This window comes from uncultured Rothia sp. (assembly GCF_916049665.1).
Taxonomy (GTDB): Bacteria; Actinomycetota; Actinomycetes; order Actinomycetales; family Micrococcaceae; genus Rothia.
Genome location: NZ_CAJZIE010000012.1, coordinates 1 through 40,387, shown reverse-complemented (window position 1 = coordinate 40,387; position 40,387 = coordinate 1). Strand labels below are relative to the sequence as shown.

General features: G+C 58.1%; 35 protein-coding genes. 17 read left to right on the top strand and 18 right to left on the bottom strand.

Going from position 1 to position 40,387, the window contains the following annotated elements; all coding sequences use genetic code 11:
* Nucleotides 1–259 precede the first annotated feature (259 nt).
* A complete protein-coding gene (locus QZ540_RS02275) occupies nucleotides 260–1,009 on the bottom strand; it encodes a carbonic anhydrase (RefSeq protein ID WP_294627407.1) in 750 nt (249 codons plus the stop codon).
* 433 nt (nucleotides 1,010–1,442) lie between these two features.
* Here QZ540_RS02275 and QZ540_RS02270 point away from each other — a divergent pair, with 433 nt between their 5' ends.
* The 4 genes from QZ540_RS02270 to QZ540_RS02255 all read left to right on the top strand — a co-directional run bounded on the left by QZ540_RS02270 (nucleotide 1,443) and on the right by QZ540_RS02255 (nucleotide 4,765).
* A complete protein-coding gene (locus tag QZ540_RS02270) occupies nucleotides 1,443–2,234 on the top strand; it encodes a hypothetical protein (protein ID WP_294627405.1) in 792 nt (263 codons plus the stop codon).
* 53 nt (nucleotides 2,235–2,287) lie between these two features.
* Nucleotides 2,288–3,055 (top strand): hypothetical protein, encoded by a 768-nt coding sequence (locus tag QZ540_RS02265; RefSeq protein ID WP_294627403.1) that lies wholly within the window; start codon nucleotides 2,288–2,290, stop codon nucleotides 3,053–3,055.
* 35 nt (nucleotides 3,056–3,090) lie between these two features.
* Nucleotides 3,091–3,921 (top strand): hypothetical protein, encoded by an 831-nt coding sequence (locus QZ540_RS02260; protein WP_294627402.1) that lies wholly within the window; start codon nucleotides 3,091–3,093, stop codon nucleotides 3,919–3,921.
* A gap of 160 nt (nucleotides 3,922–4,081) precedes the next feature.
* Complete coding sequence (locus QZ540_RS02255; RefSeq protein ID WP_294627400.1) at nucleotides 4,082–4,765, top strand: acyl-CoA synthetase; 684 nt, start codon at nucleotides 4,082–4,084, stop codon at nucleotides 4,763–4,765.
* A 106-nt stretch (nucleotides 4,766–4,871) separates the two neighbouring features.
* Here the strand turns inward: QZ540_RS02255 and QZ540_RS02250 are convergent, their stop codons facing one another.
* The 6 genes from QZ540_RS02250 to QZ540_RS02230 form a co-directional block, all read right to left on the bottom strand.
* The gene (locus tag QZ540_RS02250; RefSeq protein ID WP_294627398.1) at nucleotides 4,872–5,960 is read right to left on the bottom strand and encodes a diacylglycerol kinase family protein; all 1,089 of its coding nucleotides are present in this window, start codon (nucleotides 5,958–5,960) and stop codon (nucleotides 4,872–4,874) included.
* 155 nt (nucleotides 5,961–6,115) lie between these two features.
* Nucleotides 6,116–8,968: a hypothetical protein gene (locus tag QZ540_RS02245; protein ID WP_294627396.1), complete on the bottom strand. Its 2,853-nt coding sequence runs from the start codon at nucleotides 8,966–8,968 to the stop codon at nucleotides 6,116–6,118.
* Nucleotides 8,969–9,045: 77 nt separating this feature from the next.
* On the bottom strand, nucleotides 9,046–9,399 hold the full coding sequence (locus tag QZ540_RS08455; protein WP_363279937.1) for a tetratricopeptide repeat protein: 354 nt from the start codon (nucleotides 9,397–9,399) through the stop codon (nucleotides 9,046–9,048).
* Nucleotides 9,400–9,580: 181 nt separating this feature from the next.
* Nucleotides 9,581–10,216, bottom strand: a complete 636-nt coding sequence (locus QZ540_RS02240; protein ID WP_294627394.1) for a Fic family protein — start codon at nucleotides 10,214–10,216, stop codon at nucleotides 9,581–9,583.
* 3 nt (nucleotides 10,217–10,219) lie between these two features.
* Nucleotides 10,220–10,486 (bottom strand): antitoxin VbhA family protein, encoded by a 267-nt coding sequence (locus QZ540_RS02235; RefSeq protein WP_049344655.1) that lies wholly within the window; start codon nucleotides 10,484–10,486, stop codon nucleotides 10,220–10,222.
* A gap of 160 nt (nucleotides 10,487–10,646) precedes the next feature.
* Nucleotides 10,647–10,835, bottom strand: coding sequence for a hypothetical protein (locus QZ540_RS02230; RefSeq protein ID WP_049326772.1), 189 nt, complete (start codon nucleotides 10,833–10,835; stop codon nucleotides 10,647–10,649).
* An 892-nt stretch (nucleotides 10,836–11,727) separates the two neighbouring features.
* Here QZ540_RS02230 and QZ540_RS02225 point away from each other — a divergent pair.
* Nucleotides 11,728–12,405: an acyl-CoA synthetase gene (locus QZ540_RS02225; RefSeq protein ID WP_294627392.1), complete on the top strand. Its 678-nt coding sequence runs from the start codon at nucleotides 11,728–11,730 to the stop codon at nucleotides 12,403–12,405.
* Nucleotides 12,406–12,470: 65 nt separating this feature from the next.
* Complete coding sequence (locus tag QZ540_RS02220; RefSeq protein WP_141753017.1) at nucleotides 12,471–13,355, top strand: hypothetical protein; 885 nt, start codon at nucleotides 12,471–12,473, stop codon at nucleotides 13,353–13,355.
* A 78-nt stretch (nucleotides 13,356–13,433) separates the two neighbouring features.
* Here QZ540_RS02220 and QZ540_RS02215 read toward each other — a convergent pair whose 3' ends face one another.
* The 5 genes from QZ540_RS02215 to QZ540_RS02195 form a co-directional block, all read right to left on the bottom strand.
* Nucleotides 13,434–14,714, bottom strand: a complete 1,281-nt coding sequence (locus QZ540_RS02215) for a Fic family protein (RefSeq protein ID WP_294627388.1) — start codon at nucleotides 14,712–14,714, stop codon at nucleotides 13,434–13,436.
* A 159-nt stretch (nucleotides 14,715–14,873) separates the two neighbouring features.
* A complete protein-coding gene (locus tag QZ540_RS02210; RefSeq protein WP_294627386.1) occupies nucleotides 14,874–15,962 on the bottom strand; it encodes a diacylglycerol kinase family protein in 1,089 nt (362 codons plus the stop codon).
* A gap of 77 nt (nucleotides 15,963–16,039) precedes the next feature.
* On the bottom strand, nucleotides 16,040–17,350 hold the full coding sequence (gene serS / locus QZ540_RS02205; RefSeq protein ID WP_070674334.1) for a serine--tRNA ligase: 1,311 nt from the start codon (nucleotides 17,348–17,350) through the stop codon (nucleotides 16,040–16,042).
* A 77-nt stretch (nucleotides 17,351–17,427) separates the two neighbouring features.
* Nucleotides 17,428–18,375 (bottom strand): prephenate dehydratase, encoded by a 948-nt coding sequence (pheA, locus tag QZ540_RS02200; protein WP_294627385.1) that lies wholly within the window; start codon nucleotides 18,373–18,375, stop codon nucleotides 17,428–17,430.
* Between the two features lie 170 nt (nucleotides 18,376–18,545).
* Nucleotides 18,546–19,433 carry a spermidine synthase gene (locus QZ540_RS02195; RefSeq protein ID WP_294627383.1) on the bottom strand — a complete coding sequence of 296 codons (888 nt, stop codon included), beginning with the start codon at nucleotides 19,431–19,433 and terminating at the stop codon, nucleotides 18,546–18,548.
* Between the two features lie 105 nt (nucleotides 19,434–19,538).
* On the opposite strand from QZ540_RS02195, the gene QZ540_RS02190 reads away from it, so the two are divergent.
* Entirely contained in the window at nucleotides 19,539–20,162 is a 624-nt protein-coding gene (locus QZ540_RS02190; protein ID WP_294627381.1) for a GNAT family N-acetyltransferase, read from the top strand.
* Nucleotides 20,163–20,356: 194 nt separating this feature from the next.
* A complete protein-coding gene (pta, locus tag QZ540_RS02185) occupies nucleotides 20,357–22,447 on the top strand; it encodes a phosphate acetyltransferase (protein WP_294627379.1) in 2,091 nt (696 codons plus the stop codon).
* 227 nt (nucleotides 22,448–22,674) lie between these two features.
* Here the strand turns inward: pta and QZ540_RS02180 are convergent, their stop codons facing one another.
* Nucleotides 22,675–23,109, bottom strand: a complete 435-nt coding sequence (locus tag QZ540_RS02180; RefSeq protein ID WP_294627377.1) for a hypothetical protein — start codon at nucleotides 23,107–23,109, stop codon at nucleotides 22,675–22,677.
* Between the two features lie 336 nt (nucleotides 23,110–23,445).
* On the opposite strand from QZ540_RS02180, the gene QZ540_RS02175 reads away from it, so the two are divergent.
* A complete protein-coding gene (locus QZ540_RS02175; RefSeq protein ID WP_294627375.1) occupies nucleotides 23,446–24,528 on the top strand; it encodes an HNH endonuclease in 1,083 nt (360 codons plus the stop codon).
* A 91-nt stretch (nucleotides 24,529–24,619) separates the two neighbouring features.
* Here QZ540_RS02175 and dcm read toward each other — a convergent pair whose 3' ends face one another.
* A complete protein-coding gene (gene dcm, locus QZ540_RS02170; protein WP_294627373.1) occupies nucleotides 24,620–25,939 on the bottom strand; it encodes a DNA (cytosine-5-)-methyltransferase in 1,320 nt (439 codons plus the stop codon).
* Between the two features lie 203 nt (nucleotides 25,940–26,142).
* Between dcm and QZ540_RS02165 the strand changes: the two genes are divergently transcribed.
* The 7 genes from QZ540_RS02165 (at nucleotide 26,143) to QZ540_RS02135 (ending at nucleotide 34,283) form a co-directional block, all read left to right on the top strand.
* The gene (locus QZ540_RS02165; protein ID WP_294627371.1) at nucleotides 26,143–27,645 is read left to right on the top strand and encodes a Sau3AI family type II restriction endonuclease; all 1,503 of its coding nucleotides are present in this window, start codon (nucleotides 26,143–26,145) and stop codon (nucleotides 27,643–27,645) included.
* A gap of 426 nt (nucleotides 27,646–28,071) precedes the next feature.
* A complete protein-coding gene (locus QZ540_RS02160; protein WP_294627369.1) occupies nucleotides 28,072–28,797 on the top strand; it encodes a DUF6318 family protein in 726 nt (241 codons plus the stop codon).
* Nucleotides 28,798–29,173: 376 nt separating this feature from the next.
* A complete protein-coding gene (locus QZ540_RS02155; RefSeq protein WP_294627367.1) occupies nucleotides 29,174–29,956 on the top strand; it encodes a hypothetical protein in 783 nt (260 codons plus the stop codon).
* Between the two features lie 484 nt (nucleotides 29,957–30,440).
* Entirely contained in the window at nucleotides 30,441–30,866 is a 426-nt protein-coding gene (locus QZ540_RS02150; protein WP_294627364.1) for a metal-sensitive transcriptional regulator, read from the top strand.
* Nucleotides 30,867–30,942: 76 nt separating this feature from the next.
* Nucleotides 30,943–31,158, top strand: coding sequence for a heavy-metal-associated domain-containing protein (locus QZ540_RS02145; RefSeq protein WP_294627362.1), 216 nt, complete (start codon nucleotides 30,943–30,945; stop codon nucleotides 31,156–31,158).
* 75 nt (nucleotides 31,159–31,233) lie between these two features.
* Nucleotides 31,234–31,620, top strand: coding sequence for a chorismate mutase (locus QZ540_RS02140; protein ID WP_294627360.1), 387 nt, complete (start codon nucleotides 31,234–31,236; stop codon nucleotides 31,618–31,620).
* A gap of 263 nt (nucleotides 31,621–31,883) precedes the next feature.
* Entirely contained in the window at nucleotides 31,884–34,283 is a 2,400-nt protein-coding gene (locus QZ540_RS02135) for a cation-translocating P-type ATPase (RefSeq protein ID WP_294627409.1), read from the top strand.
* Nucleotides 34,284–34,476: 193 nt separating this feature from the next.
* Here QZ540_RS02135 and QZ540_RS02130 read toward each other — a convergent pair whose 3' ends face one another.
* The 3 genes from QZ540_RS02130 to QZ540_RS02120 all read right to left on the bottom strand — a co-directional run bounded on the left by QZ540_RS02130 (nucleotide 34,477) and on the right by QZ540_RS02120 (nucleotide 37,247).
* Entirely contained in the window at nucleotides 34,477–35,133 is a 657-nt protein-coding gene (locus QZ540_RS02130; protein WP_294627358.1) for an NAD(P)H-dependent oxidoreductase, read from the bottom strand.
* A gap of 180 nt (nucleotides 35,134–35,313) precedes the next feature.
* Nucleotides 35,314–36,768, bottom strand: a complete 1,455-nt coding sequence (locus tag QZ540_RS02125) for an MATE family efflux transporter (protein ID WP_294627355.1) — start codon at nucleotides 36,766–36,768, stop codon at nucleotides 35,314–35,316.
* 86 nt (nucleotides 36,769–36,854) lie between these two features.
* Complete coding sequence (locus QZ540_RS02120) at nucleotides 36,855–37,247, bottom strand: RNA-binding S4 domain-containing protein (RefSeq protein ID WP_005507918.1); 393 nt, start codon at nucleotides 37,245–37,247, stop codon at nucleotides 36,855–36,857.
* A gap of 805 nt (nucleotides 37,248–38,052) precedes the next feature.
* Here QZ540_RS02120 and QZ540_RS02115 point away from each other — a divergent pair.
* The gene (locus QZ540_RS02115; protein ID WP_294627353.1) at nucleotides 38,053–38,880 is read left to right on the top strand and encodes a UDP pyrophosphate synthase; all 828 of its coding nucleotides are present in this window, start codon (nucleotides 38,053–38,055) and stop codon (nucleotides 38,878–38,880) included.
* A 126-nt stretch (nucleotides 38,881–39,006) separates the two neighbouring features.
* Here QZ540_RS02115 and QZ540_RS02110 read toward each other — a convergent pair whose 3' ends face one another.
* Complete coding sequence (locus QZ540_RS02110; RefSeq protein WP_294627351.1) at nucleotides 39,007–40,188, bottom strand: ABC transporter permease; 1,182 nt, start codon at nucleotides 40,186–40,188, stop codon at nucleotides 39,007–39,009.
* Nucleotides 40,189–40,387: the final 199 nt, after the last annotated feature.

The following is a 40,387-nucleotide window of genomic DNA, read 5'->3' as shown; positions in this document are numbered from 1 at the left end:
CGGTGGGCTCTCTAGCTATCGGGATTCTTGCCGAGTCACAGCATCTAGAGGCGAGGACTGTACCGGGGTGAACAGCAAGAAAAATAGTGTAAAAAATTGCGGTTTTTTTCATTATCCTCCTGATTTTCAGGAAATAGTGAAAAAATCCGCGATTTCTTTCATAATCCAGGTCACAAATAGGCAGTTAGGGTGCCGGGAGAGCTCCCCGACCCAGGTCCCCTGCAGGAGCTCATCCTAGCGGGAAGCCGCGCCCATCGCTCTACTTGTTATGCTGCTTGAGCCATTTTTCAGCAAAGAGCTTGTAGCCCTGCGGTTCAAGGATATGAGACGCCTTCCACTTATTGGGTCGCTCCGCGGTACGGTGCAAACGCACATAGTAGGCGGGGCTGAGGCTTCCCTCGACTCGCACGCTAACCGTGAGCCAGTAGGGGTTGTCCCCACCAGGAACTTTCAGGGTCGGGTCATCAACCAGTTCAGCGCTGATTACGGTTCCTTTCAAAAGGTCAATACGCGAGTTAGGCCCGTACTCATTCTGCACTTCGGGGTCGACCATGGGGTAAAGCTCTTCTGACCATTCCTTGTACGGCTTGCCGTTGGTGTAGGCGGCGACGATTGCTTTCGCGGCTTCAAGAGCACGACCGCGGTCTTCGTCAGTGATGCTGTTGAGGGTGGGAACACTGGAGGGCTGCTGGGGTCCGCCACCGGTTCCTGCCAGAGGGGAGGGGTCAAGGCTCACGGTCGGGGTCGGGGTGGCTGCCGCAATGGTGGATGCTGCGGTGGTGCTTGCCTCTGCGCTCGGGGAGGCGGTCACCTCGGCGACGGTGGGGGTGCGACCTGCGGTGGTGGTTGCAGGTGCAGGAGTGGTGGAGCTGGGGGTGGGGGTGCTGGTTGCGGTTGAGGCGCCACCGGTGATGAGGGTTCCGCCCGGCGCGGAGCTATCGGTGCTAGCGGAGCAGCCGCTGGCGAGCAGTGCGAGGGCAGCGGCGGTTGCGGTGATTTTGCGGGTCATGGAGAGGGGCTTTCTCTGATGAACGGTATCTATGTATCGGTGTGATGCGTCTAGGCGGGGCATATGCTTAGGCTGTGTAGCGTTGCGACCGCCTGCGGCTGGTGTCTGCGTCGGGCGTTGACGCATAGTGGGTGCACGGTTAGGTACCGGATTATCGGTAGAAATTCGGTGTTTTTTGTGCAGTCCAGCTCATATCATGGTAGCTCAGGGCGAGCGCCTGCAGGATATCTTTAGGCATGATAGGGTATCTTTTGACACCGATAACCACGTGCCGCCGTGTTTTTGCGTCTTGCAGTCCTCGATGTTGTGTTCTGGCTCAGATGCTTTTCCTGCGGCACCGCATACTCTCATCACTCATTCAATCTCTGCCCTCCTGCTGGGGGTGGTTTTGTCGCGCCCCGAATCGCGGGGTCTACGTATTTTGGAGATTGTTATGGAGAACAAGGGTGGAGTAACTATCCCCCGCTGGGCTTTCGGACTGGCAGCAGCCGTCGTCGCCCTACTGGTTTTGCTGGTCATTGTTCTTATCCCTGGCGGTAAAGACTCAAACCCGGTAGCAGCAGGCTCTTCCAACAATACGGAACAGCAGCAGTCCTCTTCAGCCGGTACTTCCAATTCAGCATCTGCCGAGCCCTCCATCTCCGCTCTAGCGGCAAGTAGCTCCGCGAGCACCAATGCTCGAGCTACCTGCAATGTAATAGTGCCTTCAGGCGCAGAACATTCGGATAAAGCTCCTGAAGATCTTACTTGGCAACGGATACCGCTGGGAGTTGAGTACCCAATCAGCCCGACGTACGGCCCAACTGTCCGAGTTGGTCATGTAGGTCAGTGCTATGCTCACACCCCAACCGGCTCCGCGTTGGCAGCGGCTGGGGCAGTAACTACCCTAAGTAATTCAGAAAGTTCTGAAGCTGAGCGAATGGCTTTGCTCTCATCTCGCCGTGACGCGTCAGAGGACAATCTCTGGCATCCCGCCGCAGACGATAAAAAAGTTGATGCATATTATGTGGGCTATGAGATTGAGAGCTACTCCCCTGAGCAATCAGTAGTGTATCTCTACATCCGCTATCGTGTCCCTTCTAGCATGGTTGTTCGTGTTCCTATCCGCATGGTCTGGGAAGACGGCGATTGGAGGTTGGACTCCAATAAATCTGAGATGCAGCCTGTTGTCCTCACCGATAAATCCCAACTCCCCTCCCACGTGTTCAAGCAGAGCCGCGGCTAGTACTTCTACAAATCCGTTGGGTATGAAGACTTCTGAAATAGATTGGAAAAATTATGGCTGAGAATAAGCCAAATAACGTATCCATCCCGCGCTGGGCGCTCGCTGTCGTTGCCGCTGTAGTCGCCCTACTAGTTTTGTTGGTTATTGTTCTTATCCCTGGCGGTAAAGACTCAAACCCCGTAGCAGCAGGCTCTTCAAATAACGAGCAGTCGCAGCCTGCTTCCTCTAGCACTGCAGAGCCCTCCATCTCAGCTCTAGCGGCAAGTAGCCCCGCGAACACCAGCCACCGCGCAGTATGCGATGTGAAAGTACCCACCGGCAAAGAATCTTCTGCCGAGGTGCCCTCAGATTACACCTGGGCCGCTACTAGCGACGGTGCGCAGTACCCGGTATCTGCAATCTACGGTCCGACGGTAAAGGTTGGGAAGACCGGTCAGTGCTTCGCCCACAATCCGACTGGAGCCGCCATGGCTGCAATCTCACTTGTCCACGCACAAAGTGACCCCCAGATCTCTGAGGCTGAGCGTCGTGCTCTGCTGTCCGCACGCACTTCAAATGACCCCCTCGATAACCCAACTCCGCAGAGTCTAGACATGCAGGTTTTCGGTTATGAGGTTCAGAGTTACAGCCCAGAACAGGCCACCGTTCAGTTTGCAATCCTCAGTCGCTCGCCGAGACGAGTCGTTGTTCAGTTCACTATCCGTGTGGTTTGGGAAGACGGCGACTGGCGCTTTGACTCCGACGATTCAGAAATCAAAGCCAAAGTGCTGACTGACACCAATCAGCTTCCCTCTCACGTGTTCAAGAAGAACGATAGCTAACACCTCTACTGCTTTATAAGCATTTTGGAGAAAAAATGAGTGAAAATAACCCCAAAGGCGTGACCATCCCCCGCTGGGCGCTCGCTGTCGCTGCCGCTGTAGTCGCCCTACTAGTTTTGTTGGTTATTGTTCTTATCCCTGGTGGTAAAGACTCAAACCCCGTAGCAGCAGGCTCTTCCAACAATACGGAACAGCAGCAGCCTGCCTCCTCTAGCGCTGCAGAGCCCTCCATCTCAGCTCTAGCGGCAAGTAGCTCCGCGAACACCAGCCACCGCGCAGTATGCGATGTAAAGGTGCCGACGGGTAAGGAATTTTCTGCGGATATTCCTTCTGACTACACCTGGGAGCAGATGACCGATGGCGTCCATTATCCGGTATCTAAAATTTATGGTCCGACCGTGCGTCAGGGTCGTCTGGGCCAGTGCTTTGCGCACAACCCGACAGGTGCAGTTATGTCTGCCATTAATGCAATGGTTGTGATTGGTAATGACGAAATACCAGCTGACGCGCGTCGTGCTATCTTCTCTAGCCGCTACGATGGCAAACCCGATCCGTGGGAAGAAGAAGAGTCCAGCGACTCGAATGATGACATGTCTGACTATGTATCGGTTATTTATGCCTACAGTATCCAGGGATACTCTACGGAGCGTGCCACGGTGAAGGTCTACTTCATGGTTCAGAAGAAGGGCAAGTCAATCAATATCGGCTGGGTGCCCATCCGCATGGTCTGGGAGGACGGCGATTGGCGTTTTGACTCAGAAAAGTCAGAACTCACAACGAACATACTGATGGATGAATCTGATGATCCCTCACAGCGATTCACCATCGGCAAGGAGAAATTCGCTGAGTGGGGATTCAAACGCTAACCAGCAAACGCGCAGTAGCCTACTCACCAACAAATCTTGTATCTCTCTGAGGAGAGAAACTACTCGACACTTCCCTTTCTATCACTCACTCAGACTCTGCTCTAACCAGAGCAAAGCCTCAAAATGTGCCCTTAGCTAGGGCAAAAGATTGGAGATTGTTATGGAGAACAAGGGCGGAGTCACCATCCCCCGCTGGGCTTTCGGACTGGCAGCAGCCGTCGTCGCCCTCCTCGTCGTACTGGTCATCGTGCTCATTCCGCGCGGCGGCGATAATTCCAACACCTCCGCCGCGGGCGGCTCGAACGGTGCGACTCAGTCGAAGGCCACCTCAACGGTAGCGGCAGGCACCTGCGGCGCTGGCGCCTCAGACGACCAGGCAGTACTGGACGCAGCCCCCAAGGACACCACGTGGGTAACCACCGATGGGGGTTGGATGGGTCCGGTATCGAAGACCGCAGGTCCGGTAGCAAACTCACCGATTCGTAACTGCTTCGAGCACTCGGCTGAGGGTGCACTGTATGCGGCTATGTGGGCATACATTCAAGTGAATGAGATTCCGGAAGCATACATGCCTACTCTGATTGGGCCTGGTGCTGACGCTGCGCGCGAGAGCCGCACCAAGAAGTCAACTACCACAGTCCAGCTTGTAGGTTACCGCTACATCTCCTATACCCCTGAACGAGCAACTATCCGCGTCATGATCAAAATTCCCTCGGGTACATACCGTAGCTGGGACATGGTCATGGAATGGCATGATGGTGACTGGCGCTTCTGGGTTCCTTCCACTCTGCCGACTTTCACGAATGTAGACGACCCTGACCAGTTCATTACCTGGGAAGCCTAAAAACTAAAAACCGGCACAACCGACAAAAGCGCGGTGGGGTACGACCTTTCATTAGGTCATGCCCCACCGCGTTTATACGTTTAAGCCAACTCTAGGGCGCTACCCGCTAGAGCACGTCCGGGTGGACCGCCACCTCCACGGCGGCAGGCAGCACCCGCGCACTAATACGGTACGCCGACGGTGCCGGATCACCATCCACCTCAACCGGCTGCGCACCATCCGGGAACTCCAACACCACCTCAGACCCCACCAGGTGGCGAATCACCGGCAACTCAATGCGCGGCGAACCCAAAATCGTGCGGCGCGTAACCTTCGCCATCAGCAGCCCCCACTCCACCAGGTCACGCGGCGATGCCACAATCACCTCAAGATTACCGTCATTCACATCCGTCATATCCGCCAGGCGAATACCACCCTGCAGGCGGCCACAATTCGCGATCAGCACCGACCGCATCGGCAAAGTACGAGGCTCCCCACCGTCCACGCTAATGCGCACCGGATGCGACCTGCCCAGCATATGCTTCATGCCGGACTGCACGTACGCAACCCAGCCGAACTTCGCCTTAATCTCCTCGTTCGTATCGTTCATGACGAGCGCATCAAAGCCGGCACCACTCATCACAAAGAACGTGTGTTCGGTTTCTTCGCCGGTGGTGCCCGTCGTCGTCATTTCAATCGCGTCAACGGCCTGACCCGCGCCGTTGAGCGCAATATCAACGCACGCCGCCACGTCACTCACCGGGATGTACAGGTTGCGCGCCAGCAGGTTGCCGGTACCCATCGGCAGAATACCCAGACGCGGCTTGCGCCCCTCATGATGCGCCAGCGCCGCCGCCACAGCACGCACCGTACCGTCACCACCGGCAGCAATCAGCAGGTCAACGCCCTCGGCAATCAGCTCGCGGGCTGCCTCAGAACCAGGCTCGTCCACGCGGGTGGTGCGCACCAGCGGCTGCGGGTGGCCGTTCGCCGCGAGGGTACGTTCCAGAATCTCGATAGCCGGCGCAGCGCCGGGCTTGCTGGGGTTGTACACCACGCCCACGCGCTGCGCCTCACCGGTGGGCAGGCTCGGCAGAACGCCGAAGGGCGCACCCAGTTCGATAGCGCGTCGACGCGCGTTCTTGCGGGCGCGAGTGACGGAGGCGGTCAGCGCTGCCGCCGCGGAAACACCAAGGAGTTTACGGTATAGAGGCATAGTTCTTAGACTACCCGGTTACGCAGAAACCCGCCCACCATTTACGCGGTGGGCGGGTTTTTCGGCTGGTTTTGATACGCCTTAGCGGGCGGGCAATCCTTTACTCAGCAGCTACTGCGATAGTTCTTGGAGAAAAACGTAGTACTTGGGTCAGCTTACTCATCTAAATTCACCACTTCTTTGAAACGATCAAGGTTAGAGCGCGAGTGAAGGACAATCACAACCTGCTTGTCACTGCCTTCGATAGCGCACGCCATCGATTCGAGCTCAGTGCGCTCCTCTGACGGAGTGAGACTCTTCAAGGTCTCATCAAGCAACACAAGCCGGGCAGCGCCGTCACGTAACACGGAACGCGCAAGCATGAGCCCGCTCGAATTCGATGCTTCAGATGCGAACGGATCGATATCTGGTACGATTACCACTTCGCCTTGGGGATACCGGCGGTATAGAGCATCAAGCATGACGGACTTCCCCGCGCCAGTTGGTCCAATCAAGGCAACCATAGAACACCCAGAGTCAAGAACGCTCTCAAGCAGAGCCAGGTCAGCAGACCGCACGGGCGGATAAGAACGGTCGGCCCGGTACTCTTCAAGCATCCGAACACGCTCCGCAGTCAAGCTGACTACACCAACCTGTTGCAGCGTCTCCACCGTAGATTGGATGCCAGATGACAGAGTTACTGCAAAATATATTACGACCGCGGGAGCAACCACTGAGTTCGATCCTTCGACCATCAGTGCCAATACCACTGCAGAAACATTCAGTGACAACACAAGCAACTGGATCAGTCCCGTACGCAGTGCGTAGGCGTTCGCCAACTGAATCGAGCTGCTGACGTATGCAGCCTCCGAATGAGCGTAGGCTTCTTCTCCAGCCCGACGCAGCCCTGCACTGACGGGCGCAGCGTGTAAGCCAGCCTGGGCACCAACCACCCCGATGAAGTCACCTCGGCGATTGGCAGCCGTCGTCGAGGCAGGGAGAATCCACTTTGAACCCTGACGCATAGCAAGCATCGCTAGGGGTGCTACCGCCAACACAACGATTATGAACAGCGGGGCGCCGGCCACTGCGCCTCCGATGAGCATAAAGGTCTGTAGAATGACCATAAATACCGAACCCAGGGCGCTAGGCACCGCCATCTGAAGGTCGGAGAAGTCTTCACCCATCCGCCCCATGACCGCACCGCTTGTTCTAGGACTAGCGAATCGATCGAGCCTCCGTATAACCCGGTCGTGCAAATCGCTCAGCCTAGCGATGGGAGCCCAATAGAGCGGGCCAAAGAACATGACGGATCCAACAATTGCTGCCAGTGCGCAAGCAGCTGACACTCCAGCAACCTGAGCAGACAGCCCATCACTGTGAGCAATCGTCAATGCAAAAGCAACTTCGGATCCGCTCAAGAGTAGGGCGCCACACGTAATCCACACCAAATGCGGTCCAAACAACAACAGGGCCGATCGTCGGAATGTGGCACGCTTCGGCTCAGGGTCAGGAAGGTCCTGTCCCTCGCTCACATCCGTCGAACCAGCATCTGCCTCCTTAGCTGCCCCGGGGCTATGAGCCTGCAATTCAAGAGGGTCTACCCTCGCATCATTGCCGGGGGTGAAGGCACTCGGTACGTACTCCTCCGAGCTTGCCAGAAGTGTGCACTTTGGCACGCACTCTAAGATCCTCTCGGCAACCACTTCTCGTGTTACAGGATCAAGCGCTGCGAACGTATCGTCCAAAATTAGCCAGTCCGGTTTGTCTGCCAAAACGATAGCTACAGCAGCACGGTGTCTCTCTCCTGACGACAAGGTTGTTGCGTCTTGCCAGAACCGCCCGATCACATCCTCAGTGAGCCCCATACCTAAAGCGAGGCTAGTGAACCGGGATACCTGATGTGGCGAAGCAGAAGCTCGCCACGCTGACAACACCGAATGGGACACTTCCGGGTTGCGTGGTACGAAAGCAGAATCGGGGGTGGTCACGGATGTGCGCAATGCTTCAGCGCGCTCAGACGTAGCTGCAAGCACCTCTCTAGAATTTGAAGGCTGCCCCACCCAGTCCTGCTGTTTAACCGTGCAATTTGGAGACGACTCGAGCTTGTCGAGCTCACGCATCATTGGCACAGCGAGCCGAATAACCCGATAGTTTACGATGTTGTTCTGCACCGCTGCGTACAGGTAGCGGGCTGCCAAAATAATTCCAACACCGAAAGAAGCGGATGGCCAGAGCCACGCGCCGAGAACCGCAACCACAGCGAGCACCGCAGTTAGTGCTCCCCGTTCAAGGAATCCATTCAGGACCTGCAACGGAACCCGTCTGCGCAGAAGCTGCTCTTCGGTGTTTCGGATGCTAGCGACCTTGTCCAGGGCGGTACCCCAGCTGGGGATGCTTTGCCCCCGAGGCAGCGCGTTTGCTACACGCTGGATCCACTGCCTACGCTCTCCCTCTAGAGCGACGTACTGTTCCCATAGTCGGCCCACCAAGTTGATGAGACGGACGCTGACGAATACCAATCCAGTGATAAGCAACGCAGCGATGGCGCCGCTTGCACCATATAGCGCGAGCGAAGCCGCGAGAAAGGCAATAATCTGAACGGTTGAAACGGCGAAATCAACAACGAAGGCAAACTGGCTGATCTGTGCTGGGTATGTGAGAACATGCCCGTGAGCTTCCGGCGGATGGGATGACCTACCAAAGATGTCCCGGAAACGGCGGTATGTAAGCTGTCGAACCGCGATCGTGAGAATAAGCTCTTGGCGTTCCTTCACCCAGTACCCTAGGCTTTCAGCCAGGAAAGCGAAGATGAGTAACCAAATAGCACTGCCTGGGGCCCTCTCACCTGACGTTACCTGGCCGATACCTGCCGTAATCATCAGAGCCCCTGCAACATTCAGTAGGCCAGCGGTGAAGACGGTGAAACTCGTGCTCGTTGGCGCGAATACCAAAGCAAGCCAGCGGATCCGTCTCGGCAGGTTCCGCGCTATCCTTTGATAGCGCGCATACAAGTGCTCGATGGGCATGTCTCTCAGATGCAGGCTACGAGCAGCGCTCTGTGTTTCGCCCCGTCGCTTGTGATTGATCACCATTATGTTTCCAGTCATTCGGTATTCGAGTTCAGGTGTACGGCCTCGTTAATAAGTTCGTCGTTCGGAAAACGGGCTTGGAGGTCGTTGAGAGCTATCTGGACATCTATGCTCGGATCGAGCTCAACCGTGCGTCCTGCCTCTACCGCTACTTCCTCAAAACGGCCCATATCGCTCAAGAACGACGCGAAATCCTGGTGATATTCGGCGAACTCTGGGTCCATCGCGATAGCCTCTCTGAACAGTCGCTCCGCCTCTTGAAAATCCCCCGTTGACTTCACAACTCGGGCCAAATTCGATGTAAGCACTGTGTGATGCAGTCTATAATGAACAGCCAACGTCGGCTGAGATGTTACCTTCTCGGGCATGCACTGAAAGAGGGTACGGGACAAATATACAATAATTTGACCAAAATCCAACATATAAGCGTGTCTGTCGGGCTCACCCCCGCGCATACAGGGAAAACCCACCGCCTTACCAATAAGGTGGCGGACATCCGCGCTTTAATGCCCTCATCGGGCATCTGCCCGAGGTGTATTAGTGGCCTGACTACGCGTCACACGGCACAGTAATGATGCCGAACAGCTGATGCAGCTCCTCCGGATGCACCTCAAAATACCCGCGATCCGGGCCGCTAAACATCGAACTCTGGTTCCAGCCGCGAAGGCCAGCACGCGCATAATCAAACCGGAAATTACTACGCGCCGCCACATGATCCATAAAAATGCGGGTCGCACGACCATTACCCTCGCGGAAGGGATGCGCGTGGTTCAGGTGCGCAAAAATCGCGGCGGCAACCTCCACAAACTCCTGATGGTTCAGGCTCGCCCAGTCAGTCGCGCGGCTAGTGGCGAAAACGTAGTCGAGGTACCGGTCAATACTCAAGGGCCCGCGCTGAACGCTCGCGAAAGCACTCACACCCTTGGACATGTCCACGGTGCGGTACTCCCCCGCCCAGTCGTACACGTCCTGGAAAAGGTAGCGGTGAATGGCCTTGAGGTGCTCCGCGTTGAAGGTGTGGGCGATGAGCTCGGGGTTCTTGGTGAGCTCGTAGCCCCGTCGGGTGACGATGCGGTGCTCATAGAGCGACAGCGCCGCGGGGTCCTTGATACCCGGCTTGTTCCGCATGACGTGCTGGTAGGGTTCGGGGTAGAAGTACGCCACCCAGTTCTGCTGATGATTCACGGTTTATTCGCCCTCCTCTGCGTGCTGGTCCACGTTTTGGCTTGTCAGCACCTGGTAAGCGAGCGCCTTCGCTAGTGCCTGCCGGTCGTATTCTTCCGCGGTGATTCGCCCGAGCTCGTAGTCGATGAGTAGCGTGACGTCTTCGCGGGTGGGGTTGTCGCCCTCAAGCCAGGATGAGGCGAGGGGCTGCATGATGTTGCGGCGCTGCTCTTCGGTGAGCGGCTCGAATAGTTCGGGGTAGCGCAGGTGCAGGTCAAAACGATCTGACACTGGATGTTCCTTTCTTGACCTTCGCAGGTCGGCCTCACGGCTGGGATGTGAGGGTGGGAGGTGACGGTTAGCTGAGGTGCAGACCGTATCTCGGCTCGTCGAGCAACACCTTTGAACCGGCACGCCAGTACACCGGCTCGTACCAGCGGGTGTTGTCGATTTAGACTACGAAGTTCTCATCAGCGATGATGACGCGCTGCTTCTGCTGCAGAGAATAGTCCTGTAGAGAATAGTAGAAATAACGCTTTTCTTCGTCTTCTTCTGCACGAATTAGCTCGGTGAACACTTCAGGGCCATTACACACGATGTATTCGTAGAGCGCATCAAAATCGGGGGTGCTGTCTTCCACGGTTATCCCCTTTCCGGAAGGTAGTCGACGGGCTGATACTGCCCGGTTGCGCTGGGTTCGGCGGAAGATTTTGCTTCTTGCACTTCTCGCCTAGTCGGCAGGCTTTTCCGCCGCATGCTTCTTCTCGCGTCGACGGCGATCCCCACCCCCCGTTTTCTTGGGAGGCACCTCGTATATTCCCACCCTAACGCACTTCCCGTAGGTGTGCACCGCCGTTGGTCATGCCGCTACTTTACGCTCTGGCGCACCGTCCCGTATTAGAAATTCTCAGATACCAGGCAGAAGGTTCATCTACCTCATTTCGGATTAGGTGGCGTTGGATTAGGTGGCGTTCCATAACCATATCGTTTGCAGGGTGTGGAGGGGTTCCGTATAGTTGAGGGTGCAAGGTAAAGCAAGAACCCTGAGGTAGTCGCCGCAAGGCGATGAGGTATACCGGGTGAGCCGTAGCGGGGTGTACTGGTGGATTCTGGTCGAAGCTACGGACCTCGCGCATAAGGCACCCTCAGCGGGTGCCTTTTCTGCATCTGAAACTAGACTCCCAGTCATGCATGACTAAACCGGTTGCGGGTAGATACAACCTCCGTATATTGGGGATTATCAGGATAAAACGACGGATTACCACCTACGGGGTGCGCCTTTTTCTTGTTTCGCGCTCTCTCTTCATGAGAGAATGACCGCCCGCTCAGCGCCCTGACGGTAGGCATGCTAGGGTATCTTTTGACGCTCATATGAGAGCACCCAGTAGCCGGTGATTCCGCTTCCTAAGGAGGCACCTCACATGGGGATGCTCTACTGTCTCCACTCACTCTCAACCAGTAAACACCGCCCCCAGCGCCGAGGGGCTGGCTCAGTCTATAACCCACCGCCGGGAAGATACGATTGGAGACTCGTGAAAACATATAACACCGCATCAGGTCCAGCCATTCCCCGCGCGCTCATCGGGTTCTTCTACATCATTGGCCTGCTACTCCTCGGGCTCACCCTCCTGTGGGTGCCGCGAGGAGGCGCCTCCCCCAACGAAACCCTAAAAGCTAAACCCGGCGTCGTGATTGAGCCCGGCACGTGCGGTGCTGGAGCATCCGCAGACAAGACCGTCCTGAAAACCGCCCCGAAAGACACCCAGTGGGTGACCACCGAGTCGGGGTGGACCGGACCCGTCTCGCAGACCGCCGGCCCCGTTGTAGAGTCCCCTATTCGCAGCTGTTTTGAGCACTCTGCGCAGGGTGCCCTGTACGCAGCCGCGTGGGCGGTCATCCACGTTAATGACAGCCCGGAGGCGTACATGCCGACCGTCATCGGACCCGGCGCTGAGCAAATCACCAAGGAACGTCTGCAGGACACGAAGACCCGCACCGTGGTTCGTATCATGGGGTACCGCTACATGTCGTACACCCCGGAACGCGCAGTCATCCGCATTCTCTTTCAGACCCCGTCAGGTACCTACCGTTACTTTGAGACGACCCTGGAATGGCACAACGGCGACTGGGCTCTGTGGGTTCCCGCCGAGCAGCCGCAGGTGACTGACGAATATGACAAGGGCAAGTACGTCACCTGGAAAGCCGCCTAGTCAGAGCTGAAACCGCCGCACCGGCTGAATAAAACACCGATTCACACTACGAAAAGGGCACACCAATGTCGCAGACCCCCATGTCGTCCAGTAGTCCCACCCCCATCCCGGCACCATCCACTCATTCCCCGATTCCGCAGGAGCAGATGCATCAGCGTCAGGACCTGCTGGAACACCTCCGCCAGGTCAAGCAGCTGGTGGATCGCGCAGCACCCTGGGCGGCTTCTTTGAAGAGCGCCCAGGAGTCGTACGTTACCGCTGTGCCTAACCCGCCTCGCATCAAAATCACTAAGCTCTTTGTAGCTTTCGTGAAGGTCCTCGCCTGGACGTACCTTATTAGTGCCCTCATCATGATGGTGACGTACCTGCGGTATCTTGTCGCTAACCCGCAGATTCACTCCAGTGATATTCCCTGGCACACCATCCACGTCCCGGCGTTGGTTTCTGCCGCTGCTATCGCGGTTGCCTGGTGGCTGTGGAAGTACTTCGGCATCTACCCGCTGGCAATGATGAGTGTGGAGCGAGAGAACCTGAAACGCCAGGCGCACAACGAATCTGTGTGGCGCGAGTATGAGGACCCGGCACGTGCGGAACTATCGAAGGTACATAAGGAGTACATGGAGCGTTTCTCCCACTGGTACCCGGAAGACTACCTGTACCCGTACGCCTCGGACAGCCTGTACAAGTACGTGCGGCAGGGTCGGTCCTTCACCCTGCAGGATGCGCTGAACCTGTTCGAGAAGGAGAAGCACGAGCTGTGGGTTCGCCTCAGCATGGAGCAGCAGGCTGAGGAGCAGCGAATCCATAACGCTATTGTGGAGGACCTGATGAATCAGCAGCTGTATGAACAGCGCAAGGCGAACGTTCTGCTTACCGGCATTCTGGCAGCGACTACAGCTACCGCGGTGGCTGCCTCGACTCCTCGTTATCACTATCACTACCACTACTAGGAGTTACGGGAAACAACAGTTTTTAGGGGAGGGGACGCACTCCGGTGCGTCCCCTCCCCTGTTTCTTATGCTCGTGGGCTATTCTTCGTCATCATCAACGGCGGGCAGGCCCAGCAGGGCGATTCCCGCCTCGGTGAGGGACCAGCGCATCGTACGGCCAGCCTTCACGCCCTCAACAAACCCAAGCCCCTGCAGCAGTTTGAGTCTATCGCGCAGAGTCGGCGCCGTAACACCCAACACCTCCTGTAGCTCGCTTGAGGTGGGGGCGACTGGCGCACGGAAAATATTGGCTTGTCCCAACAGATGCAGAAGGTCAAGCAGGGAATCCACCTTCTTCTGATTTTTTGCTGTTTCGCCCCTCAGCCACTCATGGTTCTGATTCAACTCAGCAGTACGCTTATTCAGCGATACTAGCGCCTCGTAGCGGGTCGCCAACTCCTTTTCTAGGTATTCCTGTGCCTTCTCAATCAGTTCAAGGAAGGCATGCAGAAAAGTAGTTACTTCACCGTAGTTGAGTCGCTCCTCAGCATCAGAAAACGCCTTGTAATAACGCTCTTTATGGAGGTTAAGTGTGCTCGGCAGAGTAAGCGCCGTCAGGTGGCTGAGTACCCACACCATATGGGAAGCGAGGAGGTACCTGCCAAATCGTCCGTTGCCGTCGTAGAAGGGATGTGTGTACTCCACCATAAAATGCGCGGCGATTGCAGAGAATAACGCCGGCACGTTCGGGTCAAGGGCGTGGTCGAGCGCCGCCTGAATGTTAGCGGTGATAGCTTCCTCGCCCATCGGGGGCTTATGCACAACCTTAGTACCACTAGTGATATGGACAGGACCGGCACGAAAAAGTGCTCCGTCTAGACGATTTTCATCATCCAGATGCCCCTCAAGCAGGGTGTCATAAAGCTTGCGCACTTCCTCGACCGTATCAGGCGGCCGACGTTCTCCTAGTGTGTTCAATAGATTCATAAATTCCACAGCACGTTTAGCGCGAGGATCTTCACTGTCACCAGATGTAAGTGCGTCAGAAATCAGCCGGCGAGTTGTATGCACACCTTCAATGCTGTCAGTGGCCACGATGCTGCGTACTGCCAGGTCAGATAGGTAGCTCCTCATCGCGACACCAGGTAAGCGAGAACTCAGCTGTTCGATAGTCCGCTCCCGCACCATAATACGGTCGTAATGGGCAAGCACGGTACGATCCACCAAGTAGAACAGGGGGTGCTCCCCTACCATGAAATCGTTGAGGAGGTAGGTGGAGTAGCCGTTGCGGCGTACCTGCAGTTCCTCCTGTACGGCAGCTTCGCCGCGTTCATGGAAAATACTTTTCAGAGTTCGGTATCCGTGACCGGCAACACTCATCTAGTCCTCCTTAATAGTGAAAAAAACCGCGATTTTTTTCATTATTCCTAAAATTTTTAAGGAATAGTGAAAAAATCCGCGATTTTTTTCATAATCCAGGTCACATATAGGTGATTCGGGGTGGTGCCAGCCTCTCCCACAGCACCTTCACTACACCCACTAGAGCACCTCGGGGTGGACCGCCACCTCCACGGCGGCAGGCAGCACGCGCGCGCTAATGCGGTACGCCGACGGTGCCGGGTCGCCATCCACCTCAACCGGTTGCGCACCATCCGGGAACTCCAACACCACCTCAGACCCCACCAGGTGGCGAATCACCGGCAACTCAATGCGCGGCGAACCCAAAATCGTGCGGCGCGTAACCTTCGCCATCAGCAGCCCCCACTCCACCAGGTCACGCGGCGATGCCACAATCACCTCAAGATTACCGTCATTCACATCCGTCATATCCGCCAGGCGAATACCACCCTGCAGGCGGCCACAATTCGCGATCAGCACCGACCGCATCGGCAAAGTACGAGGCTCCCCACCGTCCACGCTAATGCGCACCGGATGCGACCTGCCCAGCATATGCTTCATGCCGGACTGCACGTACGCAACCCAGCCGAACTTCGCCTTAATATCCTCGTTCGTATCATTCATGACGAGCGCATCAAAGCCGGCACCACTCATTACAAAGAACGTGTGTTCGGTTTCTTCGCCGGGGGTGCTCGTCGTCGTCATCTCAATCGCATCAACGCTCTGACCTGCACCGTTGAGCGCAATATTCACGCACGCCGCCACGTCACTCACCGGAATGTACAGGTTACGCGCCAGCAGGTTACCGGTACCCATCGGCAGAATACCCAGGCGCGGCTTGGGACCCTCATAATGCGCCAGCGCCGCCGCCACAGCACGCACCGTACCGTCACCACCGGCAGCAATGAGCAGATCAACACCCTCAGCAATCAGCTCGCGGGCAGCCCCGGAACCGGGCTCGTCCACGCGGGTGGTGCGCACCAGCGCCTGCGGGTGGCCGTTCGCCGCGAGGGTACGTTCCAGAATCTCAATAGCCGCCGCAGCACCGGGCTTGCTCGGGTTGTACACCACGCCCACGCGCTGCGCCTCACCGGTGGGCAGGGTCGGCAGAACGCCGAAGGGCGCGCCCAGTTCGATAGCGCGTCGGCGCGCTTCACGGCGGGCACGAGTGACGGAGGCGGTCAGAGCCGCCGCCGCAGAAACACCAAGGAGTTTACGGTATAGAGGCATAGTTCTTAGACTACCGGGATACGCAAAAACCCGCCCACCGTTTACGCGGTGAGCGGGTTTTTCAGCTGGTTGTGAGATTACTCAGCAGCTACTGCGGGGATGACCTCAGCGCCACCCATGTACGGGCGGAGTGCCTCGGGGATACGTACGGAGCCGTCTGCCTGCTGGTGAGTCTCCAGGATGGCAACCACCCAGCGAGTCGTCGCCAGGGTGCCGTTCAGGGTCGCTACGGAGCGGGTGCGGCCCTTACGCACGTTGCCTGCCTCGTCCACGGTGTCCGGGGTGCGCTCGCGGATGTTCAGGCGGCGCGCCTGGTAGGTGGTGCAGTTTGAGGTGGAGGTCAGCTCGCGGTAGGTGCCCTGGGTGGGGACCCACGCCTCGCAGTCGAACTTGCGGGCTGCGGAGGTACCCAGGTCGCCTGCGGCGGTGTCAATCACGCGGTATGCGAGGCCGCAGCGCTGCAACATTTCCTCTTCGAGGGACAGCAGCTTTGCGTGCATCTCTTCTGCCTGCTCGACGGGGCAGTAGACGAACATTTCAGCCTTGTTGAACTGGTGCACGCGAATGATACCGCGGGTGTCCTTACCTGCGGAGCCAGCCTCGCGGCGGTAGCAGGAGGACCAGCCCAGGTACTTCTTCGCGCCCTTCTCAAAGTCGAGAATTTCGTCGGTGTGGTAGCCGGCGAGCGCCACCTCGGAGGTGCCGACCAGGTACAGGTCATCACGTTCGAGGCGGTAGATTTCGTCGTCGTGCTTGACGTTGAAGCCGGTGCCGTTCATGATTTCGGGGCGTACCAGGGTGGGGGTGGTCATCATGGTGAAGCCGTGCTCGGTTGCGAGGTCGAGCGCCATCCACATGAGTGCCTGTTCGAGGCGTGCTACCTGGCCCTTGAGGAAGTAGAAGCGTGCGCCGGAGACCTTCGCGCCGCGTGCCATGTCGATGCCGTCGACGAGTTCGCCGATTTCGAGGTGGTCGCGCGGTTCGAAGCCTTCGGTGGTGAAGTCGCGGGGGGTGCCGACTTCCTTGACGACTACGTAGTCGTCTTCGCCGCCGACGGGTACGCCGTCGATGATGAGGTTTTCGATGCTGCTGATCAGTTCCTCGTATTCGGCGGTTTTCGCTTCGGAGGCTGCCTTTGCTTCGTTGACGCGGGCTGCCAGTTCCTTCGCCTGTGCGACGAGGGCGGGCTTTTCTTCCTTGGGTGCCTTTGCGACGGTCTTGCCGAAGGCGTTCTGTTCGGCGCGCAGGGTCTCGTATTCGCCGATGAGTGCGCGGCGTGCGGTGTCGGCTTCGAGGATGCGGTCGACGTGGGTTTCGTCCTTGCCGCGTGCTCGCTGGGAGGCGCGGAAGACGTCGGGGTTTTCGCGGAGGAGGTTAATATCAATCACTGTTTTATCCTACCTAATCTTGCGGTGGGTTGTGGGCGGGGTTTGCGCTGGTGGGGCGCGGGTAGGTGCGGGGGTGTCTAGCGGCGCTGCAGCTGTGCGGGGCGACCGTTCGGGAAGAGCGACTCAACCCATTCGTGTGCGGCGTCGAAGGAGCCATCGGAGTGGATGGCGTCGACTTCGGTGTTTTCGTGGTCGGCGCGCGGGTAGGAGCCGAGGAATTTCAGCGTCGGGGAGACGCGGTGCAGGCCGCGCAGTGCATCGCGCATGCGTGCCTCGTAGATGTGGCCGTCGGCGTCGATGCTGAACGAGTAGGAGCCCATGCCTTCGCCGGTGGGGCGCGATTCGATGCGGGAGAGGTTCACGCCGCGCACGGAGAACTGTTCGAGCAGTTCGAGCAGGGCGCCGGCGCGGTTGGCGGGCAACGGCACGGTCAGGGTGGTCTTATCGGAGCCGGTCGATTCGGGGATGTCGGCGGTGCGGGAGAGCAGCACGAAGCGGGTCACGGCGTTCTTGTTGTCGCCGATGTTGTCCTGCAGTACGTGCAGTTCGGGGTGGTAGTTCAGCAGCGCCGGGGAGCAGATTGCCGCATCGTAGGTGCAGCCCTCTTCGAGCAGGCCGACAGCCGCCGCGGCGGTGGAGGAGCCGGGCAGGTAGGCGGCGGTGGGTACATTCTCCTGCGCCCAGCCGCGCACCTGCGCCCAGGCGTGCGAGTGGGTGGAGATGGTCTTAACGTCTTCGATGCTGATGGGCTTCGCGGCGACCAGCACGAAGCGGATTGGTACGAGCACCTCGCGGATAATGCGTACACCCTCGCTGGCTGCGATAGCATCCAGGGTTGCGCTCACGCCGCCCTCCACGGAGTTTTCGATGGGCACCATGGCGGCGTCTGCCTCGCCCGCGTTGAGGCGTGCGAGCGCGTCGGGCACGCTGGTGGCGGGGATCCGTTCGGCGTCGGATGCGCCGGGGACGCTCAGCAGGGCGGATTCGGTGAAGGTGCCGGAGGGGCCAAGGTAGGTGTATCGCATGCCACTATAGTAGCGTCTGCTGTGGAGGGGGCGCCGAATTCGGTGATAGGTTACGGTCTTTGGCGGTAGTTAAAAGACCCCACCAAAGTCACTAACCTATGGTCGAAAAACTTAGGTCATTACTGAAAGACCTAAGCCACCACCGAAAACCCAGGCAACAGCTGAAACCGCTACCTCACGAACTGGCGTACACGCGCGGTGTCCCAGTACTGGGCGGGCACGCCTCCACCCATGAGCTCACGGGCGATAGCGGCAGCCTGCACGGAACCAGCCTCCGGCAGGGGTGCGTGGGAGCCAGCAATAATGACGTTGCCGCGGCGGCGGCCCTTCAACATAGCGGAATCCGCCACAATGCACACGTACTCGAACACCTCAAGCAGGGCGGACGCCTCCGCGCGGGCACCGGTCAGCGCCGGCCCGTCACCGCAGTTCAGGATGTACAGGCCACCGGGTGCCAGCGACTCTGCGACGGTGCGGGTGAACTCGACGGTGGTGAGCGCCTCGGGCGTGGTGTCCCCGGCGAATACATCACGGATCAGCACGTCGCGGGATGCGGGCGCGAAGGTTGCGGTGACGGCGCCCGCCTCACCCACGCGAATCTTCACGCGCGGCGCCTTGGGGATGTCGAACCAGGCGCGCACATACTCGGCGAGCTTGGCATCCAGCTCAACGACCGTGTTGCGGCTGGTCGGGTACAGGTCAGCGAAATAGCGCGCCATGGAGCACGCGCCGCCGCCCAGGTGGGTGATGCGCAGCTTCGCGGCGTCCAGATGCTCCTCCACGTGCGAGGAGACGACCGCCGCAATCCAGCGCATGTATTCGAAGTCGAGCTGGCGGGGTTCGCCCACAATCACGTGGGAAGACTGCACACCATTAATGAGTAGCAGCCAGCCGTCGGCGTGATAGCCGTCAGGGACCAGCTCCGCCTCGCCCGTGGAAATCGGGTACACGCCAGCGGCGGCACCCTGCACGGGGGTGTTCTCGGTATCGTCGATGCGGTTCTTCTGGTTCTTCTGTGCCTTTTGGGTTTTCTTGGGTGCCCTGCTCTTCTTCGCCATACCCTCTAGACTAGCCGACTAGCCTAGCCGACAACCCGCACGCCCCTAGCGTACGCACCCGCGAGGAACCGCCTCCGCAGAAACCGGCTGAGTAGACTAGAACCCATGGGATTTGTATGTCAGGGCCGCTACGCGCTCGCACCGATTGAACCGACCGACGCCGAAAAGTACGTCAACCTGCAGCTGGACTGCATGGAGCAGACCTACGACCCGCTCTACTTCGACGCGCTCGGGGAAAGCTTCACCGCCCGCCACCGCGCCGAACGCAACGAATACCTCGAAGACTTCCGCCGCCACATCTCCTCCCCCACCGTGCGCGGCTTCTTCGCCTACGACGTACCCGGATGGACCCCCGATGGCGGGCTCTCCTGCTCCATCGGCGCGCGGATTGACTGGGAGAAGCCGGTCGGCCTGACGCTCTCGCTCTGCGAGCCCTCCGATTGGGAGCTCGAACGCGCCGATTCCATGCCCGAGCTGCCCGCGGGCACCCGCAAGCTCACGCACCTGTACACGCTCAACCACACGCACGGTACCGGCCTCGGCCGGGCACTCTACGAGTCCGCCATCTACCCGGACGAGAACTCCTACCTGTGGGTCATGGCTGAAAACGAACGAGCACTCTCTTTCTACGAGCACCTCGGCTACCAGCGCAACAGCATCGAATTTGAGGCACGCGGCATCTGGGCACCCGGCCACAGCGTGCGGTACGCGCGCATCCTCAACCCCTAAACAGCGCACCCAAACAGGGGAACAGCCCTCCCACATGACGCAGCGCACCGCACCCCCTGTTAGGCGCCACCCCCACAACGCCTTAAGATAGAAGATGACCTATAAGCTCGACGCACCCGCGCACAGGAGCACATACACCCCTGCGCAGCCGCGGGACCCAGCGCCGAACATCCGCATAGAAGGAAAGTAAAACTATGACCACCGGTCTTTACCTCTCCGCTATGTCCCAGAACTCGGGCAAGTCCCTCGTCGCCCTGGGCCTAGCAGACTCCCTCATCAAGCGCGCAGACCGCGTCGGCTTCTTCCGCCCCGTCTTCGACGGCGCAACCATCTCTGACGACCCCGTAGCACGCCTCATCCGCGAGCACTTCGGCCTCGCTGAGGAGCAGGTCGGCGGCGCCGTCTCCATGACCGACGCCCTCGCACTCATCGCAGAAGGCGACACCGAAGAGATCTCCGCACGCGCAGTCTCCGCCTACGAGAAGGTCGTAGCAAACAGCGACGTCGTAATCGTCGACGGCGTCTACCTGCCCGCCAACGCACTCTCCGTCGAGTTCGACCTGAACGTCCAGATTGCACGCGACCTGGGCCTGCCCGTCGTCGCTATCGTCGGCGCACAGGAAGCAACCGTCGAAGAAGCAGTCACCGCAGTCGACGTGGCACGCACCGAGCTGCTCGCCTCCAAGGTAGACCTGCTCGCAATCATCGTCGGCCGTGCAGAACCCGAACTGCGCGACGAAATCGAAAAGTCCGTCAAGCGCGGCGACGCAAACCTGCCCGTCTACGTACTGCCCGAAATCCCCGAACTGAACGCACCCACCGTCGGTGAAGTTGCCGAAGCCCTCAAGCTCGACACCGAAGGCATCAAGGCAGAAGACCTCAGCCGCGACATCCACGGCATCAAGGTCGCAGCAATGAACGTCTCCAACTTCCTCAACCAGTTCGTCGACGGCGACTTCGTCATCGTCCCCGGCGACCGTGCAGACATCGTCGCAGCAACCCTCGCATCCGCACTGGCACCGACCTTCCCCGCACCCTCCGGCGTGCTGCTCACCGGCGGCCTGGACGCGCTGCCCGGCAAGAACACCGCAGTCGGCTCCCTCATCGACAACGCGCCGTTCCCCGTGCTGTCCACCACCAAGGACACCTTCAAGTCTGCACGCGCAGTCTCCCGCGTCCGTGGCGCCCTCGAAAGCGGCCACCAGCGCAAGCTCGCAGCAGCAATGGGCGGCTGGGACGAGCACGTCAACAAGGACGAACTGCTCGCACGCCTCGAAATTGAGCGCCCCGCATCCATGACCCCGCTGCGCTTCCTGCACAACCTCATCGAGACCGCACGCGCAAACCGCCGCTCCGTGGTCCTGCCCGAGGGTTACGACGTGCGTATCCTGCGTGCATCCGAGATTATTGCACGCCGCGACTTCTGCGACCTGATCCTGCTGGGCAACCCCGCCAAGATTGCAGAAATCTGCCAGGCTGAGGGCATTGAGCTGCCCAGCTCGATCCGCATCATCGACATCGAGAACAACGAGTACACCGAAGACTTCGCAGCAACCTACGCTGAGCTGCGTGCCCACAAGGGTGTCACCATCGAGGCTGCCCGCGAGCGCATGACCGACCCCTCGTACTTCGGCACCATGCTCGTCTACAAGGGCATCGCCGACGGCATGGTTTCCGGTGCAGTGAACACCACCGCGAACACCATCCGCCCCTCGCTCGAGTTCATCAAGACCCGCCCCGGCACCAAGATCGTCTCCTCCGTCTTCCTGATGCTGATGGAAGACCGCGTTCTGGTCTACGGCGACTGCGCAGTGAACCCGAACCCCAACGCAGAGCAGCTGGCTGACATTGCGAAGGCATCCGCGGAGACTGCACGCCAGTTCGGCGTCACCCCCAAGGTTGCTATGCTGTCCTACTCGACCGGCACCTCCGGCGCTGGCGCAGACGTGGACGTTGTGCGTGAGGCAACCGAGCTCGTGCGCGCATCGAACCCCGACTTCGCGGTTGAGGGCCCGATCCAGTACGACGCTGCTTCGAACATGTCTATTGCGTCGACCAAGCTGCCCGGCAGCGAGGTCGCTGGTCAGGCTACCGTGTTCGTCTTCCCCGACCTGAACACCGGTAACAACACCTACAAGGCTGTTCAGCAGTCTTCGGGTGCTGCCGCTGTGGGCCCGGTTCTGCAGGGTCTGCGTAAGCCCGTGAACGACCTGTCGCGCGGTACCACCGTTGAGGACATCATCAACACCGTTGCGATTACCGCAATTCAGGCGCAGAGCCTGTAAGCCGGTTTTTGACCGCTGAATGAGGCCGCCCCGGCCGCTGCACCCCCGTGTGGGGGCGGTGGACGGGGCGGTTTCTTGTGCTGTTTTTACTTTTAATGCGCCGAGAAGCCACATGTGTTTCGAAAAGCAACATGTTACGTGGCTTCTCGAAACACATGTGGCTTTTCGAGGATGATGCGGGGCGGGGATTTTGTAATTACGGGGATTTTTGGGTGCCGCTTCCCCGGTTAGGATTTGCGGCGGTCGAGACGCACATAGTTGATTACGCCAAGAACAGCCATGCCCACGGCGGTCAGAACCGGGCCGAGGGCGGGCGGGAAGAGCCAGGTGAGCCCCGCCTCCACGGTGTAAGCGATGAGGCGGTAGGCAAGGTAGGCACACGCCGCCACGAAGAGGGCGTAGGCGACGATGATGCCGACCGGGCGGGGCTCGTAGCCTTCTCGTCGGGCACGGAGGGCGGCACCCAGCGCATTACCCAGATACAGGGCGAGAGCGCCGACGACGACAGCCGCGGTGAGGGCACCGTCAAGGAGCGTGCGCGGGGTCAGCGGTGCGGTGCCTACCTCGGAGAAGAGGTTGAGGAGGCGCACCACGGTGTAGGCGTAGCAGAAGATGACTGCCGCACGGATGGTGAGGGGTAGGTTGGTCCAGAAGGTTTTCATGCGGCCCCTTTCGAGGTGGAGGGCGGGCTTCTGTCTGAGTGTTACCCCAAGGATACCCAAGAACGCCGGCGTGTGATGCGAATCAATAGCGTTTTGACTGGTAAATATTATGCGCGCGGGTACTGAATTTATGTGCCGAATTTTTGTGCGCCGAGAAGCCACATGTGTTTCGAAAAGCAACATGTTAGGTGGCTTCTCGAAACACATGTGGCTTTTCGAGGAGGGGTTTATGGAGGAGGCGCCGGGGTTTTTGTAATTACAGACTTTCACCGCCTCCACCCCGTGCCAATGACCACCCGGGCAGCAGCAAACTGCCCGGGCTGCTAGGCTGCTGCTATGGACAACAACTCAACACCCTCACTACCGGACCTCGTTCTCCCGTCCGTGGTGACAACCCTCAGCCTCCCGACCAAGCACGCTTCAACTGACGTGCGGCTCCCCCAGGCGTGGCTACTGCGCTCCGTTCCCGATGAAGAGAACCGCAGCGCCGCCAGCGGAAAAGTCTACGATGACGCTCTAGATTTCCGCTACGTTTACGACTCGAAAGTTCGGAACTACACAAACGTTCGAGAGGGTGACTTCGTGCTGATTCGAGATAACTCGATTCTTCTCGGGTCAGCTGTTATTCGAAAAATTGAGTCATACGAGGCCGATAAGGTCATGACGTTTTGCCCCCGCTGTGGGAGTAGCCGCATCACTTTCAAGTCCGATGGACTGTGGCGTTGCGATGGAAATTGCTTGAGGAGAGATAAGCTCAAGCCCGAGAAGCGCCTGCATAAGAATCCTCCGCAGAGGACTGAGAGAGTTCAGCGTTTCATTGCCTACTATGGCGATACCTGGACTGAACTCATCGGCGCGTTGGACAAAGATTCTTTTGAAGGGCTTTGTGCACCAGGCAAATATAACCGACAGAACAGCATTGTTGCCCTCGATACGGCAAAAGTCCTTGACTGGCTTGAAAGCCTGAACACTTCGGGTATTCATCAGCTTCCCCTGAGCGATGCTCACGGGGTGCCAGTGAATCCTCGGGGCGGTTTTACGGAGCGCACGGTTTGGTCTCGCAACGGTCAGGGACAGTTCCGGCAGGAGCTGTTGAACCGCTTCGGAAACATGTGCGCGTTCACGGGTGCTTGCCATACGGCGGCGCTGGATGCGGCACATCTGTACAGCTATGCGCGCGAGGGCGAGCACCGCGTGGATGAGGGCCTTTTGCTGCGCAAGGATTTGCATAAGCTCTTCGACGGACGACTGGTGGGTGTGAGCTCTTCGCAGACTCTTCTTCTGCACCCCGATTTGGGGAATACGCAGTATCAGTCGTTGGCGGGTGCTCGTTTGAAAGTTGAGTTGCCGAGCCGCGCCCTGGAACTGCTGGACGAACACCGCTCAGGTCTGAAATGGCTTGAAGATGCACTGGTCTAGGCCTGCTCTGGTTTAGGCCACCGGGCACGCAAAAGGAGGTGCAGTAGCTTTCGGGCTACTGCACCTCCCATGCGTTTTTACTGGTTATGTCTTATTGGTTGTGTCGGCGGGCGATTGCCTTACCGATTTCGTGCGGGATACCCACCACGAGGGCGTTACCCATGCAGAAGGCGCGGTTACCGTCACTCATGCCGGTGTCAGTCCAGCCGCGAGGGAAGCCCTGCAGCTGATCCAGCTCATCGGGAACGAGGCGGCGGTACGCACCGGAATCACCAACCACAACGTGCTTGAAGCGGGAGGCTCCCGAGCCTCCTTCGCCGGTCAGGATGGTACGCGCCGGGCGGTCGAGCGGGTCAGGGAAAGACATTGAACCCTCGGTGTAGAAGTATTCAAAGCCGCTCGCCTTATTGATGCGCTTTTCCTTCTTTGCGCCCTTGAGGTATTCCCAGGAAGGCACCTTGTCAGGGGCGATAAAGAACTGTTCCGGCACCTCAGAATCGGGAAGAACCACGTCACCGAGCGTCTTAAATTCGCCTCGGTAATCGGGCTCTACCTTGCTGGTGAGCACGGTACCGTTCTGCATGACACCGGCAATCTGGAAGGGCGAGGTCTTAGCACCGATTCCGAAGTGTTCCGTCTCGTGATAGGGGTCATCGGAGATGGTGAATTTATCAGCCTCATTGAGCTCTTCGAAGACGGAAAGAAGACCCTCAGATTCTGCAGTTTTGACCGGGAACGCTTCCGCCAAAACACCGGTGTGGGTGATGCGGCGCGACAAATCCCATTCGGGGGCGTTGTGTTCGGCGTAAATGTAGACGCGCTTACGCTTCTGCGGGTGGCCGTACTCTGCCGCGTTGATAACGCGCCATTCGACGCTGTAGCCGAGCGCGTAGAAGCAGGAGAGCATAATAGCGAAGTCGCGGCCTCGCTGCTTAGCGGGCGACTTCAGCAGACGGTCGACATTCTCGAGAACAACGTATTTAGGGGTTTTGAGTTCGAGTGCGCGGTGAATATCCCACCAGAGCACACCCTTCTTACCTTCAATGCCGTGCGACTGCGAAAGCGGCTTGGTGACCGAGTAATCCTGGCAGGGGAAACCGCCGCAGAGCAGGTCAGCGTCGGGAATTTCGTAGAGGCCCGCCTCAACATCATCGAGTACGGCGTGAATGTCGCGGTTTTCAAGGTTTGCTTCTTCACCGAAACGCTCCTGGTAGCAGCGTGCCGCGAACTGGCGGCCAACGGTTCCCGGGGGCTCCCACTGGTTCGCCCACACGGTCGTGAAGGGGCCCGCGGAGGGCAGGGTCATGCCATTGGCGTTATAGCCGTCAAATCCTAAGCGGAAGCCACCTACACCGGCGAAAAGCTCGATAACTCGGATAGGCTGGCTACTGCTGGTGGTTTTCTGATCCATGAGTCAGTAGTCCTTATAGTCCTCTTGTAAATATATTCGAATACTAATACTATAACATAGAACAGCTATTCAGATCAAGTGGATTCCCGAAAAGCCAATGACGAGACGAAGAGCGCAGCTGCGCTATCTGACGTAGCATGAAAACAAGAACACAGCATGGCCAATATTATCGACAATATCAATCAAGCAGAGGAGCAAAGGCAGTGGAGCTATTCAACTATGATGACTCAGATATCGAGAGCATCTACAAATATGCTCAAAAAGTAGTAGGAGTGGAGTTTGCCAATATTCTCAAGGCCTTCCAGGAATCCACCTACAAGACTTATCAGGACTACATCAATCAAACCCCCTCCACCACACCAGATAAAAAAATTAGTAGTGCATCAAAGGGGCAGTACGGGACATATATTGAAAAATATTATTTTGGCATACCCACCAACAGCTCAACCGAACCCGACTTTAACAAGGTAGGAGTTGAACTTAAAGTTACCCCCTTCAAAGTAAATAAAGATGAAAAAATTTCCGCCAAAGAACGCTTGGTCCTTGGAAATATTAATTATATGAATGAAAACCTAGATGATTTTTACAAATCTCATGCCTGGAAGAAAGGAGGGGTCATCCTCCTCCTTCCTTACCATTTCATCAAAGACCAAGATATTCTAAAAAATAAAATTACTAAAGTTCATCTTCTAAAAATCCTTGAAGAGGACTTGCCAACAATTATTAGCGATTACCAGAAAATTGCACAGAAAATTAAAGAAGGGCGTGCCCACGAGCTCTCCGAAAGGGACGGCATGTACCTATCTACCTCACGTAAGGGTGCCGGCAGGGGAAGAGACCTTACCTCTCAGCCTTTTAGTGACACCCCGGCAAACAAAAGAGCCTGGTCTTTCAAACAGAGCTATATAACACGCCTCTATCGGGAGACTATCTTTACTTCCGAGGAACTAGAGAGTATCGCCCGAGTAAGTGGAGATACCTCGAAACCTTTTACCCAGATTATCGAAGAAAGGATTCTACAATACCAAGGTAGAAGCGAGCAAGAACTCTGCGACGAGTTCAATGTTAAATTTACGGCCAAAGAACGCAATAGCACTCTTGTGAAGAAAATTCTAGGCCTTTCCTCGAATATCGACAGTACTGCCGAATTCAAAAAGGCAAATATAATGATTCGGGCTATTCGAGTCAGAAACAACAATAACGCTGCAGAAGACGTTTCCTTTAAAGCATATTCATTTATTGGGCTTGCAAATGAAAATGATGATGAATGGGAAGAGTCTCATGTATATACTGAAATTTTTTCAAAGAAAATTATGTTCGTAATTTTCCGCGAGAATGAGACTGGTGATTTCTGCTTGAATCAGGTTAAGTTCTGGGGTTTCCCCGATTCTCTTGAGCCTGAATTGATGAGAGTATGGCAAGAGACAAAGGATATTATTAACCGAGGTATTGAGCTTACGCCCAAACCGCGCGGAGAAGATGGAGTTCGGGTCTTCACCAACTTTCCAAAAACTAGGAAGAATAAAGTCCTCTATACCAAGGCTCACGCTTTTACTGCGTACTACGAGCTTGAGCCTGGAAAATTTGTGGGCAAGGGGAGCATCGAGGATACTGATGAGCTTCCCGACGGTCGCCGCATCACGAAGCATTCCTTCTGGCTACCCAAGAAGTTTGTTCAGCAGATTTTGCGCGGCGAATGGGATTAGTAACCGAATGTAAATAACCGCAGCAGGCGGCCCCGGATGCGTGTGCGTTCAGGGCTGCCTGTTTTTGCATGCCAAAAAATTGTGCCATAGGTTAGCGTCTTTGGTCGTAGTTAAAAACCATGGCAGAAGACGCTAACCCATGGCACAAAATCTGCAGAGGCGGCGCCTCCGCGCGCACAGAGATATTTGATGCATAAAGCATTGAGAAGCCCAAATAATGGCCAACCACCGCCACCACCCTCAAAAGAATGCAAACGACGGCAAACATGCGGTAGGGTGGTAACTGTAGTACTCAATAGCGCGCTGATGCGCTTGTTTGGCGCACTACGGGGCTGTTTTCCTTCCGGCAGTCAGTTTGACCTGTGAAAAGCGGCCCGACTAGTAACTAAACAACACACCATCACCGACGATAGGAGCGCATCTTCTATGGATTCGACCATTTTCAACCGCCGTACCCTGTTGGGCAGCGGCGCATTTGTGGGCCTGGGGGCCCTGCTTGCGGCGTGCGGCCAGCAGGCAAATAACGAGGCGGCAGCCACCGCAACCGCAGCGCCGAGTGAGACCGCTTCGGCATCCACTGCGGTATCTGATGCTACTTCTGCATCGGCTACTCCGAGCCCGCGAGTCACTCGCGGGTATTCAGGCAATTCCAAAGCGCCTGACGGCGAATACCGCAAAGCAGACGGCTACGGTCCTGCGCAGAATGTTCCCAAGCCTCGTAATGAGCCTGCCCAGTACCCTGAAAACGAAGAGGGTCTCATAAAGATGATGCAAGACTGGGTGGTTGCTCATAACTACGGTATTCAGACCGGCGACTGCTCATACGCCAAAAAGTACGTTTCTGAGAGCACTGAAGAATATAAGTTCTACGAATATCTTGAGGGACTCTACCAGCGTGGAGGCTGGGTAATCGAAGGGCTCGATTCATATCAGCAGGAGGGCATACCTGTTTACAATGAAAAACAGAAGATTTACCGCATGAAAATTCGTGTTTTTTGGAGTATTGCAATGTATATTGAGCCTGACGGAAAAATTACAAAGCAAGCAAACACCAATAAAGATGATGATAAATTCAATTTCTTCTTCAGCTACTCTAACGGTTATTGGAAAATTATTGGCAGTGGAGAAGGAGATGAGCTCAAAGATGAATAGCGGCATCAAATATATTGGAATATTCTGCGTATCAATTTTGTCTGCTTCTCTACTAATCCCTCCAACTGCATATGCTGAAGAATGCACAAATCCTGATTCTAACGGTCATTGCTATAAGGTTTCGAACCCACCGAATCGCCGATCAAGGACAGCGGATAAAAATAAAGAGGAAAATTCTGAAGTCCCTAGCGATTCCTCAAATACTTCCCAATCTATCAACCAAGAGTATTTTGATTATGAAACATGGTTTAAAAATAACTACCAAGAAATAACTGACGGAACAGGTGCCAAAATGTACGCCCGAAAGACACAGAATCGCCGCCCAGGTGAACCTGCCTGCCATAGCGAAGATATGAAACCCGGTGAATACGCCCGCATGAAGGAAAAGCCTATTGATTCAATCACGGATGGAGATACGGTATATTGCAAACCTAATGACACTAAAACCCTCACTTCTAATGACCCCGCACAACCCAAGGGTCCCACCATTGAGGAAATGCTCCAAGAAGTTGAGGACCAGTTTGCTAAAACCGATATCCAGGCCCCTGTGTTGAAGCAGTCCTATAACCTTGGCTCTGGTCAGGGTAACGACAACCCCAACGTCTACAAGAACCAGGCGGTCAACTTCTACGTTGACGCGCCCACCGCACGTTGGGAAGGTGACCTCATGATCGGCCACGTGGAGATGGAGTCCTACCCCACCCAAATGACCATTCAGTACGGCAATGGTGACGAGGGCAGCTTCTACACCATGGGCAAGCCGGTCAGCAGGGCACGTGGCGAAGAGTCTCACAAGACCGCGACCAGTTACACCTACAAGCGCTCAGGCAACTTCCACGCCTACGCAACAGTGTCATATTCTGGTCGTTTCCGTGTGAACGGCGGCGACTGGCAGGCACTGGATGTCGTGTTGACGAAGGACACCGTTGACCCGCTACTGATTCGTGTGTGGTGGACCGACGTTGGCCGCGTGGCAGGTGACTGCAGCTACGACGATACTCGCTGGGGTTGCAAGAACGATCCCACGATGGGTAAGAAGGATAACCCGAACCCTCGTCTGCGCAAGGCCGATATTCGCACCGGTCAGCGTTGGCACCTGAACGATAACGGCGACGGGGATACTGAGTATTCGCTGCACCGTGACTGGCCTGACATGTAAACCAGTTCTAACCCAATATATAAATAACCACAGCAGGCGGCCCCGAATGTTTGAGAATTCAGGGCCGCCTGCTTTTTAGATAGAGATTTTCGATAGGTTAGTGTCTTCGCCGTGGGTCTTTAACCCGCGTTAAAGTCACTAACCTATCGAAAGGGCCGTAACCTATCGGCGCCCCTCCACACGGACAGAAATTCGGTAATTGGATACGGATTTGTGCCATAGGTTAGCGTCTTTGGTCGTAGTTAAAAACTATGGTCGAAGACGCTAAACCATGGCACAAATTCTGCTGGGGCGGGGGTATGGCTCCTTCATAGTGAAAAGCCACATGTGTTTCGAGAAGCCACGATAATGGTGGCTTTTCGAAGCACATGTGGCTTCTCGACGTAACCAGCTCGGCGTAAACAGCCTCGACATGAAAACCCTCACCGCGTAACGCCCCGTAACACCCCTTGCTAGATACCCCCCTAGGGTATAGAATAGAGCCATGGAAACCACCAGCAACCAGTGCTGCCACAGCACATCCGCCCAGGTCAGCACCGCATCCGACGCACCCACCAAGGAACAGGCAGAGGCGCACACCGGCGCATGCTGCGGCGGCGAGGCACCCGAAACCCAGTACGGTTACGCCTCCAACAAAGAGGCACACCTCAAGCGCCTGCGCCGCATCGAAGGGCAGGTCCGCGGCATCGCCCGCATGGTCGATGAAGATAAATACTGCATCGACATCCTCACCCAGGTTGCCGCGGTCTCCAAGGCGCTCCACGCCGTCTCCCTGAACCTGCTCGAAGAGCACATCGGCCACTGCGTGACCGGCGCCGCCGTCGAATCCGAACGCACCGGCGACCCGAGCATCGCAGAAGCCAAGGTCAAAGAGGCAACCGCCGCGATCTCCCGCCTCATGCGCAGCTAGACGCGCCCCAACGCGCCGCACCAAAAACACCCCGCGGCCCCCGATTTTCAACCCCACAACCGAAAGGAAACTCATCATGAGCACCACCACCGTTAAGGCAACCGGCCTGACCTGCAACCACTGCGCTATGAGCGTCAGCGAAGAGGTCAGCGAAGTTCCCGGCGTTACCGGCGTGAACGTGGATGTCGTCAAGGACGGCGTCTCCACCGTCACCATTGAGCACGAGGGCACCCTCGACACCCAGGCTGTCGCAGACGCCATCGTCGAGGCTGGCTTCACCCCCGCCGTCTAATCAGCTGCTTCAAACCGGCACCGGGACAACTCAAACCGGTACGCTAGACATAGCAGCCCACACCCAGGAGTCACCATGGCATACCCGGCTAACTACATCGCAATGGTCGTCGGCGCGGTTCGCACCCTCGTCGGCGTCGATAACATGCACCTGCGCGACGCGATTGCCCGCGTCGCCCGGCAGATGAGCCTGGACCCCGCCCTGGTCGACTCCTGGGTCAAGCAGAGCCCCGAATACAAGACCCGCGAAGAGGCTAAGGGCGCCTCACGACGCGGCGGCACCAGCGAAAATAAACGTTCCGCCGAGCACGAGCAGGGTCTGAAGGCTCGCGAGAAGGCGAACGCTTCGCCGTTCCCGCGAGCCGCCGTGAAACGCGCGTACGGCGTCTCCGATCGAGGCGCGAAGGTGACCGGTGTTCGCCCGCACACGACCCGCCCGGATGGGCTACCCGGCGACCACTAAGCCGCGTTGATTTTCCCCTCGCGCGCTCTCGACGCCGCACCCTAAACATTGCGCCAAACACCGCCGGGGCGGGGTTCTTTGAGGCCCCTCCCCTGCTCGGTGTGCGCCTTTTTCTACCCTCCCGTTTATATTTTTGAGGAAGTATTGTGTCTTCTACACAGCCTTCAACGGCACCCCAGAAGCCCTCATCAAAGAGTGAGCGCTCTCTTTTTAATGCTGCCGGAACGACCGCAAAATCAACGGAGTCAACCCGAATCATCCACGTGGATATTCAGGGCATGACCTGCGCATCCTGCGTGGGTCGCGTGGAGCGTAAGCTCCGCAAAATCCCCGGCGTTGACCCGGCGGTGAACCTACCCCTGGAGTCCGCGCGCGTCATCGTACCCGAGGGCGTGAGCGACGACCAGATCGTTGAGACCATCAACAACGCCGGCTACAAGGCGCACCTCAAAAACGGCCCGCGCACGGGTGCCGCCACTGATGCGAGCGCATCCGACGGCGGCGGTCAGCACACCACCCCGAGCATGAAGGACGGCTTCACCGACCGCATTATCTACGCGACGATTCTGGGTGTGCCCATCTTCCTGATTTCCATGTTTCCGTCGTTCCAGTTCCCGAATTGGGGCTGGGTCGTGGCGGTTCTGACGGCGCCGGTCGCGTTCTGGTGCGCCGCGCCGTTCCACCGCGCCGCGCTCATCAACGCCCGTCACGGCTCCTCCACGATGGATACGCTCGTGTCCCTCGGCGTGGTCGTGGCGTACTTCTACTCGCTGGCGCAGCTACTCATGAACCCGGCGTTGACGGCGCACGCGCATCATGCGGGCGGTAGTTTCTGGTCGATGTTTACCGGCCACCACGCGCCGCTGTACTTCGATTCGGCGTCCATGGTGACGCTGTTCCTGCTGATTGGTCGCGCGATTGAGCACCGTACTCGCGATCGTTCTTCGGAGGCGCTGCGCACCCTGCTGAGTATGGGTGCGAAGGAGGCTACTCTGCTGCGTACCGATAAGCAGGGCGTGACGAAGCAGGTGCAGGTTCCGGTGGAGGACCTCATGCCGGATGATCTGTTCTTGGTGCGCCCGGGTGAGAAGATTGCCACGGATGGTGTGGTGGTTGAGGGCTCGTCGGCGGTGGATGCGTCCCTGTTGACGGGTGAGTCTGTGCCGGTGGAGGTGCATCCGGGTGATGCGGTCACGGGTGCGACGGTGAATACGTCTGGTTCGTTGACGGTGCGTGCGACCCGTGTGGGCGCTGAGACAACTCTGGCGAAGATGGGTGAGCTGGTGGCGAGCGCGCAGGAGACGAAGGCTCCTATTGCTCGCTTGGCGGATCGTGTTTCTGCGGTGTTTGTGCCGGTGGTTTTGGTGATTTCGGCGCTGACCCTGGTCGGTTGGTGGCTGGTTTCTGGTGACGGTGCGGCGGCGTTTAATGCGGCGGTGACGGTACTGGTGGTGGCGTGCCCGTGCGCTTTGGGTTTGGCTACTCCGACGGCGCTGCTGGCGGGTACGGGTCGCGGCTGGCAGTTGGGCATTTTGATTCGTAATGCGCAGGTGTTGGAGGCGACGAGCACGGTTGATCGCGTGGTGCTGGATAAGACCGGTACGGTGACGACTGGTGAGATGTCTGTGGCATTCTACGGCACCTTTGGTGACTATGATTCGGCGGGTGACTTGTCCGGTATTTCGCCGGATTCCACCGGTTCCAAGAACGAGCGTTCCCTGTCTGTTCTGCGTGATGCCGCCGCCGTGGAGGCGTTGAGCGAGCACCCGATTGCCCGCGCGATTGCCGGTTTTGCTCGTGAGCAGGGCGTGCTGGCTGAGGGCGCATCGGCACCGAGCGTGAGCGACTTCGAGGGTGTTCCCGGAGGCGTGCGCGGCGTGCTGAGCGGCGCGGGTGAAGGCGCTGAGAGTGGCGCCGAGTATGGCACCTCCCAGCTGGTTGTGGTGGGTACTCCCGAGTACCTGCAGGCGGCGGGTGCGCAGCTGAGCGAGGCTCAGTTGGCCCTGCTGGACCAGGCTCGCCGGGCGGGTCTGACGACGGTGGTTGTCGCCCGCGGCGAGGCCCTTGATGAGGCCCCGAGCAGCACCTCCGCTCTGCAGCCGGTCGGCATGATTTCGGTTGCCGACACCCCCAAGCCGGAGGCGGCAGAGACCATGGCGCAGCTACGTGAGCTCGGCATGGAGCCGATCCTGCTCACCGGTGACGCCCCGCAGGTTGCGCAGGCGGTCGCCTCGCAGGTCGGCATTTCAGCAGATAACGTGTACGCCGGCGTGACCCCCGAGGGTAAGTCGCAGGTGGTGCGCCAGTTGCAGGAGGCCGGTCACCGCGTGGCGATGGTCGGCGATGGCGTGAATGACGCCCCGGCGCTGGCTCTTGCTGAGCTGGGTATTGCGATGGGTTCGGGCACGGACGTTGCCGCGGAGGCAGCAGATATTGTGCTGACCCGTTCGGATGTTGCTTCGGTGGTGACGGCACTGCGTCTCTCCCGCGCTACGCTGCGCACCATTAAGTCGAACCTGTTCTGGGCGTTCGCCTACAATTCGGCGGCTATTCCGGTTGCCGTGGCGGGCCTGCTGAACCCGATGATTGCGGCTGCGGCCATGGCGTTTAGTTCGGTGTTTGTGGTGCTGAATTCTATGCGTCTGACGGCGTTTAGGAAGTAGCGCCCCGCCGTTATACAGAATGAATCGCCCCGCGCGATTTCAAACGAAAAATTCAAAAGCGCATCCCACCGCGCATTTCGCACGGTAAAAGATATAAAGAAATGCACCGCCCGTGTAAGGGCGGTGCATTTTTTATATTTAGTTTTCACGGGCGGCGGCTTGAACACCGAGCCTCAATAGCCCAGCAAAAAGCTTACGCCCAGGTGACCAGGTCCTCGATGGAGCGGCGGCTCTTCGGCGCGATCTCGCGGGCGCGATAACCGAAGGTCACAGCCACGGACACGCCGTACTCCTCCGGATCGAACAGGCCGGCAGAAGCGAGCAACTCGTTCACCGCATCGTAGTCCATACCCTCGATGGGGCAGGAGTCGATGCCGAGCATAGCGGCGCCGGTCATCATGTTGCCCAGGGCGATGTAGGTCTGCTTGGATGCCCAGTCGAAGAGCGCGCGGTCGTCTTCCAGAACCTTAATGCAGTTCTTCTGGAAGTCACTGTAGCGCTCGAGTGCGGCTTCCATCTGCTCCTCGGTAAGGTTGCGACCTTCGAGGGTGCGGCGCATCCACGGGGTGTCGTAGCGCAGACCCTTCTTCGCCAGCAGCACGACCAAGTGGCTTGCGTTATCGAGGGCACCGACCATGCCCCAGGCGATCGGCTTGAGCTTTTCGCGCAGTTCGGGGTCCTGGATGACCAGGAACTTCCACGGCTCGGTGCCGACGGAGCTGGGCGACAGGCGCGCAAATTCGAGGATTGCGGCGAAGTCTTCGTCGCTGATGCGGCGGTCGGGGTCGTAGGCGCGGGTTGCGCGGCGGCGGGCGAAAATTTCGAGAGCTTCTTCGCGGGTTACGGTCACGGTTTCATCCTTTGCATGAGGGTTTCAATACCCCGTCATGCTACACCCGCGGAGGGTGCCGGCGGTACGAAATGTGGCGAGTTACGCCCGCAGGAAATACTCCGCAGAAAATATGCGCGAGCGCCGGGGAGCCACCCCAACAGGCCTGTTCCAGCCGCCGCTCAGCCTGCTACCTACCCCCTACTCGACACCGGCCTTCATCCACACATCCGAGGCGGCGCGGCGACCGAAAATGACCGCGCGAATCCCCTGGAAGTACAGAATATACGCCGCCCACAAGCCGCAATACCCGGCGAGCGCATCCATGGCACCGGTGCCAACCGCCCAGTGCAGCCCGAGCATGACCGGAACGTACATGACGAGCATAATGAAGCAGCCAATCGCCAGGTATTTCACGTCCTGCGCGCCCATGAGGATGCCGTCCAGGGTGAACACGTACGCGGCGATGGGCTGGCCGAGCGCGATGATGACGGTGGCGATGGTGAAGAGGAACGCCACCTGCGCGTCCTGCGTGAACATCCAGGAGCCGAAGAAGCCGATGAGCGGGCAGATCAGGCCGGTGATGACGCCGTAGATGAGGCTCATGCGGAGCAGCCGGTTTTTCAGCTGGCGCACCTTCACGCGTTCGGATTCTACGTTCAGGTCGCGTTCGCCGAGCTCCTTGCCGAGTAGCGCCTGCGCGGCGATGGCGAGGGAGTCCAGGGCGTAGAGGAAGAGGTTAAACACGCCCATGCCGAGCTGGTAGGCGGCGGTGTGTTCGGTGCCGAATCGTGCCACGACGAACACGGTCAGCAGGGAGGCGATGCGCATGGACAGGGTGCGCAGCATGAGCCAGGAGCCGAGCGAGAGTACCGAACGCATGCCGGCTGTATCGGGTGCCCAGCGGACGGCGTGTTCGCGGGTGCCGCGCATCATGACCACGCCGAGTGCGGCGGCCATGCCCCACTGGGTGAGGGAGGTGCCGGTCGCCGAACCGGCGACACCCCAGCCGACCGGGTAGATGAGCAGCCAGTTCAGCGCTATGTTCACGACGGTGCCGACCGTGGCGACCTTGAGCGGGGTGACGGTGTCTTGCAGCCCGCGGAGCGTGCCGACCTGCGCGAGGATAATCATCATCGGCGGAATACCCCACAGCGAATGGTGCAGGTAGTCCAAGGCGTAGCTCATGGTTTCATCGGTCGCGCCGAGGCCGCGCAGCAGCGGGTCCGCGAAGGCGTATCCGGCGATCATGAGGAGCATGCCGAGGCCGAAGGCAACCCACACGCCGTCCACGCCAATCTGCCAGGCGCGGCGCAGGTTCTTCTCACCGAAGGCGCGCGCCACGGCGGGCGTGACCGAGTAGGCGAGGAAGTTCATGAGGCCCACGACCGTGGTGACGAGCGTGGCGGCGATACTCATGCCCGCGAGCTCCGCCTTGCCGAGCTGACCGATGAGGGCGGAGTCGGTGAGCACGAAGATGGGTTCGGCGATGAGCGCGCCGAAGGCGGGTACGGCGAGTGCGAGGATGCGCCGGTTCAGTGAAGGCTCGGCGGTTTTCACGCTGGGGTTCGCGGCGTTCTTTGCGGGTGCGCCGGATTCAGTACTGCCGGGTTCGGTGCCGCCGGGTTCAGTATTCGGGTGCTTCTGTGTGCTCATCCTTCTAGGCTACTCCCCGCCGCCGCGGCGGGTGCCCGGGCGCGGGGCAGGGTGCACTCTGCGAGATGGGCGCGCGAGATGCACGGTTAGGCGCCTCGGCCGCGGAGTTCATCGAGGGCGCGGCGTTCCTTCTTGGTGGGGCGGCCGCTGCCTCGTTCGCGTTTGGCGACCGGAGGCATGGAGAGGTAGGCGGGGCGCGGGCCGGAGAGGTCTTCGTAGCAGGTAACGGCAATGGGTGCGCCTACGCGCTTGACGAGGAGCTTTTCGACTTTGAAGACGCGTTCCCAGCCGGGGTAGCGCACGCGCACCACGTCGCCCTTCTTGAGTTTTTGGGAGGGTTTGGCGGGGGCGTCGTTGACGCGCACGTGGCCGCCTTTGCATTCGTCGGCGGCGAGGGAGCGGGTTTTAAAGATGCGCACCGACCAGAGCCAAAGGTCGAGCCTGGCGCTGGTTAGTGCGTTGGTGTCTTCTGCGGTCATGTGTTCATTGTGGCGCGAGGCGGGCGGGGCACCAAATCAGGTGCGCCCGCCTATCCTGCGTCATCACCGTGTCTATCGGCAGAGTTCATATAAGGGTTATTCCTGAGACGGTTATACCTCCACCGTTGCGGCGCGGCGCTCGTTGACGGCTCAGTCAATCCCATCAGCAACTACAAGATTAATCACATAGGGTTTTGTGTGATATTTTCAACAAAACACATGCACTAATTTTCCTGCAAATCACTCCCGACTTGGTGTATCTTTGAAATACTTCTCGAGAAGTATTGCAAAAATCACATAAAACATGTGGTTTCACAGGGCAACGACCGCGACGTCTATAGCCCACGAGACAGATTGGAAACACGCAATGCGTCTACGAAAATTGTTGGCAACCGGTTTGGTTGCTACCGCGTTGGTAGGGATTAATGTCCCTGCAAGTCATTCCGCTCAGTTCTTCACCGACGCCCAATGGCAGGGGTTCTTTACCCTGGATACCAAGGGAGATTCCGTCGAAAACCTTGCCGTGTGGTGGGGGTACGGAATTTACAACGATTCGATTAGCTCGATTCGTAGCTACGGTGAGAACTACCGCGTCTGTGAACATGAGAAGTACCGGGGGGCATGCCTTATTACGGATGCACGAGATTTCAATAATCTAAGGGGTGTTCGCGAAGGACTTCAGTGGTGGGACCCGTTTGATTGGAACGACCGCATCAGCTCTCTTGAACGACGCTAAGACCACATGTGGGGGGAGAGAGAACCTCATCTCTCCCCCCCTACTTCTCATATAGATTGGAGGAGCACCATGTCAGCTTTGAAAAAGCTCCTAGCGGCTGCCCTCATCAGCACTGTGCTGTCTTCTTGCTCCTTCGGCCCTTCTCTAGAGAAGGACGAAAGCGCCCGAGCAATCTTCGACGTAGAAAATGACCAGGTGATCCTACCCCTGGATGCATACGACACCACCGGTAAGGACGAATACTTCACCAAGGCCCTTGAGCTGGCACGCAAAAAGTGCTTTGCCGAACACGGGCAGCACTACAAGATGTTTGTCCGCACCGAGGGGGCCGGCAGGAACTACGGCAGGACCTACGGATTCTGGAATGTTGAGCGCGCCCAAAAATACGGCCTCCACGAGCCCAATGAATCGAATACGCTGGATCTGTCCTCCCCTGCGCCCTCCTCCGACCCTGGGAAGGATGTCAGGACCGAATGTTATCAGCGCGCCAGCGATGAGATGAAGCAAATTGGAGAGATACCATTCGGTTCCGCCACGTATAGACGTTTGGAGACCGATGCCCGAGACGCCGCGGGGGATAGGCAGCTCAAAAAATCTCTCGACGACGAGTGGAAGCGATGCGTCAAGGACAAGGGTCTCACCCCCGATAGTGAGGTGACCGTCAAGGAAGAAAAGAATATTCCTCAGAGCACCACCCCCTCAGAAGAGGAAATTCGAATTGCCGTCATCCAGGCGCAGTGCAATCAGGATGTAGGCCGTTCGCAGAAGCTCTACGACCTGGAGGCGCAGTACCAGAAGCCGCTCGTCGCCAAGAACCAGGCTGCCCTGGAGAATGAGCTCAAAGAATTTAAGCGCCGGGACGAGCAGTTCAAGCAGTATGTGCTCGACAACCAGTAACAGCCGGTATGCCGACAAAAAGGGTGTGTGCCGTGTTCAGTGAACACGACACACACCCTTCTTACGTTCTACCGACTAGGTTTTGCCAACTACGTTGCGTCGGCGACCCGACTCGCGGCGAGAGGCTTATGCCTCCACCTTTGCGGTGCGGCGCTCCTTGACGGCCCAGCCAATCACGCCGGTCAGCAGGCCGAACGCAATCCAGGAACCGAGCACCAGCCACTGGCCGCTCGTTGAAGCCTCCGGAAAGTACGCAATCGAACGCAACAGCGTCGAGGAGGCACCCGGAACCATCATCTGACCAATCTGACCCCACGCACCGGGCAGGAACGCGCTCGGCATGGACGCGCCCGAAATCGGGTTACCGATGAACATGGTCACCACGGCGCCCAGACCCAGGCCTGCCAACGGCGACGACAGAGCACTCACGCCCACGATGAAGGACGCGGTAGCCAGGTAGGTTGCGCCGAATGCGGCCCACAGGGTTGCGAAGTCACCGGGGACGAGGCCGAACCACACGTTCAGAATCAGGGCGGTCAGCGCACCACCGATGACGGCGTACAGGGTTGCGGTGGCGAAACGGCGCCACGTGCCGTTCACGCGCAGGGCTGAGAACGAACCGCCCAAAATACCGCCAATGACCAGCGGGAACGCGGAGATAGCAATACCGGAACCGGAGGAGTCACCCTCGCTCAGGGGCACCACTACGGTGGTCTTCACCTCCATTGCGGATGCCTGCTCGGCTTGCGCCTTCATCTGCTCCAGCTGAGCGGCAGCCTGCGCGCCCTGCTCACCGCCGGCTTGCACCGCCTGGGTGAGAGCCTCGGTCTTAGCGGTCAGCGCCTTCTGCTGAATCTGCGCGTTCAGCTGGGTGGCGACATTGTTGAGCATCTGGGTTGCTGCGGTGTTGGCGGCGGGGGCGGTCAGCACCTCGGGTGCGGCACCTTTGGTGAAGACGATTGCGCCGTAGGTTTCACGCTGCTTGATCTGCTGCTCAGCCTCTTCACGGGAGGATGCCTGCTTCAGCTCGAAGGTCTCGATGCCCTTGTCCTTGAGGGACTGTTCGAACTGGCTGACGGTCACCTCGGGGCCCGCGATGGAGACGGGCAGGTTCTTTGCCTCCATGGTCTTGGTGGGCCAGGTGAAGGCGAGAATGACGACCGCGACGAGTAGCGATGCCAGCAGGGAGGTGGTGATGACCGTGAGCCAGGAGGAGCGCTCGGCGGTTGCGGTGCTGGTTTCTGCGGCGCTAGTTTCTGCTGCGGTCACCGACTCTGCGGTGACCGCGGTGGTGGTTTCGTTGTTCACGACAATCTCCAAACAAAATGTTTATTTCGTTTACGAGTTAGCACTCTACCCTCGGTTTTTACTGAGCGCAAACGAAATAGCTATTTTGTTTGCAAGGTTACAAAAAGAACCAGCATTGTGTTTATACCTTCCGGACCCTAAACCCCTAGACTGGAACCATGCCCCGACTAACAGACGCCACCAAAGCCGCCCGCCGAGC

Coding starts and splice junctions, on each gene's coding strand:
- QZ540_RS02270 (WP_294627405.1), top strand. CDS start 1,443: ATGGAGAACAAGGGTGGAGTAACTATCCCCCGCTGGGCTTTCGGACTG.
- pheA (WP_294627385.1), bottom strand. CDS start 18,375: ATGCGATACACCTACCTTGGCCCCTCCGGCACCTTCACCGAATCCGCC.
- QZ540_RS02150 (WP_294627364.1), top strand. CDS start 30,441: ATGGAAACCACCAGCAACCAGTGCTGCCACAGCACATCCGCCCAGGTC.
- QZ540_RS02265 (WP_294627403.1), top strand. CDS start 2,288: ATGGCTGAGAATAAGCCAAATAACGTATCCATCCCGCGCTGGGCGCTC.
- QZ540_RS02215 (WP_294627388.1), bottom strand. CDS start 14,714: ATGAGTGTTGCCGGTCACGGATACCGAACTCTGAAAAGTATTTTCCAT.
- QZ540_RS02255 (WP_294627400.1), top strand. CDS start 4,082: ATGGAGAACAAGGGCGGAGTCACCATCCCCCGCTGGGCTTTCGGACTG.
- QZ540_RS02275 (WP_294627407.1), bottom strand. CDS start 1,009: ATGACCCGCAAAATCACCGCAACCGCCGCTGCCCTCGCACTGCTCGCC.
- QZ540_RS02175 (WP_294627375.1), top strand. CDS start 23,446: ATGGACAACAACTCAACACCCTCACTACCGGACCTCGTTCTCCCGTCC.
- QZ540_RS02220 (WP_141753017.1), top strand. CDS start 12,471: ATGTCGCAGACCCCCATGTCGTCCAGTAGTCCCACCCCCATCCCGGCA.
- QZ540_RS02250 (WP_294627398.1), bottom strand. CDS start 5,960: ATGCCTCTATACCGTAAACTCCTTGGTGTTTCCGCGGCGGCAGCGCTG.
- QZ540_RS02120 (WP_005507918.1), bottom strand. CDS start 37,247: ATGACCGCAGAAGACACCAACGCACTAACCAGCGCCAGGCTCGACCTT.
- QZ540_RS02245 (WP_294627396.1), bottom strand. CDS start 8,968: ATGCCCATCGAGCACTTGTATGCGCGCTATCAAAGGATAGCGCGGAAC.
- dcm (WP_294627373.1), bottom strand. CDS start 25,939: ATGGATCAGAAAACCACCAGCAGTAGCCAGCCTATCCGAGTTATCGAG.
- QZ540_RS02145 (WP_294627362.1), top strand. CDS start 30,943: ATGAGCACCACCACCGTTAAGGCAACCGGCCTGACCTGCAACCACTGC.
- QZ540_RS02260 (WP_294627402.1), top strand. CDS start 3,091: ATGAGTGAAAATAACCCCAAAGGCGTGACCATCCCCCGCTGGGCGCTC.
- QZ540_RS02115 (WP_294627353.1), top strand. CDS start 38,053: ATGTCAGCTTTGAAAAAGCTCCTAGCGGCTGCCCTCATCAGCACTGTG.
- QZ540_RS02140 (WP_294627360.1), top strand. CDS start 31,234: ATGGCATACCCGGCTAACTACATCGCAATGGTCGTCGGCGCGGTTCGC.
- QZ540_RS02125 (WP_294627355.1), bottom strand. CDS start 36,768: ATGAGCACACAGAAGCACCCGAATACTGAACCCGGCGGCACCGAACCC.
- QZ540_RS02155 (WP_294627367.1), top strand. CDS start 29,174: ATGAAGGAAAAGCCTATTGATTCAATCACGGATGGAGATACGGTATAT.
- QZ540_RS02210 (WP_294627386.1), bottom strand. CDS start 15,962: ATGCCTCTATACCGTAAACTCCTTGGTGTTTCTGCGGCGGCGGCTCTG.
- QZ540_RS02195 (WP_294627383.1), bottom strand. CDS start 19,433: ATGGCGAAGAAGAGCAGGGCACCCAAGAAAACCCAAAAGGCACAGAAG.
- QZ540_RS08455 (WP_363279937.1), bottom strand. CDS start 9,399: ATGCCCGAGAAGGTAACATCTCAGCCGACGTTGGCTGTTCATTATAGA.
- QZ540_RS02180 (WP_294627377.1), bottom strand. CDS start 23,109: ATGAAAACCTTCTGGACCAACCTACCCCTCACCATCCGTGCGGCAGTC.
- QZ540_RS02190 (WP_294627381.1), top strand. CDS start 19,539: ATGGGATTTGTATGTCAGGGCCGCTACGCGCTCGCACCGATTGAACCG.
- QZ540_RS02160 (WP_294627369.1), top strand. CDS start 28,072: ATGGATTCGACCATTTTCAACCGCCGTACCCTGTTGGGCAGCGGCGCA.
- pta (WP_294627379.1), top strand. CDS start 20,357: ATGACCACCGGTCTTTACCTCTCCGCTATGTCCCAGAACTCGGGCAAG.